The 57671-nt window shown below is 42.8% G+C and carries 54 protein-coding genes (2 of these 54 only partly in view); 31 read left to right on the forward strand and 23 right to left on the reverse strand.

Annotation, left to right across the window (positions count from 1 at the left end):
* Positions 1-593, forward strand: partial view of a DUF4136 domain-containing protein gene (locus ACNURT_RS11145; RefSeq protein WP_419701807.1) — the 3' portion only. Its footprint begins 52 nt before the window's first position; only the last 593 of its 645 coding nucleotides appear in the window; its start codon lies off the left edge, out of view; it ends in the stop codon at positions 591-593.
* A 62-nt stretch (positions 594-655) separates the two neighbouring features.
* On the opposite strand, the gene ACNURT_RS11150 is transcribed toward ACNURT_RS11145, so the two are convergent.
* From ACNURT_RS11150 to ACNURT_RS11165, 4 genes are all read right to left on the reverse strand, one after another.
* Positions 656-889, reverse strand: coding sequence for a hypothetical protein (locus ACNURT_RS11150; protein WP_419701808.1), 234 nt, complete (start codon positions 887-889; stop codon positions 656-658).
* A gap of 7 nt (positions 890-896) precedes the next feature.
* Positions 897-4607, reverse strand: coding sequence for a hypothetical protein (locus ACNURT_RS11155; RefSeq protein ID WP_419701809.1), 3711 nt, complete (start codon positions 4605-4607; stop codon positions 897-899).
* A gap of 201 nt (positions 4608-4808) precedes the next feature.
* Positions 4809-8084 carry a hypothetical protein gene (locus ACNURT_RS11160; protein WP_419701810.1) on the reverse strand — a complete coding sequence of 1092 codons (3276 nt, stop codon included), beginning with the start codon at positions 8082-8084 and terminating at the stop codon, positions 4809-4811.
* Positions 8085-8321: 237 nt separating this feature from the next.
* Positions 8322-9827, reverse strand: coding sequence for an ATP-binding cassette domain-containing protein (locus ACNURT_RS11165; protein ID WP_419701811.1), 1506 nt, complete (start codon positions 9825-9827; stop codon positions 8322-8324).
* A gap of 218 nt (positions 9828-10045) precedes the next feature.
* On the opposite strand from ACNURT_RS11165, the gene ACNURT_RS11170 reads away from it, so the two are divergent.
* Positions 10046-10213 carry a hypothetical protein gene (locus ACNURT_RS11170; protein WP_370998132.1) on the forward strand — a complete coding sequence of 56 codons (168 nt, stop codon included), beginning with the start codon at positions 10046-10048 and terminating at the stop codon, positions 10211-10213.
* Positions 10214-10300: 87 nt separating this feature from the next.
* A complete protein-coding gene (locus ACNURT_RS11175; RefSeq protein WP_370998131.1) occupies positions 10301-10753 on the forward strand; it encodes a ferritin-like domain-containing protein in 453 nt (150 codons plus the stop codon).
* Positions 10754-10933: 180 nt separating this feature from the next.
* On the opposite strand, the gene ACNURT_RS11180 is transcribed toward ACNURT_RS11175, so the two are convergent.
* From ACNURT_RS11180 to ACNURT_RS11195, 4 genes are all read right to left on the reverse strand, one after another.
* A complete protein-coding gene (locus ACNURT_RS11180; RefSeq protein ID WP_370998130.1) occupies positions 10934-11143 on the reverse strand; it encodes a hypothetical protein in 210 nt (69 codons plus the stop codon).
* Positions 11144-11322: 179 nt separating this feature from the next.
* Complete coding sequence (locus tag ACNURT_RS11185) at positions 11323-11532, reverse strand: hypothetical protein (protein ID WP_419701812.1); 210 nt, start codon at positions 11530-11532, stop codon at positions 11323-11325.
* Positions 11533-11717: 185 nt separating this feature from the next.
* Entirely contained in the window at positions 11718-14351 is a 2634-nt protein-coding gene (ppsA, locus tag ACNURT_RS11190; RefSeq protein ID WP_419701813.1) for a phosphoenolpyruvate synthase, read from the reverse strand.
* 553 nt (positions 14352-14904) lie between these two features.
* Positions 14905-15123 carry a hypothetical protein gene (locus ACNURT_RS11195; protein WP_419701814.1) on the reverse strand — a complete coding sequence of 73 codons (219 nt, stop codon included), beginning with the start codon at positions 15121-15123 and terminating at the stop codon, positions 14905-14907.
* Positions 15124-15709: 586 nt separating this feature from the next.
* Between ACNURT_RS11195 and ACNURT_RS11200 the strand changes: the two genes are divergently transcribed.
* From ACNURT_RS11200 to tnpA, 3 genes are all read left to right on the forward strand, one after another.
* The gene (locus tag ACNURT_RS11200; RefSeq protein ID WP_370998126.1) at positions 15710-16279 is read left to right on the forward strand and encodes an RNA polymerase sigma factor; all 570 of its coding nucleotides are present in this window, start codon (positions 15710-15712) and stop codon (positions 16277-16279) included.
* Complete coding sequence (locus tag ACNURT_RS11205; RefSeq protein ID WP_419701815.1) at positions 16237-17394, forward strand: trypsin-like peptidase domain-containing protein; 1158 nt, start codon at positions 16237-16239, stop codon at positions 17392-17394. Before ACNURT_RS11200 ends, ACNURT_RS11205 begins: the two co-directional genes overlap by 43 nt.
* A 141-nt stretch (positions 17395-17535) precedes the next feature.
* Complete coding sequence (gene tnpA, locus ACNURT_RS11210; RefSeq protein WP_419699343.1) at positions 17536-17976, forward strand: IS200/IS605 family transposase; 441 nt, start codon at positions 17536-17538, stop codon at positions 17974-17976.
* A 418-nt stretch (positions 17977-18394) separates the two neighbouring features.
* On the opposite strand, the gene ACNURT_RS11215 is transcribed toward tnpA, so the two are convergent.
* Complete coding sequence (locus ACNURT_RS11215; RefSeq protein ID WP_419702127.1) at positions 18395-19519, reverse strand: NADH-quinone oxidoreductase subunit D; 1125 nt, start codon at positions 19517-19519, stop codon at positions 18395-18397.
* A 199-nt stretch (positions 19520-19718) separates the two neighbouring features.
* Positions 19719-20606, reverse strand: a complete 888-nt coding sequence (locus tag ACNURT_RS11220; RefSeq protein ID WP_419701816.1) for a cupin-like domain-containing protein — start codon at positions 20604-20606, stop codon at positions 19719-19721.
* A gap of 149 nt (positions 20607-20755) precedes the next feature.
* Between ACNURT_RS11220 and ACNURT_RS11225 the strand changes: the two genes are divergently transcribed.
* Together ACNURT_RS11225 and ACNURT_RS11230 are read left to right on the forward strand one after the other, a co-directional pair.
* The gene (locus ACNURT_RS11225) at positions 20756-21727 is read left to right on the forward strand and encodes a glycosyltransferase family 2 protein (protein WP_419701817.1); all 972 of its coding nucleotides are present in this window, start codon (positions 20756-20758) and stop codon (positions 21725-21727) included.
* Position 21728: 1 nt separating this feature from the next.
* Positions 21729-22184: a hypothetical protein gene (locus tag ACNURT_RS11230; protein ID WP_370998121.1), complete on the forward strand. Its 456-nt coding sequence runs from the start codon at positions 21729-21731 to the stop codon at positions 22182-22184.
* A 298-nt stretch (positions 22185-22482) separates the two neighbouring features.
* Here the strand turns inward: ACNURT_RS11230 and ACNURT_RS11235 are convergent, their stop codons facing one another.
* On the reverse strand, positions 22483-23871 hold the full coding sequence (locus tag ACNURT_RS11235) for an IS4 family transposase (RefSeq protein ID WP_419699311.1): 1389 nt from the start codon (positions 23869-23871) through the stop codon (positions 22483-22485).
* Positions 23872-24071: 200 nt separating this feature from the next.
* Positions 24072-25286, reverse strand: a complete 1215-nt coding sequence (locus ACNURT_RS11240; RefSeq protein ID WP_419701818.1) for an NAD(P)/FAD-dependent oxidoreductase — start codon at positions 25284-25286, stop codon at positions 24072-24074.
* Between ACNURT_RS11240 and ACNURT_RS11245 the strand changes: the two genes are divergently transcribed.
* Together ACNURT_RS11245 and ACNURT_RS11250 are read left to right on the forward strand one after the other, a co-directional pair.
* A complete protein-coding gene (locus tag ACNURT_RS11245; protein ID WP_419701819.1) occupies positions 25285-25899 on the forward strand; it encodes an NADH-quinone oxidoreductase subunit A in 615 nt (204 codons plus the stop codon). The two genes, ACNURT_RS11240 and ACNURT_RS11245, sit on opposite strands and share 2 nt — an antisense overlap.
* The gene (locus tag ACNURT_RS11250) at positions 25889-26371 is read left to right on the forward strand and encodes an NADH-quinone oxidoreductase subunit B (protein WP_090468904.1); all 483 of its coding nucleotides are present in this window, start codon (positions 25889-25891) and stop codon (positions 26369-26371) included. The genes ACNURT_RS11245 and ACNURT_RS11250 overlap by 11 nt, the downstream gene beginning before the upstream one ends.
* A gap of 840 nt (positions 26372-27211) precedes the next feature.
* On the opposite strand, the gene ACNURT_RS11255 is transcribed toward ACNURT_RS11250, so the two are convergent.
* On the reverse strand, positions 27212-27412 hold the full coding sequence (locus ACNURT_RS11255; protein WP_419701820.1) for a hypothetical protein: 201 nt from the start codon (positions 27410-27412) through the stop codon (positions 27212-27214).
* 391 nt (positions 27413-27803) lie between these two features.
* Here ACNURT_RS11255 and ACNURT_RS11260 point away from each other — a divergent pair, with 391 nt between their 5' ends.
* The 3 genes from ACNURT_RS11260 to ACNURT_RS11270 are packed head-to-tail and all read left to right on the forward strand — an operon-like array spanning position 27804 to position 29916.
* The gene (locus tag ACNURT_RS11260; protein ID WP_419701821.1) at positions 27804-28394 is read left to right on the forward strand and encodes a TetR/AcrR family transcriptional regulator; all 591 of its coding nucleotides are present in this window, start codon (positions 27804-27806) and stop codon (positions 28392-28394) included.
* Positions 28395-28399: 5 nt separating this feature from the next.
* A complete protein-coding gene (locus ACNURT_RS11265; RefSeq protein WP_419701822.1) occupies positions 28400-28633 on the forward strand; it encodes a hypothetical protein in 234 nt (77 codons plus the stop codon).
* Between the two features lie 8 nt (positions 28634-28641).
* Positions 28642-29916, forward strand: a complete 1275-nt coding sequence (locus ACNURT_RS11270; protein ID WP_419701823.1) for an MFS transporter — start codon at positions 28642-28644, stop codon at positions 29914-29916.
* Positions 29917-30467: 551 nt separating this feature from the next.
* On the opposite strand, the gene ACNURT_RS11275 is transcribed toward ACNURT_RS11270, so the two are convergent.
* A complete protein-coding gene (locus tag ACNURT_RS11275) occupies positions 30468-31079 on the reverse strand; it encodes a hypothetical protein (protein WP_419701824.1) in 612 nt (203 codons plus the stop codon).
* 112 nt (positions 31080-31191) lie between these two features.
* On the opposite strand from ACNURT_RS11275, the gene ACNURT_RS11280 reads away from it, so the two are divergent.
* Complete coding sequence (locus tag ACNURT_RS11280) at positions 31192-31686, forward strand: hypothetical protein (RefSeq protein ID WP_419701825.1); 495 nt, start codon at positions 31192-31194, stop codon at positions 31684-31686.
* 76 nt (positions 31687-31762) lie between these two features.
* Here ACNURT_RS11280 and ACNURT_RS11285 read toward each other — a convergent pair whose 3' ends face one another.
* Both ACNURT_RS11285 and ACNURT_RS11290 read right to left on the reverse strand, forming a co-directional pair.
* Entirely contained in the window at positions 31763-32356 is a 594-nt protein-coding gene (locus ACNURT_RS11285; RefSeq protein WP_419701826.1) for a fasciclin domain-containing protein, read from the reverse strand.
* Between the two features lie 388 nt (positions 32357-32744).
* A complete protein-coding gene (locus tag ACNURT_RS11290) occupies positions 32745-34199 on the reverse strand; it encodes an NADP-dependent isocitrate dehydrogenase (protein WP_419701827.1) in 1455 nt (484 codons plus the stop codon).
* Between the two features lie 181 nt (positions 34200-34380).
* Here ACNURT_RS11290 and ACNURT_RS11295 point away from each other — a divergent pair, with 181 nt between their 5' ends.
* The 4 genes from ACNURT_RS11295 (at position 34381) to purE (ending at position 36913) form a co-directional block, all read left to right on the forward strand.
* Positions 34381-34761 (forward strand): hypothetical protein, encoded by a 381-nt coding sequence (locus ACNURT_RS11295; protein ID WP_419701828.1) that lies wholly within the window; start codon positions 34381-34383, stop codon positions 34759-34761.
* A 65-nt stretch (positions 34762-34826) separates the two neighbouring features.
* Positions 34827-35966 carry a 5-(carboxyamino)imidazole ribonucleotide synthase gene (locus ACNURT_RS11300; protein WP_419701829.1) on the forward strand — a complete coding sequence of 380 codons (1140 nt, stop codon included), beginning with the start codon at positions 34827-34829 and terminating at the stop codon, positions 35964-35966.
* Between the two features lie 65 nt (positions 35967-36031).
* Complete coding sequence (locus ACNURT_RS11305; RefSeq protein ID WP_419701830.1) at positions 36032-36382, forward strand: four helix bundle protein; 351 nt, start codon at positions 36032-36034, stop codon at positions 36380-36382.
* A gap of 33 nt (positions 36383-36415) precedes the next feature.
* Complete coding sequence (purE, locus tag ACNURT_RS11310; RefSeq protein ID WP_419701831.1) at positions 36416-36913, forward strand: 5-(carboxyamino)imidazole ribonucleotide mutase; 498 nt, start codon at positions 36416-36418, stop codon at positions 36911-36913.
* Positions 36914-36992: 79 nt separating this feature from the next.
* Here the strand turns inward: purE and ACNURT_RS11315 are convergent, their stop codons facing one another.
* A complete protein-coding gene (locus tag ACNURT_RS11315) occupies positions 36993-37556 on the reverse strand; it encodes a YqgE/AlgH family protein (RefSeq protein WP_370994314.1) in 564 nt (187 codons plus the stop codon).
* A 188-nt stretch (positions 37557-37744) separates the two neighbouring features.
* Here ACNURT_RS11315 and pdxH point away from each other — a divergent pair, with 188 nt between their 5' ends.
* Entirely contained in the window at positions 37745-38392 is a 648-nt protein-coding gene (gene pdxH / locus ACNURT_RS11320) for a pyridoxamine 5'-phosphate oxidase (protein WP_419701832.1), read from the forward strand.
* On the forward strand, positions 38389-38886 hold the full coding sequence (locus ACNURT_RS11325; RefSeq protein WP_419701833.1) for an NADH-quinone oxidoreductase subunit C: 498 nt from the start codon (positions 38389-38391) through the stop codon (positions 38884-38886). The genes pdxH and ACNURT_RS11325 overlap by 4 nt, the downstream gene beginning before the upstream one ends.
* A gap of 137 nt (positions 38887-39023) precedes the next feature.
* On the opposite strand, the gene ACNURT_RS11330 is transcribed toward ACNURT_RS11325, so the two are convergent.
* Positions 39024-39713 carry a hypothetical protein gene (locus ACNURT_RS11330; RefSeq protein WP_370994311.1) on the reverse strand — a complete coding sequence of 230 codons (690 nt, stop codon included), beginning with the start codon at positions 39711-39713 and terminating at the stop codon, positions 39024-39026.
* 147 nt (positions 39714-39860) lie between these two features.
* Here ACNURT_RS11330 and ACNURT_RS11335 point away from each other — a divergent pair, with 147 nt between their 5' ends.
* Positions 39861-40880: a threonine aldolase family protein gene (locus tag ACNURT_RS11335; RefSeq protein ID WP_419701834.1), complete on the forward strand. Its 1020-nt coding sequence runs from the start codon at positions 39861-39863 to the stop codon at positions 40878-40880.
* A 119-nt stretch (positions 40881-40999) separates the two neighbouring features.
* On the opposite strand, the gene ACNURT_RS11340 is transcribed toward ACNURT_RS11335, so the two are convergent.
* Positions 41000-41515, reverse strand: coding sequence for a YceI family protein (locus ACNURT_RS11340; RefSeq protein ID WP_419701835.1), 516 nt, complete (start codon positions 41513-41515; stop codon positions 41000-41002).
* A gap of 215 nt (positions 41516-41730) precedes the next feature.
* On the opposite strand from ACNURT_RS11340, the gene ACNURT_RS11345 reads away from it, so the two are divergent.
* On the forward strand, positions 41731-42267 hold the full coding sequence (locus ACNURT_RS11345) for a hypothetical protein (protein ID WP_370994308.1): 537 nt from the start codon (positions 41731-41733) through the stop codon (positions 42265-42267).
* Positions 42268-42375: 108 nt separating this feature from the next.
* On the opposite strand, the gene ACNURT_RS11350 is transcribed toward ACNURT_RS11345, so the two are convergent.
* Complete coding sequence (locus ACNURT_RS11350) at positions 42376-43389, reverse strand: aldo/keto reductase (RefSeq protein ID WP_419701836.1); 1014 nt, start codon at positions 43387-43389, stop codon at positions 42376-42378.
* 152 nt (positions 43390-43541) lie between these two features.
* On the opposite strand from ACNURT_RS11350, the gene ACNURT_RS11355 reads away from it, so the two are divergent.
* Positions 43542-44627, forward strand: a complete 1086-nt coding sequence (locus ACNURT_RS11355; protein ID WP_419701837.1) for a DNA topoisomerase IB — start codon at positions 43542-43544, stop codon at positions 44625-44627.
* 34 nt (positions 44628-44661) lie between these two features.
* Here ACNURT_RS11355 and ACNURT_RS11360 read toward each other — a convergent pair whose 3' ends face one another.
* Entirely contained in the window at positions 44662-46419 is a 1758-nt protein-coding gene (locus ACNURT_RS11360) for a M56 family metallopeptidase (RefSeq protein WP_419701838.1), read from the reverse strand.
* Positions 46420-46423: 4 nt separating this feature from the next.
* Entirely contained in the window at positions 46424-46786 is a 363-nt protein-coding gene (locus ACNURT_RS11365) for a BlaI/MecI/CopY family transcriptional regulator (protein ID WP_419701839.1), read from the reverse strand.
* Between the two features lie 255 nt (positions 46787-47041).
* Between ACNURT_RS11365 and ACNURT_RS11370 the strand changes: the two genes are divergently transcribed.
* The 7 genes from ACNURT_RS11370 to accC all read left to right on the forward strand — a co-directional run bounded on the left by ACNURT_RS11370 (position 47042) and on the right by accC (position 55278).
* On the forward strand, positions 47042-48625 hold the full coding sequence (locus tag ACNURT_RS11370; protein ID WP_419701840.1) for a flavin monoamine oxidase family protein: 1584 nt from the start codon (positions 47042-47044) through the stop codon (positions 48623-48625).
* A gap of 123 nt (positions 48626-48748) precedes the next feature.
* The gene (locus tag ACNURT_RS11375) at positions 48749-49918 is read left to right on the forward strand and encodes a pyridoxal phosphate-dependent aminotransferase (RefSeq protein ID WP_419701841.1); all 1170 of its coding nucleotides are present in this window, start codon (positions 48749-48751) and stop codon (positions 49916-49918) included.
* A gap of 118 nt (positions 49919-50036) precedes the next feature.
* Entirely contained in the window at positions 50037-51029 is a 993-nt protein-coding gene (locus tag ACNURT_RS11380; protein ID WP_419701842.1) for a Hint domain-containing protein, read from the forward strand.
* 152 nt (positions 51030-51181) lie between these two features.
* Complete coding sequence (locus ACNURT_RS11385) at positions 51182-52048, forward strand: SDR family oxidoreductase (RefSeq protein WP_419701843.1); 867 nt, start codon at positions 51182-51184, stop codon at positions 52046-52048.
* Between the two features lie 225 nt (positions 52049-52273).
* A complete protein-coding gene (locus ACNURT_RS11390; protein WP_419701844.1) occupies positions 52274-52765 on the forward strand; it encodes a c-type cytochrome in 492 nt (163 codons plus the stop codon).
* 60 nt (positions 52766-52825) lie between these two features.
* The gene (locus tag ACNURT_RS11395; RefSeq protein ID WP_370994298.1) at positions 52826-53332 is read left to right on the forward strand and encodes a GNAT family N-acetyltransferase; all 507 of its coding nucleotides are present in this window, start codon (positions 52826-52828) and stop codon (positions 53330-53332) included.
* 461 nt (positions 53333-53793) lie between these two features.
* Positions 53794-55278: an acetyl-CoA carboxylase biotin carboxylase subunit gene (gene accC / locus ACNURT_RS11400; protein ID WP_419701845.1), complete on the forward strand. Its 1485-nt coding sequence runs from the start codon at positions 53794-53796 to the stop codon at positions 55276-55278.
* Between the two features lie 3 nt (positions 55279-55281).
* Here accC and ACNURT_RS11405 read toward each other — a convergent pair whose 3' ends face one another.
* The gene (locus ACNURT_RS11405; protein WP_419701846.1) at positions 55282-55929 is read right to left on the reverse strand and encodes an HAD family hydrolase; all 648 of its coding nucleotides are present in this window, start codon (positions 55927-55929) and stop codon (positions 55282-55284) included.
* A gap of 145 nt (positions 55930-56074) precedes the next feature.
* On the opposite strand from ACNURT_RS11405, the gene ACNURT_RS11410 reads away from it, so the two are divergent.
* Positions 56075-57671, forward strand: partial view of an ABC transporter ATP-binding protein gene (locus ACNURT_RS11410; protein ID WP_419701847.1) — the 5' portion only. The gene runs 242 nt beyond the window's last position; only the first 1597 of its 1839 coding nucleotides appear in the window; its start codon is at positions 56075-56077; its stop codon lies off the right edge, out of view.

Consider the following 57671-nt stretch of genomic DNA (forward strand, 5'->3'; position numbering starts at 1 on the left):
CTGCTTGCAGCAGTTACAATTACTACACAGCAGCCCGCAACAAAACCGATCTCTCATCTTACCGTACATTTGCCTGGGTAGCACCAGAAACAAGCAACAAAGCCGGTGGTGTTGTTAAAAAAGAGATCGCTGATGAAAGGGTGAAAGATGCTACTATCGCGGCATTACAAACTAAAGGCTTAAGATTACAAGAAAACAATCCCGATTTGCTGGTGAGCTACTCTACCCTGACCGGCAGAGGCGTAAAAACCGAATTCTATCCGGCTTATTATGGCGGCTGGGGCGGCTGGGGTGGCTGGGGCTGGGGTTGGGGCTGGCGGTCACGCGGATTTTATGGCTACTATGGTGGCTGGGGCGGCTGGGGTTATCCATACGGCTACGGCGGTACTTATGCCCGTGTTCCCTACAAAGAAGGCACCTTGATCATCGACCTGATTGACCGTAACACCGGTCGTATAGTGTGGAGGGGTTTTGGTGTTGGCGAACTGCACAATCCGCAAAAAACGCTCAACGAATTGCCTAAAGTGGTTGATGGCGTGTTAAAACAGTTAGAAATCAACCAGGTTAGTCCGTCGCAAATACGAAAAGTGTAAAACGCGAACCCTTATTCGTTCATTCATTCCTGCAAAAATATAATGATCAATCCCTTTAGGTACTAAGCCTGGAGGGATTTTTTTTGACGGTATAGATTGGTAACAGCAAAAATAACAGCTACTACTACCAATACAATTACCCCGGTATCTAAAGGGCAGCCATCGGGTCCACCATCATTTCCATCACAAAGACCACCGCCCGGGTTTGATTGGGCAAAACAGTTGGAGGTGATCAATAAAAGGCATATCCCCGGTAAAAATTTATAAATAGTTTTTACAAAGGCCGATAATTCCATGGTGATGTTATTGTTTATAAAACTTAGCGCTGCCAATTCTTTTTCCGGTAGACTCGTCAACTGCTTCTATTACGTAAAGTCCGCTCAGGAGGTTACTAATATTTTGCTGTAAATAATTGGTATTGCTTGCGGTTATGGTTTTTACCAAGCCTCCGGAAGCGGTTGCAATATTTACTTTAATGGCGTTGCTATAGGTTTTACCAAAGTTAATATTTATACTTTGTGAAGCAGTACTTGGGTAAACAATAAATCTTAAAGGGCTTGTAGTAAGATAATTGAAGTTTAAAACGTTCGAAATGTTTGTTCGCCCGGTTACCAATTGTTGTTTTAAACGATATAATACCTGTCCGCTGCCAGGTGCTATATCAGTATAGCTATAGCTACCCACGCCGGTTGAACGCAAGCTATCAATAGCTATAAAAGAATTACCACCATTAGTGCTTTTTTCAACAACAAATGTGGTTGAATTGCTTTCATTATCAGTTTGCCAGGTTAGTTTAATACCGCTTGTTTGTTTAGCTCCATTAAAGTCGCGTAATTTATATTCATGCCCCGGGGCTATGCCAATACTTAAATAAAACCTGTCGCGCGCGTAACTGGCCGGGGCGGTAGTTACATTAAAAGTGTATTCGGTATTATGGATCACATCTAAAGAATCATTGGTGAATTTGTCCTTTAAAAAAATGGTGTAGCGTTCGTCAATATTTTGTTTAATAGGGGCCGTAAGCTTATAAGTACCATAATTGGTGTAGGCAATAAAAAGGTTTATCCGCTTTTGTTTCTCTAACTCTGTGGTATAGTTTGCAAAACATCCTATAGAATCGGCAGTTTGTGAGAAAAAGAAATTTCCCTGGCCCGATGATGCTAAATATGGAGCATCCTCGCCGGGGACAAATTTATTTTGAGCGTTTTTATCAAAATAAATGTCGGTAGAACTAAAAGTGCTGGTGTCCTGCATCATATCCAATCGTAACCATGGGGTAGTACTCACATTGGTTGTTGCCGCTATGGCTACGGACGCTGTTGCCTGTTTACTATCCTGACCGCCGTTAACAGCCAACGTTTTTACAACAGAAGGTCCTCCCTTTTTTACATTAAATATCGGCGGCGAAGTACTGGTATAAGTTGCATAAGGCACTTTCATGCTTTCGTCAAAGGTGATCTTAGTACTGGCAGCCGGTGCAATCACAAAAAAGCCTTGTCCCGATAATACATATTGACTGCCTCCGGTCCCTACAACAGGTGAATTAAGGGTGCTTGTATTAATCAGCACAAACCGGGTAGATGAGCTGTTTGTGCCGGTTGGAGCATTTTTAATGAGTAGGTAATAAAATTTTAAAGTAGTGTTAACCGCACCAACTTTAGCCAGATCGATAACGGATGCGTAAGGGTTACCTACTAAATTATACCCCCTCTTTTGTGTAGGGGTTGTGCTACTGAACGATAAAGTAGCTGGGTATGCAGTATTAGCCAAAGGATAGGTTGACGCATCTGTCGCGGTGGTAGCTGGCAAATTAATAATGTTTGGCGTCATGGGGGAGTTGGTGGCCGTTGTGCCTTTAATAACAGATCCAAAAAATGTTAATGTGCCATCGTCGGCAGCAGGGAAAGGCTTTACAAATGGCGCTCCGGTGGCCGGGTTTAGCTGGTCGCGGCTCCCCCGGTAATAAAGCAATATACCGTTGCCTATGGGGATAGACACGCTGGTATTTGTAAGCGCTTTATATTCATTGCCCGCTACCTGGTTTTGGTCGGCAGTTGCTGGGGCGTTTTCATTATAAACAAAAACGGAGGGACTATTACCCGTGGCCGGGGCACTGTCAAAACCGCCTCCGGAACCACTGGGGCCGGTAACAATGGTACTCAGTTTGCTACCCGCCGCGCCCGGCAATATGATCGGTTTCAGGCTGTAACTGTTAGAGGTGCTGCTTATAACTGTATTGGTAGTATCGGCAACCGGCGATGAAAGAAGCATATACCTGCGGGCACCGCCCTTTATAAAACGCTGCACTTCAATTTTACCGGCAATAGCCCCGGCAGTAAGGTTGCCGATGCTGGCATCACCGCTGGCATTAGAGAGCAGGGTTAAAGCAGAGGTATAGGTTGAAGGCGTATTTTCGACTGTCAATATACCCGATCCGTTAACATTGATGGTATAAGTGGGGTTAATAAAAAAATTACTATTCAATTTCATCCGTTTGCTGGTTGCTCCGGTTGTACCATTGGTAAAAGTTACATTATTGAATTTTGTACCTGCTGTGGTCTGATCTATCAGTGTTTGGGCAGCTGTGCCGTCAAACGTAATGAGACCGGCGCCCGCGGTGAAAGTTCCTGAATTGGTATAGTTCTGCGCGATATTTAAGGTACCACTGCTCATAGTTAAAGAGCCGCTGGTGTTTACACTGCCGTTAATATCGGTAGCGCCCGATCCCAGGTTTAACGCGCCTGTGTTACTGACGTTAGATGCAATACTCAAACTACCACCGGCCTGATTAATAATACCTGGGGAGTTATTAATAAGACTCCCGTTGATAGTAGTTGCACCCACACCACCCGTCACTGTAGCTGAATTTGTCCAAGTGGCCGCTGTTGATCCACTTATCCCGATAGTTGTAGTAGTATTAACAGTAGCGAAAGTTACATTGGCCGATGTGGTAAAAGTAGAATCGATATTTAAATAACTGGTTTGAACCGGGGTGGTGTTGCCAATAACCGGGCCGCCAATTACAGCATTGCTCCCCTGGACTACTAAATTATCATAAGTAACATCGGTTGAGGCAGTTGTACTTACTTTGCCGCCATTGGGGCCAAAACCCTGGGTAGAAGAAGTGTAGACTACCGCATTAGGGGCTGTATAATAAATGGTTACCCGGCCACCAAGTGTTCCGCTTTGCCTGTTACCATACAGGTTTATAGAACCGTAGGGCGCAGCCAAAGCACCTATCGCATTGGCGTTATTGAGGTATAATGTCGGACTACTCTTAGGAGAGCTGGTATTATACGTACCGTTAACTGTAAAGTAAGCCAGGTTATTACCAGTATTATAGCCGTTTGGGTTTGTAATGCTTATTTGACCATCCAGGCGCATAATACCATCCTCTAACCGGAAACCGCTGCCATTGGTTAAGCTGGTGCTCGGTATGATCAAAACACTGCCCGATACATTTAAATTGGCTATATGTGAAAATAAAAAGCTGTTTTGCCCGCCTGTGGTGCCACTTAAGCCAACTCTGATGTTAACGCATTTTAGGGTGGCTGTGCCGTTTATAAAGTTATTGATAGTTGTACCGGCGCTATTGTTGAGGTTTGGATTTTGAGTAATATCGCCTGCTATTGCCAATGTTCCTGTGCTGCCATTTATAGTTACTGTAGTCCCGGGTATTGCTGTGCTGTATTGTTTTGATCCGAACGTAATAGATGCTATTGTTAATGTTTGATTGGCGTTTAGCGTTAGCGTTGGCTGGTTAGTATAAACACCAATTGTAGTGCTTACGCCAAACAGAACAATATCATCTGTTCTGCCCCCGCTACCGGGATAATCTGCTGTACCGGTTCCGCTTCCCGTAACTGTCCAGTTGGCGGTGGTTGTCCAGGCCGTTGAGCTACTGCCATCCCAGTTAAAAGTATAAGCAGCAAAGGCCCGGCTTTGGATAAATATCAGAAAAATAAGAAGAAGGATGATTTTAGATAGACGTGTTGGCAGATTCAGAAGTAGCAATGTTTTGTGTATTAAAGCTTGTTATAATGTGGCTTTATACGGTAGAAATTTCTTTAAAGTTTCATTTTTATACCCTAAAGACATGTAAATCAGTGAATAAAATGAATAAATACATCATTTTTTTGAAGGGTTTACTAAAAAAGATGACAAGAGCAAGCTTGCCGATGTATTGCTGAAATGGATCAAAATTATAGTCGCGTATTATTGTTTGAAGAATTTAGCGCTGCCGATACGTTTGCCCGTGATAGTGTCAATGGCCTCTACAATGTAGAGCCCTTTGATCAAATTGCCCACGTTTTCCTGTACAGAATCGGTGTTGGCAGAGGTTAAGGTTTTTACCATGCCGCCAGTTGCGCTTATAATATTGATTTTGATATTGTTGCTGTATGTTTTACCCAATTTAATATGGATGTCGCCGGCCGTGCTGGTGGGGTATACCATGAACTTTAAAACATTCAGGTCGCTGTTATAATCAAATACCAGATTTTTTGACATTTGGGTATCACCTGTCACTAAACTTTGGGCCAGGCGATAAGTGATCTGTCCGTTACCAGGTGCCGGGTCGGTAAAGGTGTAACTGCCGGCACCGGTTGATTGCAGACTGTCGATCACTTCAAAAGATTTGCCGCCATTGGTGCTTTTTTGAACCACGAAACCTGTAAAATTACTTTCATTATCAGTTTTCCAGGTCAGCTGGATGCCGCTGGTTACTTTACTGCCGCTAAAGTTTAATAGTTTGTATTCATGCCCCGGCGCAATACCAATGCTCAGGTAAAAACGATCCCGGGGATAACTGGCGGCGTTTTGATCGACATTAAAGGTATAAACCGGATTGTGTACCACATCTAATGAGTCGTTGGTGTACTTGTCTTTTAAATAGATGGTATAGCGTTCGTCGATGTTTGATTTTATGGGCGAGGTAATTTTGTACTGACCGAAATTCGAGAACGCGATAAATAAATTGATGCGTTTTAGTTTTTCCAGGTTACCGGTATAATTAACAAAACAACCCACAGAATCGGCCGATTGCGAATAAAAGAAATCGCCCTGGCCCGATGCCGCTATGTATTGTGCATCTTCACCAAGTGCAAATTTAGCACTGGAATTTTTATCAAAAGCGATGTCGGCGGTATTTAATATGTTGGTATCCCGCATCAACTCTAACCGCAACCGTGGTATAGGATCTATAGCGGTTTCGGCAGATGCGGATGCTGCAACAGCCGCCTGCTGTGTGCTGGTTTTATCAGGACTAACCGTTAAAGTTTTAGCCACTACACTCGGGTTGCGTATCACATTAAACACCGGTTTGGTAGAAGCTGGTGAAGTATACGAAGTATAAGGCACTTTCATGCTTTCGTTAAATGTCAAAGTTGAAGTTGCATTAGGGGCGGTTATAAAAAATCCCTGCCCGGATACGGCGTACCTGCTGGCCCCGGCAGGCGGTGTACCTGCGTTACTGGCATCATAAACGGCATACGTGGTGGAGAAGCTGTTGGTGCCAGTAGTGACATTTTTAACCAGCATGTAATAAAATTTATAAGCGTTGAGGTTAACGGTATAAACTGTGTGCAGGTCAATTACCGATGGGTAAGGGTTACCAACCAGGTTAAGCCCTTTTTTGGTAGAAGCAGAGCTGGCAAACGATAAATTGTTTGACAGGGTAACCGCTGATGAACTATAATAAGTTGGAGGCGAAGCCGAAAAGTTTATGATACTCGTGGTGAAAGCACCACCACCTCCGCTGCCTTTATATACCGCGCCCGAAAAATTTAAAGTAGCATTATCTGGAGCAGGGAAGGGATTTACAAATACGGCAGAGCTTGATACACCTGTACGGCTGCCCCTGAAATAATATTCCACTCCATTACCCATCGGTACCGTTTCGTTCATAGTAGCAAATCCTTTAAATTCATTGCCTGTTACTACGTTGGGGTTAGTTGTTAGCGGGGCGTTTTCGTCGTATATAGAAACGGATGGGTTGTTTTGAGGCGAAGTGTCAAATCCATTGGCAGAGCCGCCTGGCCCGGTGATATAGGTAGTGGCAAAAAATGGCAGCAGGTTATATGTACTGGCCGATGCATTAGCTACCGGCGAAGAAATAAGCATGTAGCGGCGCGGACCGGTTGTTCCTCCTCCGCCTTTTACATAGCGTTGTACATTGATGGTGCCGGTAACTGTAGCAGTAATAGCATTGCTGCTGGCATCTGTACTTAAACTGGCTATACTGGCATCGCCCGTGCTGTTTGATAATAGCGTAAGACTGTTTGTTGCTGTGGCATCCACATTCATGGTAGTGGCGCTTGTTTTTAAAAAGGCCAAAGTGCCCAGAGCCGCTATATTGTTACGCCCGCTTAAGGTTGCAGTTGTGGCTGATGAAGTGAGATTATAGAATACCGTGCCTGTAGTAGGTGCGCTTGCATATGATCCTCCAGCGATGGTTTGGGTAGTACCGGTTAACTGAACAGTATTGGTATTGGTAACAAAATCAATAGGAGAGCTGGCGGAATTGTCAATATTACCCGCAACGGTTAGTAATCCTGATGAGACATTAGGTTGTTTTTTACCTGTTCCTGTTAATATTAAATTTTGATATAATGCCGGGCTTGTGTTTAAATTACTAACACCGGTTGTTGCGTATACTATTTGTGTGCCTGCACCTGCATAAGCATAATTAACAGTAGATTGCCCGGTTCCTGTACTATTGTAAAAATCAATAGAGCCTGCAATGGTAGATCCGGAAGCAGCTGTTGTATTGATGGGGGCGGCATTGGTGAGTATTAACTTAGCCGTTGAGCCAGTAGCTGCATCAATACTAAATATGGGAATTCCTGTACCACTACCGAGTAAGCCAAACAAGGTATTTTGGGTGAGTATTTGCCCGCTAATAGTGGTAGTGCCGCTTACTAATGAAAATCTTCCATCAATTTCCCCCAGTCCAAGAAAAAGGACTGCAACAAAACTTGAATTAATAGTTACATTGCCACTCACATTTAAATTTGCGAGTGTTACTATAAAACTTAGGTTAGGGGCAAGACTTAATAGGGCATTACCGGGGTTTGCAGTTGTGTTAATTTGGATAGAGCCGCAGTTAAGGGTGCCGGTACCGGATAGTGGAACCGAATAAGAAATTAATAAAGTTGGTTGCTGGATAATGGAATTGGTTACATTTAAAGTGCCGTTCACCGTTAAAGGTACAGTAGTTAAACTTAGTATGACGCCAAACGTAATAGACGCACAGGATACGTTATCCCCGGCATTTACAACTGGGGGATTGGTGAAAAAAAGCAATGCTCCAATGTTTACGTCATCCGCGGCTCCAGGTACTCCTGCAGGCGACCAATTGGCCCCGTTATTCCAGTTAGACACATCACCAGTAGCTCCGCCTGCCCATGATTTGGTTGCCGCTTTTACATCATTTGTTGCCTGCAAGCTAAGCAGTATCAGCAGCAATATCCAATAAGGTAAAAAGCTTTTCATAACACACAGGTTTATAGGCGCAAATACTCCTATCAGTTATTAAACTAATAAGTAATTTACAGGTTATTACGTGTGTTTTACTATAAGGATGTAGTGTTTGCGGTAATGAATAAAATGAATAAATAAACACTATTCAAAAGAAAAACCTGATACTGATCAATAAAATTAAGTTTATTATTAGGAAATATTTAACCTTTAATCATGTAATGAGTTACTGTGCCTAATGTGAAATATGCTTCAACTAACCACTTTCCCTTTGTCAAGCCGCAATACTTTATCAACGCTGTTGGGTATCTCATGCTGGTAGTGGGTTACATAAATGAGGGTAACATTACTCAAACTGCAAATGGTATCAACCAGGTTTTTAAAATGGAGCTGCTGATGATCGTCCATGCCCTGGCAGGGTTCATCAAAAATGAGTAGAGCCGGGTTTTTGATCAGTGCCCTGGCCAGTAAACATAAACGCTGGGCGCTTGCCGGTATATTTTTTAACAGGGTGCGGGCATAGCGGTCAATCTCCAACGCTTTCATCCATCGCAGGGCTATAGCTGCCCGCTCCTGATTACTGGGCCTGAACAAACCCAGGGTATCATAATAGCCCGATTCAATTACCTGCAAACAACTATTATCGGTAGGGAAGTACTGGTGCAGCTCGGGCGATACAAAACCGATCTTCTTTTTAATATCCCAGATACTTTCGCCGGTACCGCGTTTTTTATCAAACAAAATAATGTTATTGGCATAAGCCTGTGGATTGTCGCCATTAATGAGGCTTAATAAAGTAGATTTACCCGCACCATTGGGACCGAGCAGCGCCCACCTGTCGCCGGTTTTTATCTGCCAGTTTACATCATCCAATATCACCTTGTCGCCATATTGAATATGCACCTTATCCATGGCTACTATCTGGTTAAAAGCAATGGGATTTTTATTGATGTTGAGTAATGCGGTAAGTTCCTGGTTGTCAATGTTGTCTGCTGTGTCTGTTGTAAATAATTCCGGGTTAAAAGCTGCCCGGGGACTTTGATGGATGATTTTTCCGCTTTTTAAAACCGCTATGTGGGTAATAGCTTCGGGTATTTCATGTACAGATGTAGCCATGATAATGCTGATACCGGATGCGGTGACCTGCTCAATAATACCGTTAAATTCCTGCCGGGTTTTCACATCCAAACCGGTTAGGGGATTGTCGAGCAATAATAATATGGGATTTTTGAGCAGGGCGGCGGCCAGCATTAAGCGCTTGGTTTCGCCGTTGGAGAGTTTGATGAGCTGCTTATCATGTAAAGCATGTAGATTCAGCAGGGTTAGTATTTTATCCAATGTCCACTGCGTATCTGGCCGCGCGATGCTTTTAACGGACAATAAATAATCATCAACAGTTAAGGCATCTTCAGAATCTGAGGAATTGTATCGTTGCTGATAATAAAAATCGGTCGTGTTTGAAAGATTCCGGAAATGGTGTTTAGGTTCAACCAGGGATATCAATTTGTTAGGCAAATTCTGACCATTTTCGGCAACCAGCAAGTTTGTAACATCATCCTGAAAGTGATAATTTATAGTGCCCCCGGTTATATTAAAACGTCCCGCAATAGTTTGTAGCAAGGCGCTTTTACCTGAGCCGCTTTCGCCAATTAAGGCCCAGTGCTCACCTTTGTTTATTTTAAAATTAAGCTCAGTGAACAAGGTATTGGTTAAAAACCTTACGGTAGCATTATTTATTGAAAAAAGCATATTAAACATGGCTTTATAAGTAGGTGGTAAAAATACTTATCTGCCTTAAAAAGCCTGTACAGTTTTACCTGATTTTTAATAATGTCATTGTATACAGCTAAAAAAGAAGCGATTTTTTGAGTATTTAACTAAAGCAACGATTGGTTTTGCCTGTCTGTTATTGCATATAAAAACAAAAAGCTGCACACTGCTGTAGTAAATAGTATCACCAAATAAATAATCAACATATGAAAAATGCACATTGGATACTTATTGCCTTATTGCTGTTCACCATGAGCGGCTGTTCTGTGATTGAAGGGATATTTAAAGCCGGCGCCATTACCGGTATTATAGCAGTAATTGTAGTTATTGTGGCACTCATCTGGATCATCTCTTTGTTTCGCGGGAAATCATAAAATTAAATTTATAAATAGGATAAATTATTTATTTAAAATTAAACAATTTAATTTTAGCTGTGTTGATTCTGTATAAAACTTACAGTTATGGAAAACACACAAGCAACAGCCGAGGTATTGAATGATTTAATACAGATTAATAATGACCGCATTGAAGGATATACGCGAGCTTTGAAAGACCTGAAGGATAATGAGGGCGATCTTAAAGAGCTATTTACCACAATGATAGGCGACAGTCACCGGTTTAAGGTAGAGCTCGGTACCGAAATTGAGGTATTGGGGCATGACATTGATACCGGAACAAGCACCAGTGGTAAAATTCACAGGGCATGGCTTGATGTTAAGGCAGCTTTTACTGCTCATGATACCCATGATATATTGGAGGAATGTGAGTTTGGAGAAGATGCCATTATTAAAGCCTATCGCAATGCCCTTGAGGAAGAATACCTGCCGGCTTATTTACGCCAGGTAATAAATACACAGTTGGATAATCTGCTTGATGCCCACGATGAAATAAAAGCGCTGCGCGATCAGGTTTAATAAAATACCTTTTTATCTTGATACCAAAAGACCGGCTACCATCTGACCGGTCTTTTTTTATTGTTAACAGATCTCATTGCTAAACTTTCTGGTGCTATACTTACCGATCTGGTTGAAATGTTGGTCACAAAAAAAACGCCCTGGTAAACCGGGGCGTTTTTTGTTCTAAAAAATGAAAAATTACATTTTTTTAGTAGTGTCTTTTTTAGTGGTATCCATTTTAGAAGAATCAGATTTAGCTGAATCAACCGCAGTGGTTTTAGCTGAATCCATTTTAGCTGAGTCCATTTTAGCTGAATCAGCAGAACCTGCTGAACCAGAACCTTTACAAGCTGCAAATGAAGTAGCGATAGCCAGGGCTAAAAAGCCAAGTTTGAATGAATTTTTCATGTTTAATTTTTTAATAAGTGATTTAATAGTTTCTTGTTAATACGGTAAACAAAAAAAGGTAACCCATAATTTTTAAAAAAAATTACAGGTTACCCTTTATAAATTAACGAATAACTAAAAAACCAATATAAAAGGTGATTGAAATTTATATTTCAATCACCTTTTATATTGTGGTATAATTATTTTTTAGCAGTAGTGTCTTTTTTTGCAGTGTCAACTTTAGCTGAATCAGTTTTAGCTGAATCAACAGCAGTAGTTTTTGCAGAATCAACTTTAGCTGAATCAGCTTTAGCAGAATCAGCACCTGAAGCTGAACCAGAACCTTTACAAGCAGCGAAAGAAACAGCGATAGCTAAAGCTAAGAAACCTAATTTGAAAGAATTTTTCATTTTGTGAGTTTTAAAATTTAAATATTTTGTGATCGTTTTTCAGGAGTTAATACTTTTAGGAATAAAAGGTAACCCAACTTTTTTAAGGAAAATGAAAATATTTTTTTTACTGTTCGTAATTTCTTGTGTTATAGTCTTTTAAATAACGCTGATTTATGCTTTTTTTCCTTAAATATCAAGTGCATTTACAGTATTTCTATATATCCATCGGTTCCGTTCACCCGGATGCGCTGCCGGTCTTTGATCAGTTTGGTAGCATTTTCCACGCCAACAACTGCCGGCAAACCGTATTCACGCGCTATAACCGCTCCATGGGTCATCAATCCGCCAACTTCGGTAACCAGACCTTTTATAGATACAAACAATGGCGTCCAGCTGGGGTCGGTAAATCGGGTTACTAATATATCCCCGTCTTCCAGGTCAGCGTCTTCCATGTTCAGGATCACACGCGCCCATCCCTCTATAACTCCCGAAGAAACCGCCAAACCTGCAATGGCCCCGGCCGGGAGATCCTCCAGTTTGTATTTACCGGTAATAATTTCACCATCAGACGTCATAATACGCGGAGGAGTTAATTTTTCATATAATTTGTATGCCTCTTTTCGTTTATCAATCATCTGGTAATCCAGTTGATGGGTGCGTACAACTTCGCGCAATTCTTCAAAGCCGAGATAGTAAATATCTTCTTTTGCATGAATTACGTTGGCTTGTATAAGCTTTTCGGCTTCTTTTAATAAAGCCTGCTTATAAACAAAGTAGCGGCAAATTATAGCGTATTTAGGATATTCGCGATAGCCGGCAAAATTCCTGATCAGGTCTATCATCCGTTTTGTTTCTTTGGCTTTTTGTTCGCCATCAGGTAATAGCGCCAGCCTGGCTAATAAGTCCTGCTCTTTTTTCAAAGCCTCCTGCCGCCCTTGCTCAAATCTCCGGCTGCCTGCCCCGGCCTCAAAGTTTTTCACATTATTGAGCAAAATAGGGACAAGCGTAATTGGTTTTTCGCTCCAGCGGTTTTTGGTAATATCAATTTCCCCGGCACATCGCATACCGTATTTACTGAGATAAATATCGATGGCATCCCGGATTTGCTGCCCGCCATCAAATTGAAGCAGTCCATCCAAAAAGTTGTCATCCTGTGCCTGTTGCAAATATTCAATTACAGCCGGGTAAGGACGAATTACATCGGCAACATGCAGTAGTTCTAGCCCCATTTCAGAAGTAATATTGTTTGGCACAGATTGAGCAAGCGTATCCCCCGCATTTTTCTCACCTAACCATTCGTTCATTTTTTCGTTGACCCACGATAAAGCATTCATCCCGGTCATAATCACACCAAAACTTGGTGAATCGGCTGAAGTTTTCTTGAGCTGCTGGATATCCTCCAGGATAAAATCAAACACATCCGGTCCCGATTTTAGCCGGATGTTTTGCTTTAAAGATTCTATCCATGTTTGGCTGCTCTTGATCAGATCAGAAACGATGGTTGGGTCGTAGTCGTTTAGTGTCTCATAATCTCTGTGCGGCGCGTTGGCAGTGCTTTTAGCGAAACCCGGTTCTTCTTTATCATCCGGTAATGGTTTTAGAAAATCGCCCCGTTCAATAATGCTTGTAAGCGCGTCTTTGATGAGCGGATCGGATTTTCCAAGAACGTTTAGCATCGTGTGTCTGCCCGCAGCTGAAGCCAGCATTGGTGTAATATCAACAAATAGCCTCCCGCCAGCCGTACGCATAGGGGCAGGGGTGGTTAACAGGAAAAAAGACAATCCCAATGGTTTCATGGCATCCGTCATCATTTGCTGATGACCGACAGACACATATACATGATTTTCCTGATCATCAACTTCAGGAACCGGATATAAGGTAGTGATGGAGCGGCTTTGTACAATATAAAATGTATCGCCGGCCAAACACCATTCGATGTCCTGCGGGCTGCCGAAGTGTTCTTCGATCTTTCTACCTATCCGCTCCAGCTGCATGATCTGTTCGTCCGTCAGCACTTGTTTATTCTGTTGTTCAGGCCCGATCTCCTGTTCTTTGGTGCCGCCATCTTTTACGGCATAAATAGCCAGTTTTTTGCTGGATATCGTTTTATCTATGATGTGACCGTTACTCACTTTATAAAGATCGGCACTTACCAGGCCCGAAACCATAGCCTCGCCAAGCCCGAAACCGGCATCAATGGATAATACTTTCCGGTTACCGGTAACAGGATCGGCAGTAAACAAAATTCCCGCCGCCTCTGGGAATACCATCTGCTGCACAACTACCGCCAGGTATACCTTACGGTGGTCGAAACCGTTTTGAATACGGTAAGTTATTGCCCTATCGGTAAACAGCGATGCCCAGCATTTACCGATATGTTTGAGGATAGCCTCCCTGCCAATAATATTCAAATAAGTATCCTGCTGGCCTGCAAAAGATGCCGTTGGCAGATCCTCGGCCGTAGCGCTGGACCGGACCGCATAAGCATTGTTTTCATTGAACCGGGAGAGAAAGCTGCTAACCTCTTCGTCAATTTCCCGGGGAATGGTTATCCCTTCAATTATCCCGCGGATATTAGCACTAAGTTGAGTGATCTTATCCCGGTCCTCCGCTTTCAGAAGTGATAGCTGCTCAAGTAATTCGTTAACCGGCGGCGATTCATTAATGACTCTTTTAAAAGCTTCGGTAGAGATGCAAAAGCCATCCGGTACGCGGATCCCGTCGATCCTGGAAAGTTCGCCCAGATTGGCGCCTTTACCCCCCACCATGTTGAGCTTTGTTTTGTCGATATGCTGAAAATCAAATACCAATGAACCCGTACTGGTTGTGTTTCCCATAGTTTTTATTTTGTTTATAATTTGTTTTTAGATAGATCGTGATCAGGCTTGGAAGTGCGGATGTTTTAATAAAAAAAACAGCACCGAATATCCAAAAGTATCTGATAGCCAGATATCAAAAAAGCATTTTGTACTATATTTTTTTTCGCGCAATAATTGTCGCGAACATTGCGTTAACCTTACAACAAGTGACAAATAAAAAGACCCACTAAATGGCAAAAGCCGCTCCCGGAGAGCGGCTTTTTTAATGCTATACAAATCTTAGAAGCTGTCTAAAACCAAAGGTTATTCATTGCCGTTGACTTTAGTCGACGGTAAAAAAAAGTATTAAGGCGGGCTTCAGCCTAATTATCCAGGTGGTGTTTTGGCTAAAGCCCCTTAATTTTCAATTATTATTCCGTTGACTAAAGTCAACGGCAATGATTTTTACATCACATATAAATAATCTAAATCAAATTTAGACGGCTTCTTATACAAACAATTTCTCTCCAAACCTTTCCCGTTTTTTTTCGGGAATGGCTCCAGCTAAGCTTTGCTTGTTAGCATTCGCCGCTTATTTTTTAGTTGAATCGGAAAGAACAGCTGTTGCAGAATCAGCCGCCGCCGCGGTAGCAGAATCAGCCGCAAGGGTTTTAGCCGAATCAATTTTAGCGGCGTTAGTTTTGGTAGTATCAACCGGGGTTGAATTAGCCGGAGATTTTGGAGGATCGCAGGCTGTGAAAAAAACAGCGATAACTAATGTGGCTAAGCCGGTTTTGATAAGTGTTTTCATTTTTGGTACGTTTTAAGTTTTAATTGTTTTTTTGATGTTAATACAATGAAAACAAAAAGGTAACCTCACAAGAGTAATAGCCCATAATTTGGCAGAACAGGCTTTGTTGAGAAATATCATGAAGCATAGCCGACTCACCCGGTCTACGCTTCGCTGGACCACCCTCTCTACGGCATCGCCGCAAAGAGGGTATGGAAAATAAAAGTAAAATCCCCTCTATGCGCGAAGCGGAGAGAGGGGTGACGAGCGTAGCGATGTCGGGGTGAGTCGATACGCGTATTTGATTCTTTTCTATATCATAGGGCTATTGCTCTCACAAGGGTACCGGGGGTGGAAGCACCCGGTTGACCCATGGTTGACGAAATGTTTTTGAGGCTGGTTTTTTTATTGCAGATTTGCCATCTTATAAAAAAGCGGTTAAAATAGCCTTGGGTTACCTTGTTTAAATTATTGTATTAAAACGGATGAAACATTCGGGCTTATAATTGTTACAACACCAAACTATCCATGTTGATGCTAATGATTTATTTTAGGTAAATTATTTTTTATAATGATGGGTTACAATTTCATATAAATAGTATTAAGAGTGAATAAAGAGTTAAAAGCTTCGGCACCAACAGATAGCGAGATAGTTCTTGGTATACTCAACAACTCGGAAATAGTGTTAAAAAAGTTATACACTACCTATTTTCCGATGATACTACAGTTGATTGTCAATAACAATGGAGATGAGGATGATGCCAAAGATATTTACCAGGAAGCGATCATCGTTCTTTACAATAAGATCAAGTCGGGCAAGTTCGAACTGAGCAGCAAGCTTAAAACATATATTTATTCGGTTTGCCGCAGGCTTTGGCTCAAAAGGCTGAGCCACATGAACAGGTACGGGGGCGATATCCGTGATTTTGAAGAGTACCTGCCTGTTGAAGAAGAAATTGATGACCATAATGAGCGGGACCTGCAATTTGGTAAAATGGAAAGCGCCCTGCAATTGCTGGGCGAACCCTGCAAAACCATTATGGAAGATTTTTATATACATAACAGATCAATGCAGGATATCTGCGAACGTTTTGGCTATACCAATGCTGACAATGCCAAAACTCAAAAATATAAATGCCTGCAAAGGCTGAAAAAGTTATTTTTTCAGCAGAAATAAGGAAGGAAAGCAAAGAGATGAGTGATAACCAACTTACGGAATTAATTGAAAAGTACCTTGACGGCAGCATGACCGCCGAAGAACGTACCCAATTTGAATTGCTCCGAAAAAACGATGCGACTGTAGAAAGCCGGGTTGCTGAGCACATGCAGTTTATTGGCTTACTAAAACAATACGGCGAACGCCTGGAACTGGAGAAACGCCTGAACGCTATTCATGATGAGATAGATGTGCATGCCTTGAAAGAGGAAGTAACCATACACCCAACCTGGGTAGTGCGCATGTGGCGTAATCACCATTCTAAAATATCGGTTGCTGCTTCGATAGCTATATTTGCTGTGTTGGGTACCTTGTTTTTTACTGGTAAATTAAATAACCACGAATCGAATTTTGAACGGTTAAGCCAGGAGATAGGTAATCTGAAGCATTCGCAGGAAACGCTGAATACCCGTACTAACAATATTATAAAAGATATAAAAGGAAGCAGAACCAACCCTGGTAATTTCAGAGGGACGGGTTTTGCATTATCATCAAACGGGTATATTGTAACCAATTATCATGTTATTAAAGATGCAGATTCTGTTTATGTGCAAAATGCTGCCGGCGAATCATTCCATAGCAAAGTGATCTACACCGAACCTGCAAATGATATTGCCATATTACAGATCAATGATTCAACTTTTACAAAGTTAGGCACTGTACCTTATTACTTTAAACGTTCATCTACAGATCTTGGTGAAAACGTATTCACCTTCGGTTATCCAGACGGTAAAGATGTTTTTGGACAGGGTGCATTAACCTCTTCAACTGGTTACCAGGGTGATACTACCGAATACCAGGTCTCAATACCGGTTAATCCGGGTAACAGTGGTGGTCCGCTGCTGGATGATAAAGGCAATGTGATCGGGATCATCAATGCCAAGCAAACACAGATAGCCGGAGCAGCGTTCGCTGTAAAATCGGCTTATTTGCTCAAAGCGATTCAAAATATACCATCCGACTCTTTAGACAGGTCGTTAATCTTGAGTACAAGGAATACCTTGGCTGGCTTAGGTCGTAAGCAACAGCTAAAAAAACTTAAAGACTATGTTTTCATGGTTAAAGTTTACAATTAATTTGCCCAATCCAATAAAAGTTAATATATTAAAATGAAAAGGAGGTACCGTAAGGTGCCTCTTTTTTATTGACCTAAAAAACCACCGCCTATGGCGGTAGGTCATGGTCAAAGGCTAAGCCGGTTTTCGTAACTTAGCATAGTGACGAAGTATAAAAAATTATCACATAGCTTTTACTATTGTGTCTATCACATTGTTTGGACACCGAAATACCGTTTCCGGGTTTTGCGTGATATTGTAGCAGATGCCCTTGATGATAAGATACGTTCGCTCTGTGCATGGAAAGATGTAGAAATATTAGAGATGAATATCATTCCAGATCATGTGCATTTAGTGTGTAGTATAGCGCCGAAGATGAGTGTAAGTGAGTTTATGGGGATACTCAAAGGTAAGACGGCGATGATGATGTTCAAGAGTTATCCGACGTTACGAAAAAAACCTTACTGGGGGAATCATTTTTGGAGTAGGGGATATTTTGTGAGCACAGTAGGAGTTGACGAAGAACGGATCAAGCGCTATGTAAAATATCAGGAGGATGAAGATCGGAAAGAAGATGGCTCAACAGATCTGAAACTATTTTAATGAATGTCCCCTTCAGGGGTAAAGCAAAAGCCCCCACCTCAGGTGGGGGTTGTTTACGTCGGAATTCGGATATTCGATTTCGGATTTGGTTTATGTCTGAACCTTGATTTATCGGATTACCAGATTACTATGATTTAAGCGAACAAGAAATCATTTAATCTTCTCGGCAGGTAAATCAAGGTTCAGGAATCCGAAATCGAACATTCTACTTGCGCTCGTTTGTAACGAGTGCTTATTGTGGGCAGGCGATTGCATCGCTCTTGCGTTTTAAACGCAAACCCATGTTAAGCGCTCGTTACAAACGAGCGCAAGGATATTGAACTTTGAATGCCGAAGTTTTTTACCTTCATTATTCGAAATTCAATATTGGATGTTCGATATTGTTTTTTAAGTTCCCCCTTCAGGGGGTTAGGGGGCTCTACCTGTCCACTTCGCCCAACACAAAATCAATGGAGCCTACAATGGCAATCAGATCGGCGATGAGTACGCCTTTGGATATTTCGGATAATACGGAAAGATTGTTAAAGCTTGGTCCGCGTGCTTTTACACGGGTTGGAATCTCCGATTTGCCATCGGCTATAAAATAAAAGCCCAGTTCGCCTTTAGCTCCTTCGCAACGAACATAATAATCCTGCGCTTTGGGGGTTATTTTACGCGGCATTTTAGCTCGCGGATCAAAATCGGGAGTACGTTTCAGTTCGTTTTGCAGGCGGTCGAGGCATTGTTCCACTATGCGTAAGGATTGTTCAATTTCATCCACCCGCACCTTGTAGCGGTCCCAGCAATCACCCACGGTACCCATAGCGCCTGTGCCAACGGGGATCTCAAAATCAAGCTCAGGATAAGCCGAGTAGTTATCGATGCGCCTCAGATCCCATTTAAGTCCCGACGCCCGCAGCATAGGGCCGGAGCAACCGTAGTTAATGGCCACATCCAAGGGCAGTACCCCAACATTGGCCGTTCGCGATATAAACACCTGGTTATCGGTAAGCAGCTGGTTAAGCTCTACCATTTTAGGTTTAAAATACTCTACAAACTCGCGGCAACGTTCCTCAAAACCTACCGGCAGATCATAGAACAAACCGCCGACCCATATATAATTGTACAGCATACGCGAGCCCGAGGCCCATTCCAGCATGCCCATAATATGTTCGCGGTCCCTGAAACACCATAGGAAAGGGGTGAAAGCGCCAATATCAATACCATAAGTACCAATAGCTATGAGGTGCGATGCAATGCGGTTCAGTTCGCAAACCAGCACCCGGATATATTCTATCCGTTTAGGGATCTCCTTATCAATCCCCATCATCCGCTCCACACCCATTACAAAAGCGTGGCTGTTGTTCATAGATGCCAGATAGTCCAGCCGGTCGGTAAAGGGAATGGTTTGCTGGTAGGTTAATGATTCGGCGTGTTTTTCAAAGCAGCGGTGCAGGTAACCGATATGCGGGATCACCTCTTTTACAATTTCGCCATCGGTTATCAGCTCCAAACGCAAAACACCGTGGGTAGACGGATGCTGCGGCCCCATGTTCAGCACCATATCTTCTACGCTGGCTTCAGCTATTTTTTTATGGTAGTTATTTAAAGCTTCTTCGTATTTCGGATTTGTGATCACCAATGTTGTATGCTGTTTTGTAGGTTTCAAAAATCAACATTTTTTTGGTTTGTAAGGCTAAAAATCTATAAAATAGGGAGCAATGATTTTTGGAGCAAGGAACAAAGACTTGTTCGCTTTATCTCTATCCATTTTTCAATCCTTGCTCTTTAATCCCAAAATCCTTATTCCCCTTTAAAGCCTCTCCAATTTTACAGCTTTGTGTAGCCACTGCGGCATAGGCATACATTGCCAAGGCTTTCAGTTTACTGTCGCGTTTTTTAAAGGTCCACACATCTTTCATAAATTCCTTGTGGTTTTTGCTGTTCAGGGTATCAAAAGCAACAGAAATGGTGGGCGTAAGTGAATAAGCCGTATGCCAGGTACCAAAGGGGATAAACAAAGTTTCACCTGGACCTACCACGAAATTGATCGGGGTGGCATCTTTAAACAGCGGATATTTGTCGTAATCGGGTTCAAAAACATTGAGCTCCGAGCGCCATGGATCATCGGGGCGAGGGTAAAGCAGATGTTCCTGTCCGCGCGGGAAAACAGTGAAACGCTTTTCACCATACAATTGCGTTATCCAGGCATTCAGATGATAATAGTCGATATGCATATAAGGGAACTTACCGCCCGGGCCGCCCACAAACATTTCGGTAGCGGCGCCCCATTTACCAATGCTGAACATTTTATTCTTTAGCCAGTTGGGTGATGCATAGTTCAAATCAAGCGGATCAAGCAGGGGCAGTATCTCGGGCAGGGTACCGGGGATATTGAAGATGATAGGGTAGGGCGCCGGATTCTCCTCGGTAGCGGCTTCCACCATATCCATTACCTGCTGCATGGTATAAGTGATGCCCCGGCAATCGGTTTTGCGGTCGGGGTAATTGGTCCGGAACCAATCCGGACTAAACAGCCCATTAGCCTTCCACACTTTGGCAGCATTGGTAAACACCAGCGGGATGCCAGGCTTATAATGCTCTTCCATAAACTCCTCATAAGTAATATTGTCTCTTCTGATGATATCCATATTAAACGGGTTGCAGGGTGATACAGGTTTAGTAAGATTAAACTGTTAGCTTAATAATTAATTGATTTCTTTAAAGTTAGGAGGCAGATGGGCTTCAACTGTGTTACGCAGAATAGCATTTGAAGGTTGTAAAATAACATGAAGATTGGATGAACAAAATGCATAGCCGGATTTTTGGCTACAATAAATATCCCATAACTTTTACTAAAATAACCCCTTGTTTAAATACCTTTGGCTTAATGAAAGTATCCGGATTTACCTTTATCAGAAACGCGGTTAAAAACGATTATCCCATTGTTGAAGCCATTACTTCTATTTTGCCGCTTTGCGATGAGTTTATTGTGATGTCCGGAAACTCTGATGATGATACCCGTGAATTGATCGAGGCCATTGGTTCGCCCAAGATCAGGATCATTGATTCGGTTTGGGATGATACCCTGAAAGATGGCGGGCGGGTTTTTGCCGTAGAAACCGACAAAGCTTTTGATGCCATATCGCCGGATACCGACTGGGCTTTTTACATCCAGGGTGATGAAGCAGTGCACGAAAAATACCATCCCCTCATCAAAAAAGAAATGGAGGAGGCGCTGAACAAACCTAATATAGAAGGGTTACTGTTTAAATACTTGCACTTTTATGGCTCCTACGATTTTTACGGCGATTCCCGTCGCTGGTATCGTCGTGAGATCCGCCTGATGAAGAACATTAAAGGAATCCGGGCCTATCGCGACGCGCAGGGTTTCCGGCTAAACGACCGTAAGATCAAGGTAAAACTCATCGATGCTTATATCTACCATTACGGCTGGGCCAAACCGCCGCAGGGATTGAACAATAAGATCCGCAACTTCAACAAGTTTTATCACGACGATGCCTGGATGGAACAAAACCTGCCCGAAACCTTTGAGTTTGATTACGGCAATGCTGATAAACTGGTGCGTTTTAATGGTACACACCCGGCGCCTATGCAAAAGCGCATAGCCGCCACCAACTGGAAGATCGATTTTAGTACCAAGGCGTTGCGCAAAAACATGACCTTTCGCCGTAAATTCTTGCAACGCGTAGAGCAGCTGACAGGCTGGCGCATAGGCGAATACCGCAATTATGAAATAGTAGAACGGTAAAATGGGACAATTTTTTGATATCAACAACCGGACAGAATTGCGCGAGTTACTATTATCGCTTGATCCGCAAACTACGCCCATTTGGGGTAAAATGAAACCCCAGCAAATGGTAGAACACCTGGTTGACCAGGTGGAATGGACAAACGGCAAAAAGATACCTTTTTGTGAGCAGCCGGCCGACAAAGCTTATCAAATGAAACAGCTAATGGTATACTCCGACATAGAGATAGGGCGAAATGTAGTTTTTCAAGAACCGCCTGAGCATTACCAGTACCCTGATATAGTAAGCGCTGTAAACCAACTAATGCTAGAGCTGGAAGCTTTTGATCGTTATTTTGAACAACCCGGCATCACGGCCATCCACGGAGGCTTTGGCCCCATGAATCACCACGAATGGCTTATATGGCACGGCAAACACTTTACCCACCATTTAAAACAGTTTGGACTGATAGCGTAGTAGAGGGCTGGCCTTGCGCGATTCCCCTCTTGAGGGGGTGGAGGGGGGTGTTTTTCCGCTTCATGAACACACCCCTGCTACTACACCATCCATCGCTCCCCCTCTCAAGAGGGGAGCAAAAAAGCAATATTTTTAGGAGATAAAATAAAAGCCCGGGGCCGTGTGATTCCTTCCCTCGGAGAAGGGGTGGAAGGGGTTTCTATACCATGTGAGCTTTCATCACGCATAAACCCCTCCCTGCCATCGCACACAAACCAATCGCACCCCTCCCGTGGGGGCTACTGTGTGGACACATCTTTTAGTTGTAATCTTGATAGAGTAGCCATCCTTCATAAACGTTATAGAATTTAGCCAGGCCCTTTTGCAAGACGATCGGGCCTGGTTTTCTTTGAGAAGTATACCCTTTCCAACCACCTATGCGTGCAATTATCCATGTTGCCCATTTCAGGGTGTTTACTTTTGCCGTGTTCTTTAACTTCTCTGTTGCCCCTTCCAACTTTTTGGCTATCATTTGTAAACATTTTTGTTCCTGGTGATCAAATACCTCATCTATAGATTGTTCATTATCATCCTGATATGCGAGCATCATCTGCAGGATACGCAGACTTGCCATCATCGCCAACAAAGTAAGTTTGCGTATAGCCCAACCTTGTTCCAGTTGAGATTTTTCGATTCTGAAGCCGTCTGTTTTAAGTAAACGGTGGATCTGTTCAATATGCCAGCGCTCTTTATACCAGCAAATGATCTGCAAGGCCTGTTCGGCTGTTGTTACTTCATGTGTGGTTAATATCCGCCAGTAAATACCTTTGTTTTGTTCAGCTGCCTCTACCACATATATTTCCTGAACGTTTGCCAATTGTTCATTTCTGCAGGAAACCGGCTTTAAAAGCTCAACCTTAGCCCATTTTAGCCCCATTCGAACAATACGCTTACTGCTGGCCTTTCTGATATCGCCCGCTACAGCAAGATCATAACTATACATAACAGGTAAGGCATTCAGGCAACCGCTTAGCTTTAATTTCCCGCTTATCAACCGGTCATGATTAGAGCGGATCAGTAAATGTACTTTGTCTTTTTCAACTACGTCAAACAGATCGTAAATGTCGCTTTCCCGATCTGCAACGATGGTTATCGCATTTGCCTGCTCCAATAACGCTTTACTCTGATTGGCTGCCGCTATCCATTTATAAGATTCTTTTTCCTGGATAGGTAAATGCTGATAATCACGATCATGTTTCCCCGGAGTATCTGCGGGCCTTTCCCATGTTTTAATATAAGAATAGCCCAATGCATGACTATGCTCTGCATCAACTACTAAACTACTATGCAACATAAAGCCCAGAATATCATCCCTTGAAGTAGTTCCTAATCCACTTTTAGGTTTAATTCGTCCCCGCTTGGATGAAAAGTTAAACTCTGTGGTATCTTGTATACACAATAAATGGCGGCCCGAACTTAATCTCCGGCAACGATCAACTATACTTTTTTCTATAGCGCTTTCGCTGAAACTTTCGTTGTTAAACAAACGATAGAAGCTTTTTTGTTCTGCATCTGTTTCTGTGATCTGTCGTAAACTACTATTACGGCCCGTGGTTAGCTTCCTTAATGCATCAGTCGCACGCCTTTCTATCCGTTTATCGCCAAATGCTCCCTTAAAATCAGGGTTCGAATTTATAGGTTCATCCATTTCGCAAAAATCGAACTTTTATAGCATACTTGTGTCCACACAGTAGCCCTACGGGAGGGAACTAAAAAAGAAATCCCCTCTTTCCGCCGCAGGCGAAGAGAGGGGGATCCAGCGCAGCGCAGATCGGGTGAGTCGCCTCGGAGGGAACTGAAAACAATGCTATTTAAAGTCCTCTCCTTTGGAGAGGACTTTAGGTGAGGCTAAACATGCTGCGCTATCACAAAACCACTGGCCCAGGCCCATTGGAAATTATAGCCGCCCAGCCAGCCGGTCACATCCACGCATTCACCACCAAAAAACAGGCCGGGAACTTTTTTGGCTTCCAGTGTTTTGGAGGATAGTTCTTCGGTGGATACGCCGCCGCGCATTACTTCGGCTTTGTCGTAGCCTTTGTCGCCGGCGGGTTTTACTTTAAACTCATGTATCAGCTCGCTGATGTTCTCGATATCCGTTTTGGTGAGCGATGCCAGGTTTTTCTCTACGGGGAGTTTATCGCTCAGAGCCTCGGCAAATTTGCGGGTGTATAAGCCAGCCAGATAAGCCAGCAGCATCTTTTTGCCGTTGGCTTCTTTTTCCTGCAGCAGCAGGTCGGCTATGTTTTGGTTGGGTAATAGATCTATGTTGATGTATTCGCCGGGTTTCCAATAGGAGGAGATCTGTAGGATAGCCGGACCGCTCAGTCCCCAATGGGTAAACAGAATGTTTTCTTCAAAGCTGATCTTGTCGTTCCAAACGCGGCAAAAAATGCTGTTGCCACTCAGTTGCTCATACCAGGGCTGATCCTTCCCGGTAATGGTCAACGGGACAAGGGCAGGGGCGGTATCCACAATTTTAAGGTCGAACTGACGCGCGGTACGCAAGCCAAAGTCAGTAGCTCCCATTTTTGGTATCGGCAAACCACCGGCGGCTATCACTACGCTGGGTGCGCTGATATATTCCTGCTTACCGTTAACTTCGGCCCGAACGGTAAAGCCATCGGCAGTTTTTTCTACCATCTTAACCTCGGCATCACACCAGATCTCCTGGTCCATATCGGCACACAGGTCAATAAAAACCTGAACCACATCCTTGGCCTTGTCGCTCATCGGGAAAAGTTGCCCCAGCGTTTTCTCCTTGCCTTCAATGCCGTAAGTTTCAAAAAAGCTGATGGTATCCTCCACCGTCCATTGGGAAAAGGCCGATTTGCAGAAATGCGGGTTTTGCGAGATAAACTGCTGATCGGTAGCGTACAGGTTGGTGTAATTACACCTGCCGCCCCCGCTGATGAGGATCTTGGCGCCTACACGGTCGGCCTTTTCCAGTATCAGCGTACGCTTGCCCAAAAAGCCGGCCTGTACGGCACACATGAGTCCACAAGCACCGCCGCCAATAATTATTGCATCAAAATGGGTTTGTTTTGTTAAATTTGTAGTCATGACCGATGTTTCGCAAATATCAGAATTTGGCAAGATACTCATCTTCCTGATCACCGGAATAATAATGGTAGGTGTAATATTTTTTATTAACCGCCTGCTTGCTCCAAAAAATCCGAATTATGAGAAATTAACCTCATACGAATGCGGCGAAGAACCTACCGGCAATGCCTGGCTACCCTTTAATTCGCGGTTTTATGTTATTGCCCTCATATTCTTATTGTTTGATGTGGAAATGGTGTTCATATTTCCCTGGGCAACCGTATTTGGAAGTCATGAAATTATAGCGCAGGATGCCCGCTGGGGCTGGTTCTCGCTGGCCGAAATGTTTATTTTTTTAGGCATCCTGATATTGGGCCTGGTTTACGTTTGGCGTAAAGGCGACCTGGAATGGATAAAAGCCAAACCCGTGGTGCCTATAACCGATGTAACTATTCCCACATTTTTGTATGAACAATTGAATATGGAGCAGGGGAAATTTGTTGTAAAACCCTTTAATATGGGTAATGAGCCTGTAGTTGCCGAAGCAGTTGTTGCACAAACGCCTGCCGAAACCGCGCCTGTCCGGAAACCCATGTTTAAACCCACCTTTAAAAAGCCAACCAATGAGCAGTGATATAACAAGTGAAAGCGGCGGTGTTGTCGTAACCAAACTGGACGATCTGCTCAACTGGGCGCGCCTGTCGTCACTATGGCCCTTGAGCTTTGGGATAGCCTGCTGCGCTATTGAAATGATGGGTTCTATGGCTTCTACCTATGACCTGGACCGTTTTGGTGTTTTCCCGCGTCCATCAGCCCGCCAGGCCGATGTGATCATTATAGCCGGTACCGTTACCTTTAAAATGGCCGAACGCATCAAACGCCTGTACGAGCAAATGCCTGAGCCTAAATACGTGATCTCGATGGGTTCCTGCTCCAACTGCGGCGGTCCGTACTGGCAGCACGGCTACCACGTAGTAAAAGGGGTAGATAGAGTGATCCCTGTGGATGTATACGTACAAGGCTGCCCACCCCGCCCCGAAGCCCTCATCGGCTCCATACTGGAACTGCAAAAGAAAATTGAGCAGGAACATTGGGTGAAGGCGTAAAAATTAGGTATGCCTAAACGTCGAACCACAAAAAAGGCATTATTTTATTTCGAGGAGTTAACCTCTTGGGATAAGTTTAGTATTTGGTTTTATGGGATAGCATCTATCGTTTCTTATTTATAACTATTTGGGCGCAGATGAGCATAAGAAAGACTTTTGATCTTCTATACCATTTTCCCGCAAATATTTAGTTGCTTTTTTAACTACACGTCCTTACGAAATCTGAAGTCGTTTTTTATTTGGTATGGATTTGGCACGTTACACCTCGTTTTTTATTTTTTATTAAAAGATAACGGCATCTATGATAACGCAAGTGGACCCCGCCAGTTCAAGCGTCCTTCGCTTGAACTATAGTGAAGGTAAGCGTCCACGCTTACGATTATCGTGTCAAAATGGGTAAGCGTGGACGCTTACTTTAAAATATCATTCAAGCGAGGACGCTTGAATGGGCGAATTAATCAGGATGGCATATAAACCCCTCCCTGCCACCGCACAAACCGACAGCAGCCCTCCCGAAGGGTGGAACTAAAAAGGCTTATCTCATAATAACATTGTCATCCTGAGCGAAGCGAAGGATCTTCTTCAATATGCATATCGCAGAATAGATACTTCAATCGTTCAGTATGACAAATCTTTTTTCCTCAGAATTTCCCCATGCAGTCGCTCGACTCCAGCCGAGTGACCGTTATTACCCGGCCTCCGGCCGCTGTGAAAGTCCGTGTTATCTGAAAAAGGGTGCCATGCTGAGCTCGTCGAAGCATGATGGGCAGGCCTTTACGCGAGCCCTTCGACGGGGCTCAGGGTGACACCCTTGCCTTTTAAACATTTAGGAAGTTTAGCTTAACCCCGGCAACCGCACCAGCATGGGTTTTCGGTACAACGGCATATCTCGCCGCCGGCGCAGGTAATGCTTGTGGCGCAGCCGCCCTGGTTAATGCTGCAGGTAGGACCGCTGGCACCGCCTGTTACATTTTTTAATTGTGTTCTTGTCAGTACTTCGGCAACGCCAAGCCCTAACGCTTTCAATTTTAAATTTTTCATGGTTTTTGTTTTAAATGGTGGTTAATTTACTTGCTCTTAAAAGTAAAACGGTAATGTTACTTTATAGTAAATTGACCATGGTGTTTTTCGACAAAAGTTAGGAACATATAAGATGAGCGAATATTAAAAAGCAGGAGGCAGTGCGATAGTGTCCCCTTAGGGTCTCCTGAAAGGGACCCTAAGGTTGTCCAAAAATAGTCTATAACTCAGGGTCCTCTGCGAGAGACCCTGAGTGGACAAAAGCGGTAATGTTACCTATAGTGAATTGCCCACGGTTTTTTTTATAAAGGTTAAGAACTTATAGAAAAACGTCTGTTTCACATTGTCAAAATAGTCACATAAATAAAACATCATTATAAATGAATGAATATTTATTTATCTTTGAGCCGTTATGCGATTAAGAAATACAGATAAGGAAGAATTGGTAAAGCAAAAAGCTATTGAGCTCATCATCAAAGATGGTTTAGAAGGCTTTAGTATGAATAAGCTGGCCAGGGCCTGTAATATTTCGGTAGCTACGCCCTATATATATTATAAAGACCGCGACGACCTGATCATGAAAGTGGCTATGGAGGAACTGAGGGTGATGGAAGAAGCCTTTATCAAAGACTTTGATCCGGAAGAGCCATTTGAACAAGGCTTGCGTAAGCAATGGGAAAACCGTTACCGTTACGCCAGGGAAAATCCCAAGATGAACCAGTTTTTTGATCAGCTGCGCAGTTCAAGTTACCAGGAAGAGTTTCTTTCGGGCTTTATGACCGGATTTATCAGCGCCATGACCAGGTTTATGCACAATATTACAGCGCGCGGCGAGATAGAAACTATGCCTTTTGAGGTTTATTGGTCAATCGCGTTTGGTACTTTATACAACCTCATCCGCTTTGATATGGAGGGAAAAAGCTTGAGTGGTAAGCCATTTAAGATGACCGACGAAATACTCTGGAGGGCGTTTGACCTGGTTGTAAAATCTCTGAAAAAGTAAAACTGATGGAAACGGCTATAGATTTTAATCACATCCTCCTGTTTAAAACCAACATCAGCAGCAATAAGGGTAAACAGCTGCTGCATACCATACTGGATAAGCATCCCGCGGTACAATGCTGGAATATTGACATGGAGGATAGCGACTATGTATTGCGGATCATATCAGAAACACTGTCGCATACACAAATTATCGAAATCATAAATCATCATGGCTACCAATGCTATGAACTAACTTAAATTACAATATGGATAATCAACAACCGGTAGCTTTTACAGGTTACCAAAAACTCATTATATTTTTACTGGCTATCACCCAGTTTACCGTGATACTTGATTTTATGGTGATGTCGCCCCTTGGCGATATATTGATGAAATCACTTAACCTGAAACCCTCGGCTTTTGGTATTGCCGTATCGGCTTATGCGTTTAGCGCGGGTATATCGGGCTTGTTAACCGCCGGCTTTGCCGATAAGTTTGATCGTAAAAAGCTGCTGCTATTCTTTTACCTGGGCTTTATTGCCGGTACTGTTTTTTGCGGTTTGGCACAATCTTATGCCATGCTGGTTGCCGCGCGTATCATTACCGGTCTGTTTGGCGGGGTTATCGGTTCCATATCTATGGCTATTATTACCGATCTGTTTGTCCTGCAACAACGCGGACGTGTGATGGGTTTTGTACAGATGGGCTTTGGCGCAAGTCAGGTTCTTGGGATTCCTATCGGTCTTTATTTAGCCAATGCCTGGGGTTGGGAAGCTCCATTCTGGATGGTAGCCCTGTTAAGCATCAGCATTGCAGCTTTAATAGCCATTAAAATGAAACCAGTGATAGCGCATTTACTCATCAAAACCGAAAAATCGGCTTTTAAACATTTGTTACATACGGTTACCAAAAGCAATTATCGCATAGGCTTCGCGGCTACAGCGTTGCTTTCTATAGGTGGTTTTATGATGATGCCTTTCGGCAGCGCTTTCGCTATCAATAACCTGGGATTAACCAACGGGCAATTGCCTATACTGTTTATGGTATCGGGCTTGAGTGCATTGGTAATTATGCCATTGGTAGGTAAACTGAGCGATAAGATCAGCAAGTTTAAAATATTTGCAATTGCCACCACATGGATGATGTTTATGTGCGTGTTGTATACCAATTTGGGGGTTACCGCGTTTCCGATGGTTATTTTTTACAATATATTAATGATGATGGGCGTGATGAGCAGGATGATACCTTCATCAGCCTTAACCAGCGCTATCCCCGATATGGCCGATCGTGGCGCCTTCATGAGCATCAACTCCTCGTTACAGCAAATTGCGGGTGGTGTTGCCGCTGCGGTTGCGGGCATGATTGTAACGCAACAGGGCAAAGGCGCGCCGCTGCAGCATTATAACATAGTAGGCTATGTAATTGTAGGGATATCCATCATCGCCATCCTTTTAATGCGGAGGGTTGATAATCTCACTAAAAATAAAGTCGAAAGCGGCAAATCGATCATCCCCAATGAACCTGTAATTTTAGAAATGTAAGCTTTTCGCTGTTAAATTTCTTCATATTTATATCAGCAGCCCGGAGTCCTTTTATTGGAACTCCGGGCTGTTTTATTAAACGGAAAAGAGAGAACAAACCGACCGTTTGGTATGTAGCTGTTTAATAATCAGTATTACAATACTTTTTAAAGTTTTCAAAACGCATCAAAACCGTGTTGGAATTCATGTCCACGCGGGGTCTCTCGGAGAGGACCCTGCGTTTTTGAGTTTTTGCGAGAAGAACCTTAGGGTCCCTTTCAGGAGACCCTAAGGGGACATAATGGGCTATTACTCTTTTATTGGAACTCCGGTCTGTTTTATTAAACGGAAAAAACAGAATAAAGCCCCACCGTTTGGGATGTTTTCTTTGAAGGTCAATTTTTTAATACTTTTTAAACTTTTTAAAACACATCAAAACCGTGTCGAAATTTGTTAAAAGTGTTAAATTAGAGATTTTTTCGAGTGTTTTTAGACTGTTTTTGATCGATTTTAGGTTCGAAAGTGTTAAAATTGGAGGTTTAAAAAGTCTTGCGGGCGGAGAAATTTAACCCTTAGAACACTACTTTTTTCTCGTCGACTATCTCTTTTAAAACAGCCTGCAGCACCACGGCATTCCAGTCTTTAGCAAAACTGCGGCTTTTGTATTGTTTTTTGTTTTTACGGTTATAGATCATAAAATAGTTGTAGTAATTGCTGATACCTACCTCGTTCCATTGTAAAATGTTGAGTGCGTCCCAGCCAATGCCATTGGGGTGAACATAGATGCCGCAAAGCTCAAAAGTTTGGTTGATCTTGTACAGATCATAGTAGTAATTGTACTGATTTACAAAGTAATAGCGCCATAGCTGGTGGATAATCTCTGACCAGAGCTGATCATACAGTTTCTTACGGATACTATAATAACTGCCCAATTTAATACTGACCACCTTTTGCTGATCGGTTTGAATTTCAATAAAATATTGCCTGCCAAAGGTAAAAGCGTATCCCCGTATCCAGCTAACGCCATACCGGAATCCGGTAATGGTTTCAGCGGGTATAAAATCAGGCGACTTTAAACCCGTGGGTTTTTCGATAATCAGGCTTTCTGTTTTAAACGTCAATATCTTGCTCGTTTTTTTACTTAGCAAAGCCGGAATCTCAATAAGGCAGGTGTTATTATTCATTGCTATAAAAATAAGCATCTGTTACAAAAATTTACTTAAAAGCAAAAAATAAATTAATAATGCGCACACTGCAGTTTTATAAAAAGCATAAATTAGCCATTCAAATTTCCTGATGCAAAAAGATACGCCGAATAAAAATAATGTCCTGCTCAATATCCTGGGTATCGGGTTAATAACCGGAACGCTCGATGGTTTGGCCGCACTACTAATGAACTACAAAATACAACCGGCCATCATTTTTAAATTTATAGCCAGCGCCGCATTTGGGAAAGCCGCCTTTAAAGGTGGTGCCGAAATGGTTGTTGCCGGTTTAGTGTTCCACTTCCTGATAGCTATTTTGTTTACCAGCGCTTTTTACCTGTTGTATCCATTTTTTAAAAAAGGACTCAGGAATGCCTACCTGGTAGCTGTATTGTATGGTTTTACCGCCTGGATCATCATGAACCTGGTGGTTATCCCCATTACTCAAAAAGCATTCCCGGTGATTAAACTGCCTGTTTTGATAACAGGTATAGCCATCCTGATCGTGTGCCTGGGGCTACCCATAGCGTTGATAGCCGACCGCCATCTGAAGCAGGGAAAGTTCAAGATCTTATCGAAAAAATAATCTGTGTAAAATAAAAGAGCCCGGTATCTGCATACCTGAGCCCTTTTAGATTTAGAATTAATTAAACAAACGATTTTTATTGCGGCATCAACACACCGTTAAGGCCATGTATAACACCATTGCTGGCCATGGTATCAAATGATATCACCAGGGCCGCGTTTCCTTTAGCATCGGTGATCTGCAGGTTGCTCTTGTCGTTAACCGATAACGTTAGGGAGTCACCATCAATGGTTTTTAAAACAGCCTTGCCTTTACCGGCGCCCAGGGCCTTAATGATATCGGCTTTAGTATATTTACCGGCTACCACGTGATATTTTAAAACTTTAGCCAGCTTGGCATGATCCTTCATCAGGTCGTCCATTGTGGGTTTGGGCACTTTACTGAAGGCTACATCATTTGGTGCAAAAACGGTAAATGGTCCGACAGCTTTTAAGGTTGCTTCCAGATCGGCGTTCTTGATGGCCAGGGCCATTGGAGCAAAAGTGGTAGAGCTGGAAAGTACACCAACCACATCGCCTGATGCTGCGGATGGAGCAGCAGTTGAGGCAGGAGCGGTTTTATTAGTTGTATCGCGTTTAGTTGTGTCTTGTTGTTGTGTTTGGGCAATTGCATTGGTTGATAAAAATCCGATAGTTAGGGATGCAATGGCAATTAAAACTGACTTTTTCATGTTCATTTTTCTTTTGATTTTGTTAGTAATTAGCATGTAAATGAGTAGCAGTTTCTCTTATAAATTATCGTTTAAATTAATAGTTTATTTCAATTTGCGTAGGTTTATAACTTATAATTACAATAAATGTTTTTTTAATAATTAAAAAACATGGCTAAGTCGCTAAAAAAGAGGAAAATAAAAGTTGTACGAATTACACGAATTGGGGAAAACTACACGAATTAATCAAGGCTCACCTTTAATGAGTTATAGCCCATTAAAATAACAGAAAGGGTGAAAATATTCAAAAAAGCGGGTTGTAATGGTTGACATACCAAGTAGTAGTTAAATCTCATAAAAAAGCCCATGACAAATCACAGGCTCATTTTATATTGATGTAAGCGGTTACTTATTGACCTTGGGCCAGGGTATAGCCAATTTTGCCATCAAAGTTCATCAGGAATTCAACAGAGCAAACTTTAGCCAGTTCAGAAAAATCGGCCGCGATGTGCAGCAGCTCTTTCTGGGTGATCTCTTTGCCCGCTTTCTTTTCAAAACGTACCCGGTACTCATTAACCAGCTCGGTATAAATAGAACCTGTTGGCCAAACCTGTGTGCCGCGGTTTGATATCATCACCAGCTCAAAATTATCAGTCAATACCTTTTTTGCCATTTCGGCCAGTTCATTAGGTTGTACCCTGGCCTCCACAAAAACATCAACACCAATCATTTCTTCATTGATATTTTTGGTAACGGTAAGTTTGTTTTTTATGGGTTGCAGATGACTCACCCTGGCTTCAAAATCAGGGTTAGAAAAAACACCGCCGTTTGCCGGTACCTGACCTATATTGGCAATAATGGCTTCGGTAAAGGCATTGGTATTGGATGCTGGGATAGCTTTGTTACCAAAATCGCCGGTGTGTACGCCTTGTTCTAAGGTATACAACAGGGCATTTTCAATATCTGCCGCGTTTTTGGAAAAGCCTAAAAAGCGCAACATCGAAATGCCTGAAAGCAGCAAAGCGGTAGGGTTGGCAATGCCTTTGCCAGCGATATCCGGAGCGGTACCATGTACAGCTTCAAATATGGAAATATTATCGCCAATGTTGGCCGATGGTGCAAAGCCTAATCCGCCGACAAGGCCTGCGCAAAGGTCTGATACGATATCGCCTTGCAGGTTAGTTAAAACAATGGCTTCGAATGTTTCCGGACGGGTTACCAGTTTCATGCATAGGTCATCAACAATAATGTCTGATGCCTCTATCTCAGGATATTCTTTGGCTATCTGCTGAAAAGTTTCCAGGAAAAGACCATCGGTCAGCTTCATAATATTGGCTTTATGGCCACAGGCTAATTTTTTTAAGCCTTTGCGTTTGGCCATTTCAAAAGCGTAACGGATAACCTGTGCCGAGCCGGGGCGGGTGATGATCCGGCGACCTACAGCAACGTCATAAGTAAGCAGGTGCTCGATGCCGCCATAAGTATCTTCGATATTTTCGCGGATAATAGTGAGGTTAATGGGGATGCCAGCTTTAGAGAAAACGGTATCGACACCATTCAAAGTCCTGAAATCGCGCTGATTGGCATAGGTATTCCAAACTTTACGGGCAGTTACGTTGATGCTTTTTACGCCTTTGCCCTTTGGGGTTTCCATTGGTCCTTTAAATAATATGCCCAGGGTTTCAATGGTTTCCTTTGCTTTAGCCGTCATACCGGTGGAGTGTCCCGCATCAAAATACGACTTGCCCATCTCCACAAATTCATACTCCAATGGTACATTATTGGCCTCAAAAACTTTAAGTACGGCTTGCATTATCTCTGGACCTATTCCATCGCCATTGGCTACTGCTATTTTAGTTCTCATTGAAATTATATTTATGTAAAAACGGTGCAAAGGTAGCTGTTTTTGGGGTATTGCGGGGCAATGAGCTTTGATGTAATCCAATTTGTGACAATAGGATTAAAGCTTTTCAAGCTCATATGTGTTTCTTTGCAGCCATAATGTCGGTGCTTAACCGGGCTTATTTATTATATTTGATATCAAGATGAAAATAATTCCTAAACAACTTTTCAGGGTCTTCTTATTCTCAGTTATCCTGTCTATAGCGGCCGTTTGCGTTTATTACAATATATCGCAAAAGAGCGACGATTATACCAAGACATTGCCCAAGATCATGGAGAATGTCACCTTTTTAAATATTATCATTTTTGTAATGACACTGCCTGCCATGTTCCTGGTTAACCCTCCGTATTGGAATAACCGCATTGTGCGTTTTCTGCTGTATTTTGTAGGATCGGTAGTATTTATTATTACTGCCCTGAGCATGAAAATAAGTCCTCCAGTTAGAGTGGTTTACCTGATGACAGGCGGTATATTCCTGGTTGTACACGCCATTTTTTATTATTTGCTGGTTAAAAAGCGGTAGTTGATATAGATGTTGAAGCATTTTATGGCTTTTTGAAAGATTTCAGGTAAACTTGCATCTTCAACATGAAAGCATTCTACGGAGATTTAAAATTAGGTATCCTGGGCGGCGGCCAGCTTGGTCGCATGCTGATACAACAGGCCATAAATTATAATGTTACCATAAAAGTTCTTGACCCTGATCGGGAAGCGCCTTGCCGTAAACTCTGCGACGAGTTTATCATAGGTTCATTAAGCGACTATGAGACTGTTTACAATTTTGGTAAAAATGTAGACATGATCACCATCGAAATAGAAAAGGTGAATGTTGACGCCCTTGAACAATTAGAAAAAGAAGGCGTGCTGGTTTATCCGCAGTCGCGCATAATCCGGCTGATACAGGATAAGGGCCTACAAAAGCAATTTTTTAAGGAGAACGGCATCCCTACGGCCGATTTTCAGATCATATCATCGCCACAGCAATTACAGCAAAGCTTTATACCGTTCCCGTACATTCAAAAATTGCGTAAGGACGGCTACGATGGCAAAGGGGTTTATAAGGTAGCCGATGAAAGCTATTTGCCCGGAGCATTCAAAGAACCCAGCCTGATTGAGAAATGGATTGATTTTGAAAAAGAGATAGCCGTAATTGTTGCCCGGAATGAAAACGGAGAGGTAAGTACATTTCCATTGGTGGAAATGGAATTTAACCCCCAGGCTAACCTGGTGGAGTTCCTGATATCTCCATCAACCTTACCTTTCGAAATACTGGAACGTGCCGAACAGGTGGCTAAAAAGATTGCCGAGAGCCTTAAAATTGTAGGCATACTGGCCGTTGAAATGTTTTTAGATAAGCATGGTAAGATACTGGTGAATGAGCTTGCACCACGTCCGCACAACAGCGGCCACCAAACTATTGAAGGTAATGTAGTTTCGCAGTTTGAGCAGCATTTAAGAGCTATATTCAATCAACCATTGGGTGATACCGCCTGCCTTAACAACGCCATTATGGTGAATATTTTAGGCGAGACGGGTTATGAAGGCCCGGCCATATACCAAGGCATCGAAAAGATATTGAAAATGCCGGGTGTATACGTGCATTTGTATGGAAAAGCTTTAACAAAACCGTTCCGCAAAATGGGGCACGTAACCATTGTTGATGCTGACCGGAAAAAAGCCATTGAAAAAGCAAGATTTGTGCAGCAAACGCTAAAGGTGATTAGTTAAATTTAGTTCATAGATCATAGTTCATAGTAAAACAGGTCATTAGATATTCAATAAATAAAAAATAAATGGCATTTAGGTTTGAAGATCTTCAGGTGTGGCAAAAGGCCATGGACTTAGATGAACAGATCAACCAGTTGACTAAGACCTTTCCAAAAGAAGAAATTTATATCTTAATATCTCAAATTAAAAGGGCTGCAGATTCGGTAGTGTTAAATATAGCTGAAGGCTCAACGGGGCAAAGTAAAGCTGTTTTTAAAGTGTTTTTAGGCTACTCACTAAGGTCAGCAATAGAAGTTGTGAGTTGTTTATTTATCGCAAGAAGAAGGGAATATTTGAAAGAAGAGGATTTCAAAATACTATATAATGAATATGAGGTATTGGTAAAAATGATCACAGCACTCAGAAATTCAGTCTGAAGGTTTTTTACCATGAACCATGAACCATGAACCATGAACAATAAAGAACCAAAAGTAGCCATCATTATGGGCAGCAAATCCGATTTAAGTGTGATGCAGGATGCCGCCGATGTTTTAAAAGAATTAGGTGTAGCGTATGAGATCACCGTAGTATCAGCGCACCGCACGCCTGACAGGATGTTTAGTTACGCCCGTGCTGCTGCTGATAGGGGCATTAAAGTAATTATTGCCGGTGCCGGTGGCGCCGCGCATTTGCCGGGTATGGTGGCTTCGTTAACGCATTTACCCGTGATAGGTGTGCCTGTTAAATCAAGTAACTCTATCGATGGCTGGGATTCAATACTTTCCATATTGCAAATGCCAAATGGTATCCCTGTGGCTACCGTGGCCCTTAACGCCGCAAAAAACGCAGGCATTCTGGCCGCGCAAATACTCTCCACTGCTGATGAATACCTGGTTAAAAATCTCATCGACTTTAAAGAAGACCTGAAAAAGAAAGTAGAAGATTCAGCAAAGGAAATGGAAGGGTAGTTTTAAGTCATAAGTCTTGAGCCTTTAGTACTAAGTCATTTTTAATTGAACTTAAGACTAAAGGCTCAAGACTTAGAACTTAATTCAAAGCCGGGTTCTCGGGAAAATTGGCGATGTGGGCATAGCGTTGGCCCAGACCTATAACAACCTCTTTCCAGAGGTTTTGCTCATCATTGGAAAATAATGTTTCTGATTTGAATTTTTCGGCAACTATCCAGCTGTCCTGTAATATTTCTTCGTCAAGCTGCTGAGAAGTCCATCCTGAATATCCTGCAAAAAACTTAATCTCGTTTTCGGTTAATTGGTAATTGGATATGAGTTCTTTTGCCTGTTCAAAATCTCCGCCCCAAAATACACCTTCGGCTATTTCAATGCCGCCTTCTATTTTTTCTGGACAGCAATGCATAAAATGCAGGGTGTTTTTGGCTACAGGGCCGCCGTCATAAACCGGCATTTCGGAGTAGGAAACATCAGGTAAAACATCGCCCAGCATATATTCACTATGATGATTTAAAATAAACCCCATAGCGCCATCGGCAGAGTATTCTGTTAGTAAGATAACCGATCTTTTAAAATTCGGGTCCATCATAAAAGGCTCCGAAATCAGTAAACGCCCTGCAGCGGCAGGAATAGGACTTAACATAAGGTTCAGTTTTTAAATAATACAACAAGCATAATAAAAATATGTTCAATTATTAAATTAAAATTTGTGTGCCTGCTTTCGTTATCAAGGTATTAGTATTAAGATGCTTTTATACTATAAATGTTACTTTCAAAAACTGTCTTGATACTTGATACTAACTTGCTACTATATTTGTAAGTTTGCATTCAATGAATCAGCAGGAAATACAAAATTTAAGGCAGGATTATACTGCCGCTACATTATCCGAAAATGATACCAAGGGCGACCCGATAAATCAGTTCGAACAATGGTTTAACGAAGCTTTAGCCGCAAAATTGCATGAACCCAATGCCATGACGTTGGCTACAGCTACCACAAATGGAAAACCATCGGCACGTGTCGTGTTGTTAAAAGGCTTTAATCAGCATGGTTTTATGTTCTATACCAATTACTTAAGCCGTAAGGGTAAGGAGATCACCAGGAATCCGCAGGGGGCCATCACTTTTTTTTGGGCCGAGCTGCAACGCCAGGTTCGTATTGAAGGAACAATAGAAAAATTGAGCAAGGAAGATTCTGAAAGATATTTCCACACGCGGCCAAAGGGCAGCCAGATAGGAGCTGTTGTTTCACCACAAAGCCAGGAGATTGAAGGTCGTGAGGGATTGGAAAAAAAATGGAGCGAGTTGGACGCAGAATATGAAGGCAAGGAAGTGCCCAAACCATCATTTTGGGGAGGCTATATCCTGAACCCGCAACTGGTTGAATTTTGGCAAGGCCGGTCAAGTCGTTTGCATGACCGTATACTGTATAAAAAAGTTGATAAAAAAAGCTGGAAAAAAGTACGTTTGGCACCATGATGTTTGACGATATTAAACAACTGCTCATAGAAAAATTTGGCGAAGCCGTAATTACAGGCGAAGAAACAGGCGGGCTGCAATCTGCTCTATTAATCAACCCTGATGATATTACAGTGGTATGCCTGGAATTGCGTAATAATCCGCAAACCTATTTCGATTTTTTATCGAACCTTAGCGGCGTACATTACAATGATGAGGATAACCGCTATGGCGTGGTTTATCACCTGGCATCTATACCTTATAAAACACAGCTTACGTTAAAAATAAGCAAGCCGCATAACCGGGAAAGTACAGAACTTCCTGAGTTTAAAAGCATAACCAGCGTATACCGTACTGCCGACTGGCATGAGCGTGAGGCTTATGACCTGCTGGGTATATTTTTTGAAGGTCACCCCGATCTTCGCCGGATATTACTACCCGATGATTGGGAAGGTTTTCCGCTCCGGAAAGATTATAAAAATGCCGAATATTATAAGGGAATCAAGATAGATTAAGCCCCCTGCCCCCCTAAAGGGGAGCTTTTGAATGTGCGGATTTCAGATGTGCGGATATGCAAATGATCAGTGTTAAACAGAGTATTAAAAGCATCTGCACATCTGAAATTTGCACATCTGCATGTTTTTGTTCCCCTTTAGGGGGTTGGGGGGCTCAGCTTAGTTTCATTATAATACTTCAGCAGCTTATCAATATTCTTTAAGCCGTATTGATGGGCATGTATTTTCTCGACCACATCGGGATCATCGCCCATAATATCGGTCATAATATCTTCAAAATTCTCGTCGGTAAGCTGTTTCATTTCGGCGGTATTGGCGCCATAGTAATAAATGGTTTTGCCACCGTTACGGCCACGGCCGCCACCAAGGGATATGCCTATACCACCGCCTATACCGCTGCCATAACCTCCGGTACCTACGCCCATGCCAACTCCCGGCGAAATACCAAAGCCGCTTCCGCCACCGCCACCTTTCCCTCCCTGGGCAACATAAAGCTTAGTAGGTTCGTCTATCACAACTTTTACAAAATCGGTCTCTTCTTTACCCCAGGCGCCATTTTGCGGGGCGTGGGCTACTACAAAGCTATCTTTAGCCACGATGAATGACCGCAAGTCGCTGGCACTTAATTTATAAGGGTTGTTTTTTTCGGTTTCTTTAAATTCAATAAAACCTTCATCTTTTATGGGGCCTTTACCGGGAGGGTTAAGCCTGATAAAACCGGTTTCGCGGTTGCCTTTTACATCGGTAAAAGTACCGGGCTGCCATTTTTGAGCCTGTGCCGATGTGAAGCTCAATACGATTAATGAAAGAAGTATGGTAATACGCATAGCGGGTTAAAAAACAGAGAACGTAAATTTAAAACATTTTAATATGACAGATACATATTTGTTACACGCATAAAATACATGGATGATTGTAAAATTGAAAGCATATCATTTAGATTTGAGCATCTAAAATAGGAATTAAAAATTATCATGCAATTAACTGTTGATTTACGCAGCGATACGGTAACCAAACCGACACCAGGTATGCTCGAAGCCATGTGGAGCGCCAAAGTAGGCGATGATGTTTTTGGCGAAGATGAAACCGTTGCCGAACTGGAAAAGAAAGCCGCCGCCATTTTCGGCATGGAAGCGGGCTTGTTTTGCCCCTCGGGAACTATGACTAACCAAATAGCTATTAAATGCTTTACACAGCCCTTAGATGAGTTGGTAGCCGACCAAACCGCACATGTGTACAGGTACGAGGGCGGGGGTATTGCCTTTAATTCAGGTGTATCCACCCGCTTATTAAATGGGTACCGGGGCATTATTACTGCCGAAATGATAGCGCCCGAGATCAATGCCGAGAATATCCATTACCCCCATACCAGCTTAGTGGTGTTGGAAAATACGGTAAATAAAGGTGGGGGCAGCTGTTATACGCTGGCCGATATTGCCCCCATTGCCGAGCTTTGCCGCTCCAAAGGCTTGAAGCTTCATCTGGATGGCGCTCGTATATTTAACGCCCTGGCCCATACCGGCGATAAAGCCATCGACTATGGTAAATATTTTAATGGGATCTCTGTTTGTTTATCAAAAGGACTGGGTGCGCCGGTTGGCTCGGTTTTACTGGCCGATGCGGTAACTATCAAATATGCCCGCCGTATCCGTAAGGTTTTGGGTGGTGGATGGCGGCAGGCCGGTTTTTTGGCGGCTGCTGGTATCTATGCACTCGACCATCATGTAGAGCGGCTTAAAATTGACCATGCCCATGCCGCTATTTTGGGCGCCGAGCTAAGTAAATTATCCTGGGTAAATAATGTACTGCCCGTAGAAACCAACATCGTGCTTTTTGATACTGTTGAGCCAGCGACAGCGGTACTGGCCAAGCTGGCTATACATGGTATTAAAGCCATAGATACCGACAAGCACCGCATCCGTTTTGTAACGCACCTGGATGTTCATCCGGATCAAATAGAACACGTTATTAAAGTATTAAAGAGCTTTGAATAGACAAAGCAGGAGAAAGTATTCAATCAAAAGCCCGGAGTTTTTAAGTTCCGGGCTTTCTTTTTGAGCCATTAAATTAAAACACACAATTCGCCCCGCATAGCTCAAAATTCATGAATAGCTTATTTGGTTACCGGCACGGTCAAGGAAATGTCCAGGTAATCGGGCGAGCCATTTTTAGTGATGCCGAAATCTTTGGTAATTACTTTAAAAGTACCTTTAAAAATGCCCTCGTTTCCTTTATCATCAAATGTAAAATGGATAGTAACAGGCTTAGTAACACCCTTTAAAGTAAGCTTTCCATTGGCATCATAACCCGCATTGGTTTTGCTTACAGCACTTGATGTAAAGCTGATGATGGGGTAATGGTCAACATCAATAGCATCCTTAGAGTGGCTGGTTTTAATAAAAAAACCTGTGCTTAAAGTAGTAGCATCAATAGTGGCCGAGATCCTTGCGTCTTCAGGATGTGCTTTATCGAATTCAATATTCGCTTTTAAACCCTGAAATTCCCCATGAATTTTACCGTTAGAGAATTTTATTTCATAAGGATCTTTTACCTTCCAGGTAGTGGCCGCAATAAAGGCCGAAATGCTGATGAACAATATGATCAGCGCGGGATAGACAGTTTTTTTCATGTGAATATTTTTTTGATTTGATATATATAACCCCGTTTAAATGATGGTCGTTACAAAAAATACGATGGCTTTGAGTAATAGGTTGCCTGCACTAAAAAAATCATGCTAAGTCATTTTATATGGCTATTAATTAAAAAATAAATAAGAGGGGAGGCAACCTATTTGCAAATGAGATAGTAATGTATATAAACAGTGTTTACTAAAAATTATTACAAATGAAAAAACTATCAAAACTAATAGGTGTAGCTTTTATGGCAGCTATTTTGTTTTTTGCAACCAACGTAAAAGCGCAAACTACCCCGGCCAAAGACTTTGTTTTAAGCTTAGGCATTGAATCGGGCCTTCCGACTGGAGTTGCCAAACTGGGTACAAACTTTAGTCTTGGCGGAACCGCACGCCTGCAGTACGGTGTTACTAATGATCTTGCTATCACCTTTACTGCCGGTGGTTATCACTTTTTCCCCAAAAAAATACCCGGACAGGACAGAAGATATCAAAGCTATGGTGAACTGCCTATAAAAGCAGGTGTTAAGGAGTTTTTTCTGCCCAATGTATATGTAGGAGGTGAAATTGGCGTGGCTTTTGAAAAACTGGAAGGTCCGGATTGGGGGCCTCGCCGTTTAGATCTGTCACCTAATCTGGGTTATGCTACCAAACACTGGGATTTCGGTATTCATTATGATTACCTTACCCATAAGGAAGATCATCTGGGTATATTTGCCGTACGGGTAGCTTATGGCTTTGGATTATAATTTTGCTATCTGATGATATACACAAAAGGGAAGCCATATCATGACTTCCCTTTTGTGTATTACGGAGTAAAGGTTTACTCATAACTCATTGCTCAAAACTTCTTTAGTCTACCTGAACCTATTTTGATAATCTATGATCCAGCCTGGGTATTCAACCGGGAGCGCGCTTACTTCATTGATCTTTTTCAGGTCATCATCAGATAATATAATCTCGGTCGATTTAATATTATCCACCAGCTGATCATTGTTTTTTGCACCGATGATGGTACTGGTGATGCCTTTTTGCAAGCGTACCCAGGCCAGCGCAATCTGCGCGGCAGATACGCGATGTTGTTCGCCTATCTCTAAAATTACATCGATGATATCAAATGCCTTTTCCTTATTTATCGGCGGGAAGTCAAACGTCGATCTTCGCGATCCTTCGGCGTTTTGATTGTCGCGGGTAAATTTGCCCGATAAAAAACCACCAGCTAATGGGCTCCAGGGCATCATAGCCATATTTTGGTCGATAGCTACCGGCAATATTTCTCTTTCAATATCTCTGCCTGCCAATGAGTAAAAACATTGAATACCTACAAACTTGTGCCAGCCATTTTTTTCGGCAATGCCCATCGCTTTCATCACCATCCAGCCGGGCCAGTTACAAACGGCTACATAACGCACTTTGCCACTTAAAACAATATCGTTTAATGAGCGCATGATCTCTTCCACTGGAGTATGATAATCCACACCATGCACATACAATATGTCGATATGATCCAGCTGCAGGCGTTTTAGGCTGGCATCAACCGATTGGAATATGTGATATCGGGATAAACCTCCGCTGTTTTGTCCCTGGTTTAAAAAAGCCCGTACTTTTGTGGCAATAACCAATTGGTTACGGTCGAGCCCTACATCTTTGATCGATTGGCCCAACAACGATTCAGACTCGCCAAACGAATATACATTGGCAGTATCAATAAAGTTGATGCCCGAGTCAACAACCGTTTTCATAATATCATTAACCTCTTTTTGCTGGGCCTTGCCGATTGCCTCATACAAGCCGGTACCGCCAAAGGTCATAGTGCCAAAGCAAAGCTCAGAAACCAGCAGGCCGGTATTCCCTAAAAAATTATATTTCATCAATTAGTGGTTTTTGTTTGATGTGAAATTAGTTAACAAATCGAATGTTTGTAAAATATAACAACATTATTAAGTAAAAGTTGATTCGGGTATTTCAGCTCCCTTGCCTGCTCATCAAAACTTAATGATCAAGGCTTTGTTGTTCCAACTATATGAACCGATTGCTGCAAAAACTGGAAAAAATTGGTCGTGATCCCAAGGTCACCGCAAAAGCGGTCGGGTTAAGATATGTGTCAGATTCATCGCCGGGCTATACCCGCAAAAGGTCGGGTAAAGGATGGAGTTTTTACGATGCCGGGGGTAAATTGGTAAAAGATAAGGAATTGATAAACAGGTTTACCCGGTTGGTGATCCCACCTGCGTATACCCAGGTATGGATATCACCCTATGAAAACGGGCATTTGCAGTTTACCGGTATCGATGCTGCCGGGCGGAAACAATACCGCTATCATCCCGGGTGGAACAAGATCCGCAATCAATCCAAATATTATCGCTTGCAGACTTTCGCCTCTTATTTGCCCGTGATACGGGAGCAGGTAGATAAGGATCTGGCCAGGCACAAACTCGATCATAAAAAAGTAATAGCCCTTGCCGTACGCCTCATGGAATTAACCAGCATCAGGGTAGGAAACGAAGCATATCAGAAATTGTATGGCTCTTTTGGACTTACAACGCTGCAAAACCGGCATATTAAAATTGAAGGAGCAACTATCAGATTTGAGTTTAAAGGCAAAAAGGGCGTACAGCATAAAATAAGTCTGCAAAGCCGAAAGCTGGCCCGCTTGGTAAAACAATGCCGTGATATACCAGGGAAAGAGCTTTTTCAATATTATGACGAAAGCGGTGAGCGCCACAGTATTGACTCCGGTGATATAAACAATTACCTGAAAGAAATTACCGGCGAAGATTTTACCGCCAAGGATTTCCGTACCTGGGCAGGCAGCGTAAGCGCTTTATACGCGTTTAAATCGGCTGGTGAATTTGCCAATGCAACCGAGTGCCGCAAAAAAATTGTAAGCGTAATTGACGAAGTGGCTGTTACTTTGGGTAATACCCGTTCGGTCTGCAAGAAATATTATGTGCACCCATTGGTGATCAAAAGCTATGAGGATGGCACCCTGTTTAAATATATTAGCGAGCTTGATGAGGATAAGGATGAAAAGGCCACCCAGCTTAACCAGGCAGAAAAGGCATTGCTTAACCTGCTTGAAACAGAAAAACTGGCCGAAGCCAGTTGATATATTAATGTGATCGGTAAGCGAATGTTTTTTATTAATCAACCTTCTTTTTAGTGGTTATTATTATAACACCATCTTTAGCTTTATTGCCGTATTTCTTGGTGGCGTCATCTCCTGTTATCACGTCTACTTTTTCTACCCTGTCTGGATTTATATTTTTTAGCGCGGCCCCTGTTGTCTCAGTCCCATCAACCATGATTAAAGGATTTGAACCATTATCAGTGGTAATATGAATGCCCTTGTTACTGCTTACTGAGATTCCGGTTGTAGATGACTGGCCATTGGTAGATGTCTTTGAAATAGATTTTAGGGTAGTCAGAGATTTTTTTAGAGGGGCTATAGAATCACCAGCACTGACAGCAGTATGAGCGCCATTTACATTAGTTGAGGTTTTAGTAGAGAAAGTGGTAGTAACCTTGGGGTCGGGTTGAACTTTAAAGCCGGTAACCACAATCGCGTCTACCTTCGTATCAGGATTAACTTTATATCCGTTTAGTACAATGTCGTCTGTTTTTCCTGATTTTTGCAAACGTGCTTTTCCCTCGGGCGAATCTTTGGTAATAACAAGTATTACACCAGCATTTCTTACATCATCACGATTAACATATGTGGGCAAGCGGTCTACATGATCGCCTTTTAATACATTAACTTCCGCTATATTATCAGGATCAATATTTTTAAGACTGCCTTTTACACCATTGATATAACAAACCACAGAATCTTTATTGTTTTTATCGCCGATAATAAGCACTTTTTTGATAGTATCTGGTTTTACAACCGGCAAAGCTTTAGCTGTCTGTCGGCTTACCTTTTTAAGCTTAGGAAGCGGCGTATTACCCGCCGGATTAGGCAGAGCGGCAACAGTGATGATGTTTTCAAGCGGCTTCACAGCGTTGACCAGCTTTACCCGGATAGGTTTGGCAAAATCGGCCTGTGATATGCTGAATACCAGCAGCAAAGTAATCACCGCGGGTACCAGGAAGGCGTACCGGGTAAGGTTTATTTTGGATGATCTTTTAGCGTTCATCATGATAATGCGTTTTTTGATGGTTGATATATTAAAGTGGTTCACTATACCCGGTTGCTGGTTATTAAAACTTACCGAAACCAGGCTATATTGATAAGTTTTACTGTCGATACCATGGTTCAGTATCTTGCGGTCGGTTATAAATTCTATGTTTTCGCGGATAGCTTTTTTCATGAGCCAGATGCCCGGGTTAAACCAATAAAAAATACTGCTTACTTCGGCCAGCAATATATCAGCGGTATGCCATTCGTTCACGTGTATTTGCTCATGCAATAATATAGCGTTCAGGTCGGCAGGTTCATGTTTTGATGGGTTCACAAAGATGCTTTGCCAAAAAGAGAAAGGCGCGGCGTCTTTGTCCATGATCCGTACCTGGTGATTATTAATGGTAGCCGGTTTGGAGCTTTTATATAATCTGTACAGCGAGAATAACTGTACCACCAGTTTAAGAGCCAGTATGTAGGCACCCAACCAAAAAATAACCTCGGCCCAGCGCCAGTAATCGGGCTGGCTCATCGATTTTACCAGTACCGGCGCCTGCCAGTTAATGATCACTTTTTGTACCGGTTTAACCAATTCTTCATGCCGCTGTAAAAAGGCCGAAAGATTGAGCCATGGATACACACTGGCAAATACGATAGCGGCAAGCAGATAAACGCGGTTGAGCGTATAAAAAGTAAGCGGCCGGAGCACCAGGTAATAACCCGCGCAAAACAATAACAGGGCAATATTTACTTTAAGCAAAAAAACAAACAATGCTGGCATGGTATTAAGGTTTATTGTTTTCAATTAGTTTAATGATCTCCTGCAGATCGCTGGCGCTTATCTTTTTTTCATTGGCGAAAAACGTAACCAGGTCTTTGTATGAGTTTTGGAAGTAATCGCTCACAAAGCCGCTCATAAAGCGTTTTTTATATTCTTCTTCTTTAATAATAGGGATATAACGGAGCGAGTTGCCCATTTTTTCACTTTTTAAAAACTCCTTGCGTTCCAGATTTTTAATAGTGGATGCCAGGGTGGTATAAGGAGGTTTGGGCTCCTGCAATTGATCCAGAAAATCTTTAATAAAACCAGGGCCGCATTGCCATACGGCCTGCATGGCTTCTTCCTCTTGCTGCGATAATTTCTCCATTGTATTTACGATTATTTCGTAAATCTACGAATATTTCGTAGATGTGCAAATTTATTTTTATTTTTTGAAAACTGTCTGAATCAGGATTTACAGAATTTTTAAATTAACAGAATGTACTTGCAATTTCTGAGGACTCTTTATTTACCAAAAAGCTATCATCCTGAAAATTCTTAAATTCTGTGAATTCTGATTCAGACAATGTTTTAATAATTATTATCTTTAACACACAACATAGTATAAAACATAAAACGCTTATTGAAAACAATTACCCGCAGAGACTTTTTAGGTAAAGGAGCTATGCTTGCCGGTGGGGCTTATCCTGCTATGATTGCCCTTGGTTTGTTACGTCCGGCGCCTGCCTATGCTTTTAATTTGGAAGGTAGTGGCAAAGGCAAACACATCATTATATTGGGAGCTGGCCTTGCCGGTATGACCTCTGCCTATGAACTGAATAAATTAGGTTACCAATGCACCATACTGGAGGCGCGCCCGCGTGCCGGGGGACGTTGCTGGAGTATCCGCAATGGCAGTACCCACCAGGAGATCGATAAGCCCGCGATAACCGCCCGTTTTGACGATGGTCTGTATTTCAACGCTGGGCCGTCGCGCATACCGCACCATCATGAACTTACCCTGCATTACTGCAAAGAGTTGGGTGTACCCATACAGGTTTATAATAACGTAAACGAAGGCGCCTATTATTTTGCCGAAGGCAAGGGGCCGTTATCCAACAAAAAGGTAAGGGTTAGGGAAGTTCATAACGATATCCGGGGATACATGACCGAAATGCTGGCCAAAAGTATTGATCATGGCAGCCTCGACAGTAACCTGACCAAAGAGGATGGCGAAAAGATCATCGAATATTTAAGAGCAGAGGGTGGTTTAGATATCGACAAACTCTATAAAGCCTCCGCGCGCAGGGGTTATGCCGAATCGCCGGGGGCAGGAGACAAGCCAGGCAAAATTGCCGATCCGCATAAACTGGCCGATATACTGCATTCGGGCTTAATGGATCCTGATTTTTATAATGTTGCCGAATATACCTACGAATTGCAAATGACCATGTTCCAGGCCGTAGGCGGTATGGATCAGATAGCCAAAGCGCTGGAAAAAAAAGTAGCGCCATCTATAAAAATGGGGGCCGAAGTTACGGCTATAAACAATTTGGCAGAGGGTGTAAAAATTACTTATAAGGATGCACAAGGCGAACATCAGCTTACCGGGGATTTGTGTATTTGCACCCTGCCACTTCCTGTTTTAAGTAATATCAGTAATAATTTCTCGGGCGATGTAAGCAGGGCTATTGATTATATCGGGTATAACTCAACGGGTAAAATAGGCCTGCAATTTAAGCGCCGGTTTTGGGAAGAGGATGAACATATTTATGGCGGCATTACACATACCAATAACGACCTGACACAGATCTTTTATCCGTCCTATGATTATCTCGGAAAAAAAGGTATCTTAATAGGATATTACAACTTTAATGAAAAAGCCCAGAAAACAGGCGCTTTAAGCTATGCCGACCGCGAAAAATTCGCGCTGGAAAAAGGCAGGCTCATACATCCACAGTACGATACGGAATTTGAACGCTCCTTTTCGGTAAGCTGGCACAAGACCAAATACAATTTAGGTGGATGGGCTGTTTATACTACCGAAACGCGTAAAAACCAGTATCCGGTGCTGCTGAAACCGGACAAGCAGGTTTATTTTGCCGGCGAACATTTAACTTATTTAAACGCCTGGATGGCCGGGGCATTTGAATCGGCCAGGAGCACAGTGGCCGCCCTGCATGCCAGGATGAGCGAACAAGGTATTCAATATAATAGTATCAAGTAGTATAATAATAGTATCAAGTAGTTAGTATCAAGTATCAAGATTTTTTGATGAGTTTAAAAGAAAGATGAAGCTGTCTTGATACTTGATACTCGCTGCTTGATACTAAATTAAAACCAAACCACCATGGCAAATTCACTAAACCGCAGAACCTGGATCAAATCCAGCGCATTTATGGCCGGGGGACTGGCCTTCTTTTCTGGTACTATCAGTAAGCTGGCAGCAATGCCGGTTCGTGCTTTTAAACCCTCGGCACTTAGTTTAAATGATCAGGAGGCTATAACCCATGCCGGCTTTGAATTGAAGGCGAGATTATTGGCTAATGAAAATCCATTCGGCCCATCGACTGCAGCTAAAAAGGCCATACAGGATGCTATTGACAAATGTTATCAGTATCCATTTTTTGATCTGCCGTTGCTTTATAATAAAATAGCCGATTATGAGGGAGTAAAATCCAGTAACATTCTGATGGATGCCGGTTCAACCCCGCTGTTGCTGGCTGCTGCCATGCACTACACCAAAGGTGGTAAAACGGTGATCACCGGCGATCCTTCTTATGATGATCTGCCCGGCCGTGCCCAGGCATTGGACGGGAAATGGGTGAAAGTACCGCTCACGGCCGATTATAAACTTGATCTGGACGCGATGGAAGCTAAAGTAGATGATAACACCGGTTTGGTTTACATCTGTAACCCCAATAATCCAACGGCTACTATTGTGGATACTGCCAAGCTGAAAGCTTTTTGCGAGCGTGTATCCAAAAAAACAACGGTATTTGTTGATGAAGCTTATATCGATTACCTGCCCGATCCACAGTCTTCCACCATGATCAGCGCTGTTAAAGCAGGCAATAATGTAATTGTAGCACGTACATTCTCCAAATTGTATGGTTTTGCCGGTATGCGTTTGGGTTATATCATATCGCAGCCCGATACCATTACAACCTTTAAAAAATATACTACACAATCATGGAGTATTTCGGCCCCAACGCTGGCTGCCGCGCTTGCCGCTTACCGGGAAACCGACTTTTTAAATGATACCTTAAAGAAAACGAATGCATCCAAAGAGTACTTGTATTCTGTACTTAAAAAGGAAGGTTATGAGTATATCCCGTCATCGGCCAACTTTGTGATGTTCCCGCTTAAAATGGATGGCCAGAAATTCGTAGGTGAAATGATGAAACGCGGTGTGGGCGTACGCAACTGGAAATTAAACGATAAAGACTGGTGCCGCGTAAGCATTGGCCGTATGGACGAAATGGAAGCCTTTGCCGAGGCATTTAAACAAATATCATAATTTAGAGCAAGGATTTTTAGAGTAAGGAACAAGGATTCAAAAATAAGATGGATGTAGTTTCATAATCTTTTTTCCAAAACCCTTGCTCTAAAAGTCCCAAAATCTTTGATCCAAAAATATGCATAAACTAACATTAACACTGCTTTTAACAGCTTCAATTTATTTGTGCCGGGCCCAAACGGTAAACCCAAGGCCACTCACCATGGCCGAATATGATAAGGCGCAAGCTTTTACTATCGCCGACCTGGATAAGGACACTTATGTGAAATTTGAGAATACCTATGTGCTCGATAGATATGAGAACCGTAAACCTTATTTTGTTACCGGTGCCGACGGCTTAAAGAAACGTATCGACTTGTACAAACTCATCGCTAAAGAAGGAATGCAGGAAATAGGACTAATGGTGTTTTATACCAACGAAAAAGGAAAACTATATAAGGCCCTTGTCCCCGATTTTACAGCTGATGCCAAAGTTTGGGCAAAATATTTTCAGGATATTGACAACATCAACAAAGAAGAAACAAATTTTATCCTGAAGCTATCTTATATCCTGTCAAAAGAGGTGAGCTTTCAACAGTACAAAGTTTTAAACGGCGGCAAGGATATGAAGGAAGAGGCCGCCACTTATGGTAACGATATTTGTTTTCCGGGAGATGAGTTGGTGACGATGGCCAGCGGCGAAAAGAAAATGCTAAAAAGCATAAAACCCGGCGATAAGGTGGTCTCTATTGATCCGGCTACTAAAAAAAGTTCTGCGGTAAAAGTAAAGGAACTAACCATACATGAAGCTAAAAACTACGCGTTAACCCAACTGGTGCTGGTATCGGCTATCGTAAAAAACAGCAATGCCGGGCAACAGATCAGCTTAAACACCAAAGTATTACAAGCCACCCCAAATCATCCTATGTTGACCAAACAAGGCAACCTGAAAATGGGTGAAATAACCGAAGGGCAGGAGGTGCTGTGCATGAATGAGCAAACCGGTCGTTATGAAACGTTTACGGTTTTGCAGAAAACAGAACATGGCGGGGGCTTACAAAAAGTGTACAACATTGTAGCTGATGGCGGTAGTACCTTGCTCATGAATGGCGTAATGGTTATGCAGAAATAACGGCCAACTCAACGCTCCCCTAAAATGGAAAAGGTATTATTACCCGGTTTTCTTGTTTTTTAACTATTCCAATAGGAATTTTACGTTTAATCGATACGGAAGCGTTTAAAACAATAGTACCTTCCACAAATATTTTTTAGGGGATAAGGGGCATGGCTTTAAAAACAACCATCATCACCGGGGCAACATCCGGCATAGGACAAGAAACCGCTTTGGCACTGGCCGCGCAGGGGCATGCACTTTATTTACTGGTACGTAATATACCCAAAGGCGAGCGGCTCAAAAAACAAATAATAGGTAAAACGGGCAACAAAGAAATATATGTACTGCGTTGCGACCTGGCCGACCTGCAAAGCGTGCGTGAAGCTGCGGATGAACTAACCGAAAAGCTATTTGCCATTAATACGCTCATCAATAACGCCGGTGGGGTTTTTGACGAACGTCAACTGAGCAAGAATGGGTTTGAAATGACATTAGCTACCAATCACCTGGGACATTTTTTATTAACCCATTGCCTGATGCCCTTGCTGCAAAAAGGACAGGCACGTATCATAAACGTAAGCTCAGAAGCTCATAAATGGGGTAGTAAACCACGGTTTGATGACCTTCAATGGGAGCAATTTTATAGCGCATTTAAGGCTTATGGCATGAGTAAGCTATTCAATATTTATTTCACCCAATTACTGGCCGAAAAATATGCCAATAAGGGTATTCTGTCATTCTCGGCGCATCCGGGTTTGGTGAAAACTGCTTTTGGGGCTACCCTCAAAGGTTTTGGCAAAATAATGATGCTGCTGGCACGCCCGTTTATGATAACTCCTGAACAGGGAGCCGAAACCATTATATACCTGGCTACCGCAGCAAAACTCGAAAAACATAACGGCGCTTATTTTATCAAAAAGACGGTTGCCAAAACCTCGGCTATTGCAACAGACACCGAATCACGTAATAGACTCTGGGCCATTAGCGAAAAACTCCTTTCACGGTATTTGATCTGGCCGGTTATCAATGCGGATTAAGGTTAAGAACCGGGGATCAAGAATTAAGAATCAAGAAGAAGAATCAAACACAAAAGACCTCTATCTTTAGTAATCGTTTAAAAATAAAGTTATACGATTCTCTTAATTCCTGACTCTTTGCTCTTAATTCTCTTTTTGTATCTTAAAAATTACCTTTTTTTACACCATCCGGTGTTGTGACATTAAAAGTTAATAGTTATTTTAGGTGACTTAAATATGACAATCATGCCTTTTAATAGAAAAATAATTGCTACCCTCGGATTGTTATCTGTTGTAGTATTAGGTGCTATGACATCCATGACCCCCAAAAAGCCACAGGATGACGGGTTTAAAAACCTCAAGGTGCTACCAAAAAACATCACCGGCGATAATCTTCATAAAGTAATGGAAGAATGGGAGCATTCTTTAGGTGTGCATTGCAACTTTTGCCACGTACGTAATGACGAAACCAAAAAAATGGACTGGGCGAGCGATGCCAAACCTGAAAAGGAAATGGCCCGCGATATGTTCAAAATGATGAATAAAATAAACCAGAAATATTTTCATGCCAAAAAAGATTCATTAGGCATGGTCATGCAATCTGGTATCAACTGTAATACCTGCCATCGTGGTACAGCACATCCCGAAGTTGTTATACCTGCCGGTGGTGCCCCTGGTGGCATGCCTCCGGGCGGTCAGCCCGCTCCTGCGACCGGTAGCCCTGATAAAAAAGGATGATCCTTAAATATTCAAAGCACCTCTTACATAAAGTAAGGGGTGTTTTAATTTACTATGAATATGAACAGTATAATCAAGGTCAGAAATGCTAATGAAGACGATCTGCTGGCTATTCTGCATATCTATAACGATGCCATATTAAATACCACTGCTGTTTACAGCGAACAACCGCATACACTTGAAATGCGCCAGGCCTGGTACCAGGACAGAATAAGTAATGGCTTCCCGGTGCTTGTAGCAGAATCAGGTGGAAAGATAGCCGGTTTTTGCACTTACGGGCATTTTCGCATCTGGCCATGTTATCGTTATACTGTTGAACATTCCGTTTATATTGACCCAGTTTTTCAGGGACAGGGTATCAGCAAACTTTTACTCCGGCCACTTATTGAAATAGCCCAAAAAAACGGTATTCATGCGATGATAGCAGGTATCGACAGCGAAAATCAGGTTAGCTATCATTTGCATCAGTCATTGGGTTTTAGGCAGGTTGCGCACTTTAAAGAGGTTGGTTTTAAGTTTAATCGCTGGCTCGACCTGCTTTTTATGCAATTATTGCTTGATGAGTAATATTAATTATCATTTTAAAGAAAAAAAAGCTATAAATTTCATTGTCTTTTAGTTAACTTTAGTCGCCCCCCTGATTGAAATGCGAATTTATTGAATAAATATGCGCTTTTGGTAGTTTTATTTCAGTTGGATGGTAAAAATCCCCTTAATTAACTGACAATGACTGTTGAAATTGAAGAAAAACCGGTTCTCACCATTGCTTCCCCCAAAAAAACGAGCCATGCACACACGGTTCATTGCAGACGCTGCAATAATATTAATATTCACCGCATACCTCGTGGCTCATTGGTAAAAATGTTTTTGTTTTGGCTGCCGCTTAAAAGATACGTCTGCTATCGCTGCCACAGCAAATCATACAGGTGGAAACTCTGATCGAGTCTGATTGATTTTATTATTCCTGTATCTTTTTTCCGGTCAAGAAAATAGTATTTTGCAAAGTGTAAATCCACTACATTTGTTAAATGCAAAAAATACTGATCGCTAACCGGGGCGAAATAGCTTTAAGAGTAATGCGCTCTGCGCGCGAAATGGGTATTAAAACTGTGGCCGTATATTCAGATGCCGACCGTGATGCGATGCATGTACGCTATGCCGACGAGGCGGTTTATATTGGCGCAGCTCCCTCTAATCAGTCATATCTTAATGGTGAAAAGATTATTGCAGCCTGTCAAAAAACAGGCGCTACCGGTATCCATCCCGGTTATGGCTTCCTGAGCGAGAACGCGGTTTTTGCGCGACAGGTAAAAGAGGCCGGACTGATACTTATTGGTCCATCGCCCGAGGCTATGGAAGTTATGGGCAACAAGCTATCGGCCAAAGCAGCTGCTTTAAAGTATAATATACCCATGGTACCAGGCACCGAGGAAGCTATTACCGATGTTGCCGAGGCAAAATCAAGAGCTGTAGAAGTTGGTTTCCCGATACTGATCAAAGCCGCCGCTGGCGGCGGAGGTAAAGGCATGCGTATAGTAGAAAGTGAGGCCGACTTTGAAGAGCAAATGGAACTTGCTGTTTCCGAGGCTACTTCGGCATTTGGCGATGGATCTGTTTTTATTGAACGTTATGTATCATCACCCAGGCATATCGAAATACAGGTTTTGGGCGATACGCATGGCAATATCGTACATCTTTTTGAGCGCGATTGTTCTGTGCAGCGCCGTCATCAAAAAGTGATCGAAGAAGCGCCTTCAAAAGTGCTTACTCCACAGATCAGGGAGCAGATGGGTAAATGCGCGGTTGATGTAGCCCGGTCTGTAAATTATACCGGTGCGGGGACCGTTGAGTTTATTATGGACGATGCCCTGAACTTTTATTTCCTGGAGATGAACACACGCCTGCAGGTAGAACACCCGGTAACGGAGCTGATAACCGGCATCGACCTGGTAAAAGAGCAGATCCGCATAACACGTGGCGAAGCTATTAGATTTAAACAGGAAGATTTGCAGATACGCGGGCACGCTATTGAACTAAGGGTTTATGCGGAAGACCCTGCAAATAATTTTTTACCAGATATCGGTACGCTTCAAACTTATATTACTCCTAAAGGAGCAGGGGTAAGGGTTGATGATGGTTTTGAGCAAGGCATGGAGATACCTATTTACTATGATCCGATGATTGCCAAACTGATAACCTATGGTAAAGACAGAACCGAGGCAATTGAAAGAATGCTGCGCGCTATTGATGAGTACCAGATAACCGGGATAACCACCACGCTTGGTTTTGGCCGGTTTGTGATGCAGCATGAGGCATTTACATCGGGCAACTTTGATACACACTTTGTAAAAAAATATTTTACTCCCGAAGTTTTAAATACCGAAGACGAGGGCGAAGTGGCAATTGCTGCCGTAATTATGGAACAACTGCTCAATCAAAAGAAAGCCATAACTGCACCGGTAGCAACAGCAGAAACAAGTAATTGGGTGAAAAATCGTACCCGCCTGCAGTAGCGGTTACAGCAGTTCTGCAAGCTCCTTAAAACTATCCACAGTAGCTATCATGCCATCGGGTACTTTACCAAATCCGTAGCTGGCAAAAATAAAGGGTACGCCTGCCTGATGTGCCGCTGTATAATCGCCCATGGTATCACCTACGTATACGGGTGCTTTAAGCTGATGATCGTTTACAATATCCTTAATATTATCGGCCTTTGGATTGCCTTTGGTACCAAAACACTGATGCCCTAAAAAATATGTGTGCATGTTATTCAGGTCCAGGAATAACTCGATATAACCGTTTTGGCAATTGCTTACAATATACAGTTTGTATTTGGTGCCCAGGTATTTCAGCGTTTCTTCAAGTTGCGGATAAAGCTCACCACCTTTGGCATGCAGGATCTCCAGCTCGCTGATAGCACAAAGGGCTTGTACTTCCTTACGTTGGTTGGTATCCAGATTGGGGAATAGCTTATCAAAAATGGCATCGTAGGTCATGCCGGTGATCGATTTAACACGTTCTACGGTCATCAGTTCATCAATATAATCTACTTTTGAAAGGGCTGCCTGCCAGGCCTGTGCTACGGTGGCTGTGCTGTCCCAAAGGGTGCCATCGAGATCAAAAATTATACTGTCGAATTGATTGTGTAGTGAAGAATTCATCATGGCGGCAAAAGTAATAAAAAGCGGGTTATTGTTCTGGCAGGCGGTTGATGAAAAAACAAGTCAATGTAAAATAAGTTCACCCTTTAGAGGGGTAAGGGGCTAAATGGTTAAATTCGCTTATATCAATATCAACTAAGAATAACTATTGAAAACAGATCGTCCACCCAAAAACACCATCACTCATAAAGTTACTTTAAAGGAACGTTTTGAGGCGCTCCGTAATTTGCCCGCGTTTTTTAAACTGGTATGGCAAACCAGCCGCTGGATGACGGTAGTGAACGCCTTGCTGCGGACCATACGCTCAGCTATGCCACTGGGGCTGCTGTATGTAGGTAAACTGATCATTGATCAGGTAGTAACGGTAAGTCATGCGCATGTTAAGGATATGACTTATCTGTGGCAACTGGTAGGGCTGGAGTTTACCCTGGCCATATTAACCGACGCGCTTAGTCGCGCCATCACGCTGATGGATAGCCTGTTGGGCGACCTGTTCAGTAACTATACTTCTGTCAGGATCATGGAGCATGCCGCCACATTGGATCTGGATCAGTTTGAAGATTCGGTATTTTATGATAAGCTGGAACGCGCCCGGCAGCAAACCGTGGGTCGCACCATATTACTCTCGCAGGTCATGAGCCAGGTGCAGGACCTGATCACTATGGGTTTCCTGGCCGTTGGTTTAATGGCTTTTAATCCCTGGCTTATTGTGCTGCTGCTTATTGCTATTATTCCCGCTTTTTTAGGCGAATCATATTTTAACGATCAAAGCTACGCGCTTACCCGCGGGCAAACACCTGAGCGGCGTGAGTTGGATTACGTACGTTACCTGGGTGCCAGTGATGAAACGGCCAAAGAAGTAAAGATATTTGACCTTTCGGGGTTTATTATCGACAGGTTCAGGCTCCTGTCTGATAAATTTTACGGCGATAATAAGCGGCTGGCCATCAAGCGTTCCTTATGGGGGACCTTTTTTGCCATGCTGGGCAGTCTGGGTTATTATGCCGCCTACCTGGTTATTATTGTACGTACGGTTAACGGAAGCGTTACCATTGGCGAGTTGGCATTTTTAGCCGGTTCGTTCAGGCAACTCCGCACTTTGTTGGAGGGTATCCTGACCCGCTTTACAGTCGTGTCACGAGGCGCTATTTACCTGCGTGATTTTTTTGAATTTTTTGAGATCGTACCTAAGATCAAATTGGCCGAAAATGCGCTGCCATTTCCTAAGATCATACAACAGGGTTTTACTTTTGAGAATGTGGGCTTCCGGTATATAAACTCTGATAGATGGGCCAACCGGCATTTGAATTTTACCTTGTTTACGGGCGAAAAACTGGCGCTGGTGGGCGAAAACGGCGCCGGCAAAACCACGCTGGTAAAATTGCTCGCCCGTTTGTATGACCCTACAGAAGGCCGGATATTATTGGATGGCATCGACCTTAAACAATATGACCTTACCGACCTCCGGCTTAACGTTGGTGTTATTTTTCAGGATTATCTGCGCTATCAGATGTCCTTCGCCCAAAATATAGCTGTAGGCAAAATAAGCGAAAAAGATAACCGCCCGCTCATCGAAAACTCGGCCCGTCAAAGCCTGGCCGATATACTGGCAGCCAAACTTCCCGGCAGTTATGATCAGCAATTGGGCAAACGCTTTGCCGATGGGGTAGAATTATCCGGAGGCGAATGGCAAAAGGTTGCCCTGGCACGGGCCTACATGCGCGATGCCCAATTGTTAATACTAG

Origin of the sequence: Mucilaginibacter sp. NFX135, assembly GCF_048565145.1 — a bacterium.
Lineage (GTDB): Bacteria > Bacteroidota > Bacteroidia > Sphingobacteriales > Sphingobacteriaceae > Mucilaginibacter.

Coding starts and splice junctions, on each gene's coding strand:
- ACNURT_RS11150 (WP_419701808.1), bottom strand. CDS start 889: ATGGAATTATCGGCCTTTGTAAAAACTATTTATAAATTTTTACCGGGG.
- ACNURT_RS11160 (WP_419701810.1), bottom strand. CDS start 8,084: ATGAAAAGCTTTTTACCTTATTGGATATTGCTGCTGATACTGCTTAGC.
- ACNURT_RS11165 (WP_419701811.1), bottom strand. CDS start 9,827: ATGTTTAATATGCTTTTTTCAATAAATAATGCTACCGTAAGGTTTTTA.
- ACNURT_RS11170 (WP_370998132.1), top strand. CDS start 10,046: ATGAAAAATGCACATTGGATACTTATTGCCTTATTGCTGTTCACCATG.
- ACNURT_RS11175 (WP_370998131.1), top strand. CDS start 10,301: ATGGAAAACACACAAGCAACAGCCGAGGTATTGAATGATTTAATACAG.
- ACNURT_RS11180 (WP_370998130.1), bottom strand. CDS start 11,143: ATGAAAAATTCATTCAAACTTGGCTTTTTAGCCCTGGCTATCGCTACT.
- ACNURT_RS11185 (WP_419701812.1), bottom strand. CDS start 11,532: ATGAAAAATTCTTTCAAATTAGGTTTCTTAGCTTTAGCTATCGCTGTT.
- ppsA (WP_419701813.1), bottom strand. CDS start 14,351: ATGGGAAACACAACCAGTACGGGTTCATTGGTATTTGATTTTCAGCAT.
- ACNURT_RS11195 (WP_419701814.1), bottom strand. CDS start 15,123: ATGAAAACACTTATCAAAACCGGCTTAGCCACATTAGTTATCGCTGTT.
- ACNURT_RS11205 (WP_419701815.1), top strand. CDS start 16,237: ATGCCTGCAAAGGCTGAAAAAGTTATTTTTTCAGCAGAAATAAGGAAG.
- ACNURT_RS11215 (WP_419702127.1), bottom strand. CDS start 19,519: ATGGTGCTGAACATGGGGCCGCAGCATCCGTCTACCCACGGTGTTTTG.
- ACNURT_RS11220 (WP_419701816.1), bottom strand. CDS start 20,606: ATGGATATCATCAGAAGAGACAATATTACTTATGAGGAGTTTATGGAA.
- ACNURT_RS11225 (WP_419701817.1), top strand. CDS start 20,756: ATGAACAAAATGCATAGCCGGATTTTTGGCTACAATAAATATCCCATA.
- ACNURT_RS11230 (WP_370998121.1), top strand. CDS start 21,729: ATGGGACAATTTTTTGATATCAACAACCGGACAGAATTGCGCGAGTTA.
- ACNURT_RS11235 (WP_419699311.1), bottom strand. CDS start 23,871: ATGGATGAACCTATAAATTCGAACCCTGATTTTAAGGGAGCATTTGGC.
- ACNURT_RS11245 (WP_419701819.1), top strand. CDS start 25,285: ATGACCGATGTTTCGCAAATATCAGAATTTGGCAAGATACTCATCTTC.
- ACNURT_RS11240 (WP_419701818.1), bottom strand. CDS start 25,286: ATGACTACAAATTTAACAAAACAAACCCATTTTGATGCAATAATTATT.
- ACNURT_RS11250 (WP_090468904.1), top strand. CDS start 25,889: ATGAGCAGTGATATAACAAGTGAAAGCGGCGGTGTTGTCGTAACCAAA.
- ACNURT_RS11255 (WP_419701820.1), bottom strand. CDS start 27,412: ATGAAAAATTTAAAATTGAAAGCGTTAGGGCTTGGCGTTGCCGAAGTA.
- ACNURT_RS11260 (WP_419701821.1), top strand. CDS start 27,804: ATGCGATTAAGAAATACAGATAAGGAAGAATTGGTAAAGCAAAAAGCT.
- ACNURT_RS11265 (WP_419701822.1), top strand. CDS start 28,400: ATGGAAACGGCTATAGATTTTAATCACATCCTCCTGTTTAAAACCAAC.
- ACNURT_RS11270 (WP_419701823.1), top strand. CDS start 28,642: ATGGATAATCAACAACCGGTAGCTTTTACAGGTTACCAAAAACTCATT.
- ACNURT_RS11275 (WP_419701824.1), bottom strand. CDS start 31,079: ATGAATAATAACACCTGCCTTATTGAGATTCCGGCTTTGCTAAGTAAA.
- ACNURT_RS11280 (WP_419701825.1), top strand. CDS start 31,192: ATGCAAAAAGATACGCCGAATAAAAATAATGTCCTGCTCAATATCCTG.
- ACNURT_RS11285 (WP_419701826.1), bottom strand. CDS start 32,356: ATGAAAAAGTCAGTTTTAATTGCCATTGCATCCCTAACTATCGGATTT.
- ACNURT_RS11290 (WP_419701827.1), bottom strand. CDS start 34,199: ATGAGAACTAAAATAGCAGTAGCCAATGGCGATGGAATAGGTCCAGAG.
- ACNURT_RS11295 (WP_419701828.1), top strand. CDS start 34,381: ATGAAAATAATTCCTAAACAACTTTTCAGGGTCTTCTTATTCTCAGTT.
- ACNURT_RS11300 (WP_419701829.1), top strand. CDS start 34,827: ATGAAAGCATTCTACGGAGATTTAAAATTAGGTATCCTGGGCGGCGGC.
- ACNURT_RS11305 (WP_419701830.1), top strand. CDS start 36,032: ATGGCATTTAGGTTTGAAGATCTTCAGGTGTGGCAAAAGGCCATGGAC.
- purE (WP_419701831.1), top strand. CDS start 36,416: ATGAACAATAAAGAACCAAAAGTAGCCATCATTATGGGCAGCAAATCC.
- ACNURT_RS11315 (WP_370994314.1), bottom strand. CDS start 37,556: ATGTTAAGTCCTATTCCTGCCGCTGCAGGGCGTTTACTGATTTCGGAG.
- pdxH (WP_419701832.1), top strand. CDS start 37,745: ATGAATCAGCAGGAAATACAAAATTTAAGGCAGGATTATACTGCCGCT.
- ACNURT_RS11325 (WP_419701833.1), top strand. CDS start 38,389: ATGATGTTTGACGATATTAAACAACTGCTCATAGAAAAATTTGGCGAA.
- ACNURT_RS11330 (WP_370994311.1), bottom strand. CDS start 39,713: ATGCGTATTACCATACTTCTTTCATTAATCGTATTGAGCTTCACATCG.
- ACNURT_RS11335 (WP_419701834.1), top strand. CDS start 39,861: ATGCAATTAACTGTTGATTTACGCAGCGATACGGTAACCAAACCGACA.
- ACNURT_RS11340 (WP_419701835.1), bottom strand. CDS start 41,515: ATGAAAAAAACTGTCTATCCCGCGCTGATCATATTGTTCATCAGCATT.
- ACNURT_RS11345 (WP_370994308.1), top strand. CDS start 41,731: ATGAAAAAACTATCAAAACTAATAGGTGTAGCTTTTATGGCAGCTATT.
- ACNURT_RS11350 (WP_419701836.1), bottom strand. CDS start 43,389: ATGAAATATAATTTTTTAGGGAATACCGGCCTGCTGGTTTCTGAGCTT.
- ACNURT_RS11355 (WP_419701837.1), top strand. CDS start 43,542: ATGAACCGATTGCTGCAAAAACTGGAAAAAATTGGTCGTGATCCCAAG.
- ACNURT_RS11360 (WP_419701838.1), bottom strand. CDS start 46,419: ATGCCAGCATTGTTTGTTTTTTTGCTTAAAGTAAATATTGCCCTGTTA.
- ACNURT_RS11365 (WP_419701839.1), bottom strand. CDS start 46,786: ATGGAGAAATTATCGCAGCAAGAGGAAGAAGCCATGCAGGCCGTATGG.
- ACNURT_RS11375 (WP_419701841.1), top strand. CDS start 48,749: ATGGCAAATTCACTAAACCGCAGAACCTGGATCAAATCCAGCGCATTT.
- ACNURT_RS11380 (WP_419701842.1), top strand. CDS start 50,037: ATGCATAAACTAACATTAACACTGCTTTTAACAGCTTCAATTTATTTG.
- ACNURT_RS11385 (WP_419701843.1), top strand. CDS start 51,182: ATGGCTTTAAAAACAACCATCATCACCGGGGCAACATCCGGCATAGGA.
- ACNURT_RS11390 (WP_419701844.1), top strand. CDS start 52,274: ATGCCTTTTAATAGAAAAATAATTGCTACCCTCGGATTGTTATCTGTT.
- ACNURT_RS11395 (WP_370994298.1), top strand. CDS start 52,826: ATGAACAGTATAATCAAGGTCAGAAATGCTAATGAAGACGATCTGCTG.
- accC (WP_419701845.1), top strand. CDS start 53,794: ATGCAAAAAATACTGATCGCTAACCGGGGCGAAATAGCTTTAAGAGTA.
- ACNURT_RS11405 (WP_419701846.1), bottom strand. CDS start 55,929: ATGATGAATTCTTCACTACACAATCAATTCGACAGTATAATTTTTGAT.